Source organism: Corallococcus interemptor (assembly GCF_003668875.1).
GTDB lineage: Bacteria > Myxococcota > Myxococcia > Myxococcales > Myxococcaceae > Corallococcus > Corallococcus interemptor.
In genome coordinates, this window is sequence record NZ_RAWM01000026.1 from 1 (window position 1) to 57,671 (window position 57,671).

Annotated in this window: 48 protein-coding genes and 1 pseudogene (1 of these 49 running past the window's edge); 17 read left to right on the forward strand and 32 right to left on the reverse strand. The window is 69.2% G+C overall.

The genetic code is table 11. The annotated features are described in order from the left end of the window. Positions 1–26: 26 nt before the first annotated feature. The 4 genes from coaD to D7X96_RS12375 are packed head-to-tail and all read right to left on the reverse strand — an operon-like array spanning position 27 to position 3,224. Positions 27–509 (reverse strand): pantetheine-phosphate adenylyltransferase, encoded by a 483-nt coding sequence (gene coaD / locus D7X96_RS12360; protein WP_120547330.1) that lies wholly within the window; start codon positions 507–509, stop codon positions 27–29. A gap of 47 nt (positions 510–556) precedes the next feature. Continuing rightward, positions 557–1,114 (reverse strand): 16S rRNA (guanine(966)-N(2))-methyltransferase RsmD, encoded by a 558-nt coding sequence (gene rsmD, locus D7X96_RS12365; RefSeq protein ID WP_120547331.1) that lies wholly within the window; start codon positions 1,112–1,114, stop codon positions 557–559. A gap of 10 nt (positions 1,115–1,124) precedes the next feature. Continuing rightward, positions 1,125–2,168, reverse strand: a complete 1,044-nt coding sequence (locus D7X96_RS12370; RefSeq protein WP_121724924.1) for a hypothetical protein — start codon at positions 2,166–2,168, stop codon at positions 1,125–1,127. A gap of 48 nt (positions 2,169–2,216) precedes the next feature. Then, positions 2,217–3,224, reverse strand: a complete 1,008-nt coding sequence (locus D7X96_RS12375) for a cation diffusion facilitator family transporter (protein WP_121769788.1) — start codon at positions 3,222–3,224, stop codon at positions 2,217–2,219. 113 nt (positions 3,225–3,337) lie between these two features. Here D7X96_RS12375 and D7X96_RS12380 point away from each other — a divergent pair, with 113 nt between their 5' ends. From D7X96_RS12380 to typA, 3 genes are all read left to right on the forward strand, one after another. Further along, complete coding sequence (locus D7X96_RS12380) at positions 3,338–4,927, forward strand: sigma 54-interacting transcriptional regulator (RefSeq protein ID WP_120547334.1); 1,590 nt, start codon at positions 3,338–3,340, stop codon at positions 4,925–4,927. Beyond that, positions 4,924–5,847: an alpha/beta fold hydrolase gene (locus tag D7X96_RS12385; RefSeq protein ID WP_120547335.1), complete on the forward strand. Its 924-nt coding sequence runs from the start codon at positions 4,924–4,926 to the stop codon at positions 5,845–5,847. The genes D7X96_RS12380 and D7X96_RS12385 overlap by 4 nt, the downstream gene beginning before the upstream one ends. Positions 5,848–6,013: 166 nt before the next feature. Then, the gene (gene typA, locus D7X96_RS12390) at positions 6,014–7,864 is read left to right on the forward strand and encodes a translational GTPase TypA (RefSeq protein ID WP_121769789.1); all 1,851 of its coding nucleotides are present in this window, start codon (positions 6,014–6,016) and stop codon (positions 7,862–7,864) included. A 106-nt stretch (positions 7,865–7,970) separates the two neighbouring features. Here the strand turns inward: typA and D7X96_RS39950 are convergent. Then, a pseudogene (locus tag D7X96_RS39950) lies at positions 7,971–8,321 on the reverse strand (DUF3224 domain-containing protein); the annotation flags it as partial. Between the two features lie 88 nt (positions 8,322–8,409). Here D7X96_RS39950 and D7X96_RS12400 point away from each other — a divergent pair. Both D7X96_RS12400 and D7X96_RS12405 read left to right on the forward strand, forming a co-directional pair. Then, complete coding sequence (locus D7X96_RS12400; RefSeq protein WP_158626382.1) at positions 8,410–9,204, forward strand: AraC family transcriptional regulator; 795 nt, start codon at positions 8,410–8,412, stop codon at positions 9,202–9,204. Continuing rightward, the gene (locus D7X96_RS12405; RefSeq protein WP_121769791.1) at positions 9,201–9,893 is read left to right on the forward strand and encodes an aspartate/glutamate racemase family protein; all 693 of its coding nucleotides are present in this window, start codon (positions 9,201–9,203) and stop codon (positions 9,891–9,893) included. The genes D7X96_RS12400 and D7X96_RS12405 overlap by 4 nt, the downstream gene beginning before the upstream one ends. 6 nt (positions 9,894–9,899) lie before the next feature. Here D7X96_RS12405 and cglE read toward each other — a convergent pair whose 3' ends face one another. The 14 genes from cglE to D7X96_RS12475 all read right to left on the reverse strand — a co-directional run bounded on the left by cglE (position 9,900) and on the right by D7X96_RS12475 (position 26,002). After that, the gene (cglE, locus tag D7X96_RS12410; RefSeq protein ID WP_121769824.1) at positions 9,900–10,499 is read right to left on the reverse strand and encodes an adventurous gliding motility protein CglE; all 600 of its coding nucleotides are present in this window, start codon (positions 10,497–10,499) and stop codon (positions 9,900–9,902) included. A 164-nt stretch (positions 10,500–10,663) separates the two neighbouring features. Further along, positions 10,664–12,721 carry a TonB family protein gene (locus tag D7X96_RS12415; RefSeq protein ID WP_121769792.1) on the reverse strand — a complete coding sequence of 686 codons (2,058 nt, stop codon included), beginning with the start codon at positions 12,719–12,721 and terminating at the stop codon, positions 10,664–10,666. A gap of 56 nt (positions 12,722–12,777) precedes the next feature. Beyond that, positions 12,778–13,062, reverse strand: coding sequence for a hypothetical protein (locus tag D7X96_RS12420; protein WP_120547342.1), 285 nt, complete (start codon positions 13,060–13,062; stop codon positions 12,778–12,780). A gap of 159 nt (positions 13,063–13,221) precedes the next feature. Next, a complete protein-coding gene (locus D7X96_RS12425) occupies positions 13,222–14,649 on the reverse strand; it encodes a tetratricopeptide repeat protein (RefSeq protein ID WP_121769793.1) in 1,428 nt (475 codons plus the stop codon). Then, positions 14,646–18,320, reverse strand: coding sequence for a tetratricopeptide repeat protein (locus tag D7X96_RS12430; RefSeq protein WP_121769794.1), 3,675 nt, complete (start codon positions 18,318–18,320; stop codon positions 14,646–14,648). Before D7X96_RS12430 ends, D7X96_RS12425 begins: the two co-directional genes overlap by 4 nt. A 252-nt stretch (positions 18,321–18,572) precedes the next feature. Further along, positions 18,573–20,111 carry a tetratricopeptide repeat protein gene (locus D7X96_RS12435; RefSeq protein WP_120547345.1) on the reverse strand — a complete coding sequence of 513 codons (1,539 nt, stop codon included), beginning with the start codon at positions 20,109–20,111 and terminating at the stop codon, positions 18,573–18,575. Between the two features lie 2 nt (positions 20,112–20,113). Beyond that, positions 20,114–21,271, reverse strand: a complete 1,158-nt coding sequence (locus tag D7X96_RS12440; RefSeq protein ID WP_120547346.1) for an outer membrane beta-barrel domain-containing protein — start codon at positions 21,269–21,271, stop codon at positions 20,114–20,116. Between the two features lie 9 nt (positions 21,272–21,280). Continuing rightward, positions 21,281–22,099, reverse strand: a complete 819-nt coding sequence (locus tag D7X96_RS12445) for an outer membrane beta-barrel domain-containing protein (protein WP_120547347.1) — start codon at positions 22,097–22,099, stop codon at positions 21,281–21,283. Positions 22,100–22,395: 296 nt separating this feature from the next. Further along, the gene (rplC, locus tag D7X96_RS12450) at positions 22,396–23,064 is read right to left on the reverse strand and encodes a 50S ribosomal protein L3 (protein ID WP_120547348.1); all 669 of its coding nucleotides are present in this window, start codon (positions 23,062–23,064) and stop codon (positions 22,396–22,398) included. Positions 23,065–23,207: 143 nt separating this feature from the next. Continuing rightward, entirely contained in the window at positions 23,208–23,978 is a 771-nt protein-coding gene (locus tag D7X96_RS12455; RefSeq protein ID WP_120547349.1) for a hypothetical protein, read from the reverse strand. A 76-nt stretch (positions 23,979–24,054) separates the two neighbouring features. Next, positions 24,055–24,468 (reverse strand): hypothetical protein, encoded by a 414-nt coding sequence (locus tag D7X96_RS12460; protein ID WP_233609881.1) that lies wholly within the window; start codon positions 24,466–24,468, stop codon positions 24,055–24,057. Positions 24,469–24,583: 115 nt separating this feature from the next. Next, positions 24,584–25,249 (reverse strand): HupE/UreJ family protein, encoded by a 666-nt coding sequence (locus D7X96_RS12465; protein WP_121723570.1) that lies wholly within the window; start codon positions 25,247–25,249, stop codon positions 24,584–24,586. Positions 25,250–25,289: 40 nt separating this feature from the next. Next, complete coding sequence (locus tag D7X96_RS12470) at positions 25,290–25,859, reverse strand: hypothetical protein (RefSeq protein ID WP_233609882.1); 570 nt, start codon at positions 25,857–25,859, stop codon at positions 25,290–25,292. Continuing rightward, positions 25,856–26,002 (reverse strand): lmo0937 family membrane protein, encoded by a 147-nt coding sequence (locus D7X96_RS12475; protein WP_370450116.1) that lies wholly within the window; start codon positions 26,000–26,002, stop codon positions 25,856–25,858. The genes D7X96_RS12470 and D7X96_RS12475 overlap by 4 nt, the downstream gene beginning before the upstream one ends. A 304-nt stretch (positions 26,003–26,306) precedes the next feature. On the opposite strand from D7X96_RS12475, the gene D7X96_RS12480 reads away from it, so the two are divergent. The 7 genes from D7X96_RS12480 (at position 26,307) to D7X96_RS12510 (ending at position 35,589) form a co-directional block, all read left to right on the forward strand. Beyond that, positions 26,307–27,050 carry a lytic transglycosylase domain-containing protein gene (locus D7X96_RS12480; RefSeq protein ID WP_120547353.1) on the forward strand — a complete coding sequence of 248 codons (744 nt, stop codon included), beginning with the start codon at positions 26,307–26,309 and terminating at the stop codon, positions 27,048–27,050. Between the two features lie 221 nt (positions 27,051–27,271). Continuing rightward, positions 27,272–27,595: an STAS domain-containing protein gene (locus D7X96_RS12485; protein ID WP_120547354.1), complete on the forward strand. Its 324-nt coding sequence runs from the start codon at positions 27,272–27,274 to the stop codon at positions 27,593–27,595. Between the two features lie 144 nt (positions 27,596–27,739). Continuing rightward, a complete protein-coding gene (locus D7X96_RS12490; protein WP_120547355.1) occupies positions 27,740–28,720 on the forward strand; it encodes an AAA family ATPase in 981 nt (326 codons plus the stop codon). Continuing rightward, positions 28,717–29,697, forward strand: coding sequence for a DUF58 domain-containing protein (locus D7X96_RS12495; RefSeq protein ID WP_121769795.1), 981 nt, complete (start codon positions 28,717–28,719; stop codon positions 29,695–29,697). Before D7X96_RS12490 ends, D7X96_RS12495 begins: the two co-directional genes overlap by 4 nt. After that, a complete protein-coding gene (locus tag D7X96_RS12500; RefSeq protein ID WP_121769796.1) occupies positions 29,694–31,763 on the forward strand; it encodes a transglutaminase TgpA family protein in 2,070 nt (689 codons plus the stop codon). The genes D7X96_RS12495 and D7X96_RS12500 overlap by 4 nt, the downstream gene beginning before the upstream one ends. A gap of 397 nt (positions 31,764–32,160) precedes the next feature. Then, on the forward strand, positions 32,161–33,048 hold the full coding sequence (locus tag D7X96_RS12505; protein ID WP_014396039.1) for an RNA polymerase factor sigma-32: 888 nt from the start codon (positions 32,161–32,163) through the stop codon (positions 33,046–33,048). 72 nt (positions 33,049–33,120) lie between these two features. Next, entirely contained in the window at positions 33,121–35,589 is a 2,469-nt protein-coding gene (locus tag D7X96_RS12510; protein ID WP_120547358.1) for an OPT family oligopeptide transporter, read from the forward strand. A 7-nt stretch (positions 35,590–35,596) separates the two neighbouring features. On the opposite strand, the gene D7X96_RS12515 is transcribed toward D7X96_RS12510, so the two are convergent. Next, a complete protein-coding gene (locus D7X96_RS12515; RefSeq protein ID WP_121769797.1) occupies positions 35,597–35,929 on the reverse strand; it encodes a hypothetical protein in 333 nt (110 codons plus the stop codon). A 199-nt stretch (positions 35,930–36,128) separates the two neighbouring features. On the opposite strand from D7X96_RS12515, the gene D7X96_RS12520 reads away from it, so the two are divergent. Further along, on the forward strand, positions 36,129–37,901 hold the full coding sequence (locus D7X96_RS12520) for a HEAT repeat domain-containing protein (protein ID WP_121769798.1): 1,773 nt from the start codon (positions 36,129–36,131) through the stop codon (positions 37,899–37,901). Positions 37,902–37,905: 4 nt separating this feature from the next. Then, positions 37,906–39,225, forward strand: a complete 1,320-nt coding sequence (locus tag D7X96_RS12525; protein ID WP_121769799.1) for an HD-GYP domain-containing protein — start codon at positions 37,906–37,908, stop codon at positions 39,223–39,225. Here D7X96_RS12525 and D7X96_RS12530 read toward each other — a convergent pair. From D7X96_RS12530 to D7X96_RS12585, 12 genes are all read right to left on the reverse strand, one after another. Beyond that, positions 39,206–40,216, reverse strand: a complete 1,011-nt coding sequence (locus tag D7X96_RS12530) for an RluA family pseudouridine synthase (protein WP_121769800.1) — start codon at positions 40,214–40,216, stop codon at positions 39,206–39,208. The two genes, D7X96_RS12525 and D7X96_RS12530, sit on opposite strands and share 20 nt — an antisense overlap. 11 nt (positions 40,217–40,227) lie before the next feature. Next, positions 40,228–40,491: a hypothetical protein gene (locus D7X96_RS12535; RefSeq protein WP_120526362.1), complete on the reverse strand. Its 264-nt coding sequence runs from the start codon at positions 40,489–40,491 to the stop codon at positions 40,228–40,230. A gap of 77 nt (positions 40,492–40,568) precedes the next feature. Next, entirely contained in the window at positions 40,569–42,080 is a 1,512-nt protein-coding gene (locus D7X96_RS12540; protein WP_121769801.1) for a helix-turn-helix domain-containing protein, read from the reverse strand. Continuing rightward, positions 42,077–43,123: a MinD/ParA family ATP-binding protein gene (locus D7X96_RS12545; protein WP_244219559.1), complete on the reverse strand. Its 1,047-nt coding sequence runs from the start codon at positions 43,121–43,123 to the stop codon at positions 42,077–42,079. The genes D7X96_RS12540 and D7X96_RS12545 overlap by 4 nt, the downstream gene beginning before the upstream one ends. Positions 43,124–43,246: 123 nt before the next feature. After that, positions 43,247–43,840 carry an HNH endonuclease gene (locus D7X96_RS12550; RefSeq protein WP_120547365.1) on the reverse strand — a complete coding sequence of 198 codons (594 nt, stop codon included), beginning with the start codon at positions 43,838–43,840 and terminating at the stop codon, positions 43,247–43,249. A gap of 6 nt (positions 43,841–43,846) precedes the next feature. Further along, positions 43,847–45,232, reverse strand: coding sequence for an L-seryl-tRNA(Sec) selenium transferase (gene selA, locus D7X96_RS12555; protein ID WP_121769802.1), 1,386 nt, complete (start codon positions 45,230–45,232; stop codon positions 43,847–43,849). A gap of 61 nt (positions 45,233–45,293) precedes the next feature. After that, complete coding sequence (locus D7X96_RS12560; protein ID WP_120547367.1) at positions 45,294–45,674, reverse strand: VOC family protein; 381 nt, start codon at positions 45,672–45,674, stop codon at positions 45,294–45,296. Positions 45,675–46,449: 775 nt separating this feature from the next. Beyond that, the gene (locus D7X96_RS12565) at positions 46,450–47,487 is read right to left on the reverse strand and encodes a serine/threonine-protein kinase (RefSeq protein ID WP_121769803.1); all 1,038 of its coding nucleotides are present in this window, start codon (positions 47,485–47,487) and stop codon (positions 46,450–46,452) included. 13 nt (positions 47,488–47,500) lie between these two features. Next, on the reverse strand, positions 47,501–48,649 hold the full coding sequence (locus D7X96_RS12570; RefSeq protein ID WP_121769804.1) for an oxygen-binding di-iron domain-containing protein: 1,149 nt from the start codon (positions 48,647–48,649) through the stop codon (positions 47,501–47,503). Positions 48,650–48,806: 157 nt separating this feature from the next. Further along, positions 48,807–50,249, reverse strand: coding sequence for a hypothetical protein (locus tag D7X96_RS12575; protein ID WP_121769805.1), 1,443 nt, complete (start codon positions 50,247–50,249; stop codon positions 48,807–48,809). Positions 50,250–50,310: 61 nt separating this feature from the next. After that, positions 50,311–51,747 carry an amino acid permease gene (locus tag D7X96_RS12580; protein WP_121769806.1) on the reverse strand — a complete coding sequence of 479 codons (1,437 nt, stop codon included), beginning with the start codon at positions 51,745–51,747 and terminating at the stop codon, positions 50,311–50,313. A 167-nt stretch (positions 51,748–51,914) separates the two neighbouring features. Further along, positions 51,915–54,371: a transglycosylase SLT domain-containing protein gene (locus D7X96_RS12585; RefSeq protein WP_121769807.1), complete on the reverse strand. Its 2,457-nt coding sequence runs from the start codon at positions 54,369–54,371 to the stop codon at positions 51,915–51,917. A 110-nt stretch (positions 54,372–54,481) separates the two neighbouring features. Here D7X96_RS12585 and D7X96_RS12590 point away from each other — a divergent pair, with 110 nt between their 5' ends. The 3 genes from D7X96_RS12590 to D7X96_RS12600 form a co-directional block, all read left to right on the forward strand. Then, positions 54,482–56,725 carry an ATP-binding protein gene (locus tag D7X96_RS12590; protein ID WP_121769808.1) on the forward strand — a complete coding sequence of 748 codons (2,244 nt, stop codon included), beginning with the start codon at positions 54,482–54,484 and terminating at the stop codon, positions 56,723–56,725. Between the two features lie 74 nt (positions 56,726–56,799). Beyond that, positions 56,800–57,495 carry a TFIIB-type zinc ribbon-containing protein gene (locus D7X96_RS12595; protein ID WP_121725142.1) on the forward strand — a complete coding sequence of 232 codons (696 nt, stop codon included), beginning with the start codon at positions 56,800–56,802 and terminating at the stop codon, positions 57,493–57,495. A 122-nt stretch (positions 57,496–57,617) separates the two neighbouring features. Further along, positions 57,618–57,671 carry the beginning of a M35 family metallo-endopeptidase gene (locus D7X96_RS12600; RefSeq protein WP_121769809.1) on the forward strand. It continues 1,464 nt past the right edge of the window, so the window shows 54 of its 1,518 coding nt (coding positions 1–54); it begins with the start codon at positions 57,618–57,620; its stop codon lies beyond the right edge, outside the window.

A 57,671-nucleotide genomic window follows, 5' to 3' on the forward strand; every position in this document is an offset into this window, starting at 1 on the left:
GGGCGCGCGGCGTTGCCCGGAAGCCGCTACGGTTTCGGGCCGAACTTCTTCTTCAGCCCGGCGTTCACGTTCGGGGGGACGAGCCCCTCCACGTTCCCTCCGAAGGTGGCGACCTCCCGGACCAGCTGCGAGGAGATGTAGAAGTAGTCCTCGCCCGTCATCATGAAGACGGTGTCGATGTCCGGCGCCAGCTTGCGGTTCATGTTCGCCAGTTGGAACTCGTATTCGAAGTCGGACACCGCGCGCAGCCCGCGGATGACGACGCTCACGTTGCGCTGGTGCACGTAGTCCACCAGCAGACCGTGGAACGCGTCCACCTCCACGCGGGGGTCGTTCACCGCCTCGCGGATGAGCTCCACGCGCTCCTCCCGGCTGAAGAGGGGCGTCTTCTTCGGGTTCACCGCGATGGCGACGATGAGCCGGTCGAACATCTTCAGGCTGCGCTGGATGAGGCTCAGGTGCCCGTTGGTGAGCGGATCAAACGAACCAGGATAGATGGCAACCGGCATGGGTGCCGGGAAGTCTCGGCGGGCCCACGGGGCGGGTCAAGCGCGCGTCACGGCGCCCGGTAGAAGCTCACCAACGTATCGCCGAAGCGGCGCTGGTCCTCCAAGGTGAGCCCCGAGTGGGACTCAGGGGCCGCCTCCCGCTTGTCGTGCTCCACCATGACCGTGCCGCCCGGCGTCACCACGCCCGCGGCCACCACCGCCTCCAGCACCGTCTCCACCACGCGCGCCGCGTAGGGCGGATCCGCGAAGACGAGCTCGAACTTCTGCCCCTGCTTTCCCAGCGTCTCCAGCGCGCGGACCACGGGCTGCGCCAGGATGGACACCTGGGCGCCAAAGCCCAGCGCGTCCGTGTTCTTCCGGCACAGGGCCAGGGCCTCGCGGTCCTGGTCCACCAGCACCAGCCTGCCGGCGCCCCGCGACAGGGCCTCCAGCCCCAGGGCGCCGGTGCCCGCGTACAGGTCCAGCACGGCCTGGCCGTCCAGGAACTGGCCCAGCATGTTGAAGATGGTTTCGCGGACCCGGTCCGCCGTGGGGCGGATGTGTCCGGACGACGGCTTGGGGCCCGTCAGGGCCCGGCCCTTCGCGCTGCCTGCCACGATGCGCATGCGCGCCCTTCTAGCCCAGGTCCCCGCCCGGGTTGGCGAGGAACGCCATGGCCACCGACGCCGAGCGGTGCGCCCCCAGCGCCCCCAGCGCCTCCGTGGCCTCCGCGAAGGACAGCGCCTCCAGCGTCTCCCGGGCGGCCGGCGTCAGGGGCGGCAGCCCCTCCTCCATGACGGACACCAGCTCCCCGGCCGGCATGCCCGCCGCCTGGGCCCGCGCCACCACCGGCTCGCGGACCTCCGGAGCCCAGGCGCGAAGGGTCAGGGGGCCGAAGGGGCCCGTCCGGTCCACCTTGCGCACGCCCGCGGCCACGTAGCTGGACAGCCCCCGCGCGGGCCCGGTGGAGCCGTCCGCCACCGCCACCGCCACGCCCTTCGCCGCGGCCGTCTCCACCACGTGCCGCAACAGCTCCACGTCCAGTTCACCGTCACCCAGCTGCGCGTCCTGCACGCGCAGGAAGCGCGGGACGCACTGCCACTGCGACAGCCCCTCCAGCAGCGTCGCGCACGCGTCCACCAGCCCTCCGGCGGCCACCTGCGGCGGGGACACCTCCAGCGACAGCTCGCGCTCCTTGAGCGGCCCCGCCAGCGCGTTCACCGCCTCCACGGCCTCGTAGGAGGTGAGGCGCGACAGGTCCAACGACACCAGCGCGAAGCCCGCGTCCACCACGCGGAAGAGCCCTTCCTGCAGCGCGTCCAGCACGTCCGCGTCCGTGGACGTCACCCGCAGGGGGCCGGCCTGGAGGAACAGGGGCCGGGTGTGCTCGGCCTCCTGGGCCGCCGCGTGCACCGCCCTCACGAAGCGCTCCGGCGCGCCCCGGTCCGCCAGCGGGTGCGGGCAGGAAAGGCCCAGCACCGCGTCCTCCGCGCGGGCCGCGCCCAACAGGCCCGGCAGCGCGCCCTTGGACAGCACCGGCAGGCACGGCAGCGCCATGGGCGTGGACTCCAGCGCCCGGAGCAGCTCACGCGAGTCCAGGAAGGGCACCCGGGAGCCCGGGCCCACCCGCGCCACCACGTTGCCCGGCCGCAGCGACAACACCTTGTCCAGCACGCTCATAGAAGCCCGCGAGGATTCCCTCCCCGCGCGCCTTTCGCAAGCGCGAGGTCAGTGCACCTCGCCCAGGTGGGCGTACGACTGGCTCTCAATCTGGATGGTCGTGTGGTCGATGCCGAAGCGGTCGAAGAGGTCGTGCTTCACCGCGGACAGGATGTCGTCGTTGTTGCAGACCATGGGGTCCGCCACCACCAGGTGCGCGGACAGCGCGTACATCCCGCTGGAGATGGTCCACACGTGCAGGTCATGCACCGCCTGCACGCCCGGCACCTTCCCCATGAGCTCCCGCACCTGCTCCAGGTCCACGTGCGCGGGCACCGCCTCCAGCAGCACGTCCACCGCGTCCTTCACCAGCCGCAGCGCGCCCACGACGATGATCATGGAAATCAGCACGGAGATGATGGGGTCCACGACGTACCAGCCGGTCCACCACATCACGCCCGCGCCAATCAGCACGCCCACCGACGACAGCGTGTCCCCCAGCACGTGAAGGAACGCGCCGCGCACGTTCATGGAGTGCGTCTGGTGCAGGAAGCCCAGCGCCGCCAGGTTCGCGACCAGGCCAATGCCCGCCACCAGCGCCATGGGCCCCAGCTCCACCGGGGCCGGCGTGCGCATGCGCTCCCAGGCCTCCATCAGGATGAAGATGGTGATGACCAGCAGCAGCACCCCGTTGAGGAGCGCGCTCAGGATCTCCATCCGGTAGTAGCCATAGGTCTTCTTCAGGTCCGCGGGCCGCCCGGCGAACCACAGCGCCAGCAGGCTCAGGACCATGGCCGACACGTCCGTCAGCATGTGCCCGGCGTCGGAGAGCAGCGCCAGCGAGTTGGTGAGGAAGCCGCCCACCGCCTCCGCCACCATGATGGTCGCCGTCAGCGCCAGCGCGAACAGCAGCCGGCGGCGGTCCTTGCGCCGCTCCTCCGCCAGCCCGCCCTTCCGGGGGCCGTGCGAATGACCGTGCCCATGGCCATGCGAATGCCCATGGTGCGAGTGGTCATGGTCGTGCTCGTGCGAATGGCCGTGCCCTGCCCTGCCGTGTGTATGTGGGGGTGCGCTCACAGGGACCCAGGGTACGCGATCAGCGCCTTCTTTCGGACAGGTGCCGCTGGATTGATTTCGGACAACCCCGTAGATCCGTTGTCCTGATCCGCAACAGGCCGAGGGACGCGGGGATGGACTTCGAGAAGCATCAGAATCTGCACACCATTGTCATGTTGAGGGATGTCATCCGCAAGTGGTGGCAGGTGGAGCTTTCCTTCGCGGATCGCAACGGCGTGGTGCACGACTGGCAGCGCGGGGATTTCATCCCGCCGCCCAACGACTTCTGCCGCCATTCCCTGGGGGCGCGGGAGGGGATGCGGCGGTGTGCCCAGTCGGTGCGGGTGCTCCATGAGAAGTTCAAGGCCGCCAAGAACCTGCGCCGCGCCCTCTTCCACGACTGCCACCTGCGCCTGTCCATCGTCGGCGCGCCGCTCTACATCCGCAACGAATACGAGGGCTTCCTCTTCGTGGAGGGCTTCGCCCGGCAGCCGCTCATCCCCGGGGACGGCCAGGTCCTCATGACCAAGATGCGCGACATCGCGCCCGGGGCGCTGCTGGAGCTGGAGGGCGCCGCGGAGCGCGTGCCGGTGCTGGACGGCTCGGAGCTGAGCAAGCTGTCGGACCTGCTGGAGTTCGCGGTCACGGAGATCGCCAACCAGGAGGTGGAGCTCACGCGCAAGGAGGAGACCATCCAGTCCATGGCCTCCGAGCTGTCCAACCGCTACCGCTTCGAGAAGATCATCGGCCGCTCCGGCGCCATGAACGAAGTGTTCCGCCTGATGGAGAAGGTGGCCCACTCCGACTCCACCGTCCTGATCAACGGCGAGTCCGGCACGGGCAAGGAGCTGGTGGCGCGCGCCATCCACCACAACGGCCCGCGCAAGGACAAGCCGTTCGTCGTGCAGAACTGCTCCGCCTTCAACGACAACCTCCTGGAGAGCGCCCTCTTCGGCCACACCCGGGGCGCCTTCACCGGCGCGCTCAAGGACAAGAAGGGCCTCTTCGAGGTCGCGGACCAGGGCACCTTCTTCCTGGACGAGGTGGGCGACATGTCCCCCGCCCTCCAGGTGAAGCTGTTGCGCGTCCTCCAGGAGGGCACCTTCCTGCCCGTGGGCGGCACCCATTCCCGCGAGGTCGACGTGCGCGTCATCGCCGCCACCCACAAGGACCTGGGTGAGATGGTGAAGCGCGGCGAGTTCCGCGAGGACCTCTTCTACCGCATCAACGTCATCCGCCTGCAGCTGCCGCCCCTGCGCGAGCGCAAGGACGACCTGCCCGTCCTCATCGACCACTTCCTGCGCAAGCACCACCGCGAGGGCCAGCGCGCGCGGGGCCTGGCGCCGGAGGCCCTGGGCATCCTGGGGGCGTACGCGTGGCCGGGGAACATCCGGGAGCTGGAGAACGAAATCGAGCGGCTGCTCGTGCTGGGCGGCGAGCTGGAGACCATCCCGGCGGAGCTGCTCTCCAGCCGCATCCGCGACGCCGTCGTCCCCGGCGGCGGGCCCTTCATCGCCCCGCGCGCGCACGGAAAACTGCACGAGGCGGTGGAGTCCCTGGAGAAGGAGATGATCCACCAGGGGCTGGTGCGCACCCGCTACAACAAGAGCCGGCTGTCGCGTGAACTGGGCATCAGCCGCTCCAACCTCCTCCTGAAAATCTCCCGCTACGGGCTGGACAAGGGTATCCCGGAGGGGATGGAAAACGACGAGGCCGAGGCGTGAGCGCACCCCACGGACAGGCGGTCTCCTTCCGGCAGGACTCGCTGCGGGTGCCGGACGGCGCGGACCTCTACTACCAGGTCCGTGGCGACGGCAGCCCGGGCATGGTGCTGTGCGACGGCCTGGGCTGTGACGGCTTCGCGTGGAAGTACCTCCTGCCCTACCTGGGCCGGCGCCACCGCGTGCTGCGCTGGCACTACCGGGGCCACGGCAAGAGCACCGTCCCCACGGACCGCACGCGCATTGGCATGGCGTACACCTGCGATGACATGGCGCGGGTGATGGACGCGGCGGGCATGGACAAGGCCGTCCTCTTCGGCCACTCCATGGGCGTGCAGGTGGCGCTGGAGTTCCACCGCCGCTACGCCCGGCGCGTGGAGGGGCTGGTGCTGGTGTGCGGCAGCTACGGCATGCCGCTGGACACCTTCCACGACTCCACGCTGCTCAAGCGCCTCTTCCCGACCTTGAGGGCCGCGGTGGAGCGCTTCCCCCGCCACACCGCGCGCATCGTGCACGGGGCGCTCACCACGGAGTTGGTGGTGCAGCTGGCCATCCGCCTGGAGATGAACCCGGACCTCATCGCGCGAAACGACCTGGCCCCCTACTTCACCCACCTGGCGCGCATGGACCCCGTCGTGTTCGTGCGCACCCTGGACTCGCTGGCCAACCACACCGCCGAGGACCACCTGGAGCACGTGGACGTGCCCACCCTCGTCGTGGCCGGAGAGAAGGACCGCTTCACCCCCGGCTGGCTGTCCCGGAAGATGGCCGAGCGGATTCCCGCCTCCGAACTCCTGATGATTTCCGAGGGCACCCATACCGCCCCACTGGAAGTCCCGGGGCTGGTGGAGCTGCGGGTGGAGCGCTTCCTGAGAGAGCGGCTGGGCGTGGAGACCGCCGAAGTCCCCCCGAAGGTGGGATAAGCGCCCAGCTGGCGGGGGGCTTGATTGTTTACCTGCTGGACACCCGCCTTCATTGCAGGTGGAAAGCCCCCGGCATATAAGCCCCCGCCTTCCGGGTTCCGGTGGGATTGAGATTCCCCGTTCTGGGCGTGTCTCTTCGCACCTTCATTTCCGTTAGTTGGTCCTGATGATCTCTCGCGAAAACATCCGCAACGTCGCCATTGTCGCCCACGTCGACCACGGCAAGACCACCCTCGTCGACCACCTGCTCCGGCAGGCTGGGACCTTCCGCTCCAATGAGCACGTGGCCGAGCGGGTCATGGACTCGAACGACCTCGAGCGCGAGAAGGGCATCACCATCCTCGCGAAGAACACTGCCGTCTCCTACAAGGGGATGCAGATCAACATCATCGACACGCCGGGCCACGCCGACTTCGGTGGTGAGGTGGAGCGCGGTCTGCGCCTGGTCGATGGCGTCATCCTGCTGGTGGACGCCGCCGAAGGTCCCCTGCCCCAGACGCGCTTCGTGCTCACCAAGGCGCTGGCCATGGGCCTGAAGACCGTGCTGGTCATCAACAAGATCGACCGCCAGGACGCCCGGGCCAAGGAAGTGCTGGACCTGGTGTACTCGCTCTACATCGACCTGGGCGCGAACGAAGAGCAGCTGGAGATGCCCGTCCTCTACACCGTCGCCCGCCAGGGTCAGGCCTCCACGTCGCTGGACGTGCCGGGCAAGACGCTGGAGCCGCTGTACGACGCCATCATCAAGCACATCCCGCCCCCGCCCCCTCCCCCGGTGGAGCAGACGACGCTGCAGCTGCTGGTCGCCAACCTGGACTACGACGACTACGTCGGCCGTCTGGCGGTGGGCCGCGTGCAGGCGGGCCGCATCACCCCGAACATGCCCGTGTCCGTCGTCCGCGAGGGCGGCAAGGTGCAGCAGGGCAAGGTCGTCAAGCTGTTCGGCTTCTCCGGCCTGAAGCGCACGGAGATCGCGGACGCGGGCCCCGGCGAAATCGTCTCCATCGCGGGCATCGAGGAAATCAGCATCGGCGACACCATCGCGGACCCCGAGAAGCCCGTGGCGCTGCCGCGCATCACCGTGGACGAGCCCACGATGATGATGATCTTCAAGGTCAACGACGGGCCGCTGGCGGGCAAGGAGGGCAAGTACGTCACCTCCCGCAACCTGCGTGAGCGCCTGTACCGCGAGGCCTACCGCAACGTGGCCGTGCGCGTGGAGGACACCGCGACGCCGGACGCGTTCCGCGTGGTGGGCCGTGGCGAACTGGCGCTGGCGGTCATCATCGAGAACATGCGCCGCGAGGGCTACGAGCTCACCGCCTCCAACCCGGAGCCCATCACCAAGGAAATCAATGGGCAGCTGCACGAGCCCATGGAGCTGCTCTTCTGCGACGTGCCGGAGAACAGCGTGGGCGCGGTGACGGAGCGCCTGGGGCCCCGCAAGGGCCGCATGACGGACATGGCGCAGCTGGGCTCGGGCCGCACCCGCCTCCAGTTCCGCATCCCCGCGCGCGGCCTCATCGGCTTCCGCTCGGAGTTCCTCACCATCACGCGCGGTGAGGGCATCATGAGCAGCCAGTTCGACGGCTTCGAGCCGTGGTTCGGCTACATCCCGAAGCGCGCCAACGGCGCGATGGTCTCCGACCGCCTGGGCGACACGGTGCCGTACGCGCTGTTCAGCATCCAGGAGCGCGGTCAGCTCTTCGTGGGCGCGGGCACCACCGTGTACGAGGGCATGATCATCGGCGAGCACGCGCACCCGTCCGAGCTCAACGTCAACTGCTGCCGCGAGAAGAAGCTCACCAACATCCGCGCCGCCGGCCGCGACGAGAACGTCATCCTCGTCCCGCCGCGCGAGATGGGGCTGGAGAAGGCCCTGGAGTGGATCGCCGACGATGAGCTCATCGAGGTGACGCCCAAGTCCATCCGCATGCGCAAGAAGGCGCTGGCCGTGGGCGAGCGCTACCGCGCCGAGCGCGACCGCAAGCGCGAGGAGCGCGCCGAGGCGGAGTAGTCCTTCCGTCGAGACGCCTGAAGCTTCCAGGGGCCGTCACCTTCGCGGGTGGCGGCCCCTTCTTCGTTCCCTGGCTCAGACCCGGCGTCGTGGCGCGTGTCCGGCGTCAGTCGAAGCGGTAGTGCAGCAGCATGTCGTGCACGTCCTCACCGTGCTTCGCCACGAAGCTGCCGTGGCCGCGCAGCCCCTTCAGTGCGCCCGTGCCCGAGCCCGGAACGACCTCCCAGTCGGACGTCGCCGTGTCGTGCGCGTAGACGCCCCGGTGGCTCAGCACGAACGCGCCCTGCTTGCCCAGGAGCGTGCCCGTCACCCGCTCCAGGCCCACGAAGTGACACGTCCCATCCGCGCGGTAGTCCGACAGGTACGCCAGGACGCCCTCTCCCTCGAAGTCGCCCTGGAAGCCGCGCGTGCAGGTGGTCCGCGACAGCTTCACGCCGCCCTCCCCTTCACCGAAGAAGTCCTCCTTATGTGATTGTAGAAACGCGTCAGGACGCGGGCGTCCGGCGGGAGGATTCGTGGAGTCGAACGCGGGAAAGCCTCGGGGCGTGTTGTACCCCCGTCCGGACTCCCGGCACTTCGCGCACGTGCGCGTGCTGCCCTCGGAGGAGCTGCGCCCGTGGGTCGAACACTTCTGGGCCGTGAGATGGGATTTGCGCGGACAGCCGCCCGTGAGCCAGCAGACCCTGCCGCACCCGTCCGTGCACTGGACCTTCGAAGCCAACACGTCCCGGGTGGGCGGCGTGAACCCGGGCCGCTTCTCCACCACGCTGGAGGGCCTGGGCGGCGTGTTCGGCATCAAGTTCCGCCCCGGCGGCTTCTACCCCTTCGTGAAGAAGCCCCTGTCCACGCTCACGCGGCGCACCGTCCCGCCGGGGGAACTGCTGGGCCCGGAGGCGCTGGCGCTGGAGGCGGCCATCCTCGCCACCGACGTCACGCGCGACGCGGACCGCGAACGCATCGCCCTGGCGGAAGGCTTCCTGCGGGCGCACGCGCCCACGCCGGATCCGAACGTGGCGCTCGTGCAGGGGCTCGTCACGCGCATCCTGGAGGACCGCGCGGTGACGAAGGTGGAGGACCTGCTCACGCCCGGAGGCCCGGGGCTTCGCACGGTGCAACGGCTGTTCAGCCGCTACGTGGGCGTGAACCCCAAGTGGGTCATCCAGCGCTACCGGCTGCATGAGGCCGCGGAGCGCCTGCGCGAGACGCCGCCTCCGGACCTGGCGCGGCTGGCGCTGGAGCTGGGCTACTTCGACCAGGCCCACTTCATCCGCGACTTCCGCCGCATCGTGGGCCGCACGCCCGCTGGATACGCCCGTCACGGGAGGGAACGACACACATGAAGACGATTGGCTTGCTGGGCGGGATGAGCTGGGAGTCCTCGGCGGAGTACTACCGGCTGATCAACGAGCACGTGAAGCGGGAGCTGGGGGGCCACCACTCCGCGAAGGTCGTCCTCTACAGCGTGGACTTCCAGGAGATTGAACACGCCCAGAGCGCCGGCCGCTGGGACGACGCGGCCCGCATCCTGTGCGACGCCGCCCGGGCGCTGGAACGCGCGGGGGCCGAGGCCCTGGTGCTGTGCACCAACACCATGCACAAGCTGGCGCCGGACATCACCGCCGCCATCCGCATCCCCTTCCTGCACATCGCGGAGGTCACCGCGCGGGAGATCCTTCGCGCCAACGTGAAGACCGTGGGCCTGCTCGGGACGCGCTACACGATGGAGCAGGACTTCTACAAAGGCAGGCTCGCCCAGTCAGGCCTGGAGGTCCTGGTGCCCACCGACGAGGAGCGCCAGGTCGTCCATGACGTCATCTACCAGGAGCTGTGCCTGGGACAGGTGAAGGACGCCTCCCGGGAACGCTACCAGCGCATCATGGAGGGCCTGGTCCGCCGGGGCGCAGAGGGGATCATCCTGGGCTGCACGGAGATCACCCTGCTCATCAAACCCGGCGACGCGCCGGTGCCGGTGTTCGACACCACGGCCATCCACGCCAGGACGGCCGCCGGGTTCTGTCTGGGCGCGTAGCCCGTTTCAGAACGTGTACTTCACGCGCGGGAACACCGCGAACGACATGATGTTGGGCCCGATGATGTAGCGCCCGAGCAGGTCCGCGCCCACGGAGAAGTGGTCGAAGGACGTCGCGTACTCGATGCCGATGCCCAGGCCCGCGTTGAACGCGTTGATGGACTGCCCCGGGTCGCCGTCCTCCGGATTGACCGGCCGGGGCTCCAGGCGCGTGTAGCCCGCCGCCACCTTGGGCGTCAGGTAGAAGCGGTTGGCCAGCTGCACGTGGTACGCGGCCGTCAGGTCGCCGAAGGCCACGGTGAAGTTGTCCGCCAGCGCGCAGACGTTGGAGTCCGGCAGGTAGTCTGCGAAGCAGTTCTGCGCGGACGAGCCCAGCGCGAAGTGGGCCCCCAGCGAGATCTGCTCCGTCAGGTCGTACCCGATGCCCAGCTGCACGTACGACTGCGCGTTGGAGTAGCTGTTCTCGCCGCCCACCGTGAAGAACACACCCAGGTCGGTCTCGGTGAAGAACCCCCGGCGCGGCTCGAACGGTACGCCCTCCGGCGGCGTGGCCCCCAGGGCCGGCGTCGACAGCGCGAGCGCGGCCAACAGCAGCGACTTCCTCACGACTCCTCCCGTCACGTTGTCCTCCTGCTCCCTTGCACGCCTGGCAGCAGTGGGACGGACAGTAGTGACGCCCGGCACGAAACGGCAGCGGGGAAAAATGAAAATGGCGTGGACCGTTTCGTCCACGCCATTTCGGTCTTCCAGTCTACGAATCGCGCCCCGGACTACTCAGCGGCGTCCGAGCCCGAGGGCGAGAACAGCCAGGGGTAGGTGACGTTCACCACGCCGCCGCCCTTGGGCTCCGGGAACTTCCAGCGGCGGATGCGGGAGATCATGCACTGCTCCGCCGGGGTGCTGCCCAGCGTGGACTCCGACACGCTGGCGTCCGCCACCGCGCCCGCCGGGTCGATGGTGAAGGCCACCGCGACCTTGCCGGCCAGCGCCGGGTTCTTGTTCAGCTCCGACTCGTAGCAGTACTTGATCTCGTTCTGGTGCCGCCGGATGACCTTGGCGATGACGTCCTTGTCCAGGCCGCCAATCACCGTCGTCTTGCCGGGGATGACCTTGGTGACGGACTTGCCGCGGCCGCCCAGGTCGATGCCGCCCGAGCCACCCGTGCCCCGGCCGTTGCCCTGGGTGCCCAGGCCGCCGATGCCCAGCGCCGTGCCGCCACCGCCGTTGCCCGTGCCACGCGAACCCAGGCCGCCCACGCCGTGCGCATCACCCATGGCCGCGCCGCCCTTGAGGCCGCCCAGCGAGTTGTTGATGCCGGTGCCGATGCCGCCCGGACCGAACACGTCGGAAGCGCCACCCTTCATGCCCTTGAGCGCGCCGAGGAGGCCCACCTTGCCCACCACCTGGCGGTCCTTCTCCTTCTTGGACTTGTCCACCACCGGGGTGCCCGGCTTGGAGGGCGCGGCCTCCTCCTGCTTCGCCTCCTGCTTGCCGAACTTGCCCTCTTCGTCCTTGGCCTTGGCGCCCTCTTCCACGCCGGAGAGCTGGAGCTTCTTCGCCTCCTCCTTCTTCTCCGGGGCGATGAGGAACTTGGCCACGCGCTGCTGGGACTCGAAGACGTCATCCGCGGACTTCGTCTCCGTGCGCGGCGTCAGCACCATGGCGGTGACGAACGCGGCGGAAGCGAGGATGCAGATGGCGGCGATCTTGAAGAAGCTGAAGTCGCGGTCGGACAGCGACGTCGCCAGGATGGCCGGCGACGGCTTCACGTAGCGCACCACGAACGCCAGCGTGCCCAGCGACACCTCCGCGCGGTCATGCAGGCCCAGCGTGAAGAGCTGCTCCGTCTCCGCGGACGCGGCGTTGAGCTGGCCCGCGGCGCGCAGCGCGTCCTTCGTGCGCACGTCACCCTTGTTGGTGACGAAGACGCCGGAGCCCGCCGGAGCGCGCAGCTCCAGCTTGTCGCCCTTGCTCACCGCCAGCACGTGGCTCTTGCCCACCTGCGGCGAGTACACGGTGAAGGTGTTCTTGGCGCCCTCGCCAATGGTGACCGGCGCGCCGTCCTTGAAGTGCTGGACCTCCAGCATCTGGTCGCCCCAGAGCATGGACACCTGGAGCACCTTCGCTTCCGGCGTGGGCTGCGCGTCCGGAGGCAGGGGCTCCTGCAGGTGCGGCGGAGGCTGCGGCTTGCGGGCCGCGGCCACCTGGGGAGGCGTGGCCTTGCGCGCCGCCACCGGAGGCGGCGGGACGAACACGGCCGTGGACGTCACGTTCGTGGACACCTGCGTGCCCAGCGCGCCCGCCGGAGCGGAGCGCGGCGTGCTCACCGTGCCCACCACGTTGGCCGTGGGCGCGGCGTTCATCGCGGGCCGCGGAGGCGGAGGCGCCTGCCGCATGTTGGGAGGCACCACCGGCGCCGCGTGGGCCGCCGGAGCCGCGGGTGGTACCACCGGGCGCTGCTGGAACACGCCGGGCTGAGCCACCGCCGCGGCCGGAGCCACCGGCCGGGGTGCTTCACCGAACAGCACCTCCACGCGGGAGGTACCGACCGTGAGCACATCCCCGGGCTTGAGCGCCGTGGGGATGATGAGCTTCTGCCCGGACACCTGGGTGCCGCCTTCACTGCCCAGGTCGATGGCCGTCACGGAGCCATCGTTGTCCACCTTCAGCATCACGTGGAGGTTGGACACGCGCGGATCCTGAATCTTCACCGCCGCCTGGGCGCCCGACCCCACGATGACACTCTCCGCCTCCGAAACCGTCTCCTGGATGGAGCCGTCCGGGGTGGTGATCCGAAGCGTCAATCCGTTTTTTCTCGCCGCCGCCATGAAGTTCTTCCTTCTTCCCTTCCCGTCCCGAAAACGTTCAACGCCACCTGTGCCGTCTAGAGATTGTCCGCGGACTTCTGAAGCTCCGGGTCGAAGTTCTCCCGGACCTTGATGAGGCTTTGGAAATCCGTCTTCTTGCGGTTGAGGACGTAGGAGCCTTCCGGCTTGGTGAGCTCGCCCTCCACCGCCACATCCGTGAAATCAATCACCGTCTTCTTGCGGTACACGGTGCGATCCTCCTCCTGGATGATCTTCACCGAGTCCTTGCCGTCCTGCGCCAGGGCGGGAGCCGCCACCCCCAGCCCTCCCACCATCACCATCGCTGCCAGCAGTCGCTTCATGTGATGTCTCCGCCAAGGCCCGCTTCGCGTCTTCCAATGCAGGGCTCGCACCAACTCCAAGTCCCTGGATTCTAAGGGAGCCGCCCGGTCGCTTGCACCTGGGCGGCTGGAGGAGGGAAGAAAGTTCTCGTCCTTCCCGCCAGGACGACTGTTGTTTCTTCAGGGCGCCGGAGCCGGCTCCGGCTGCGTCTGTCCATTGTCAGACGCTTCCGCTTCGCCAGCCGGAGCCTCCTCCTGCTCGGGCGCGTTGGCGTCCTGGGGCAGCTGGTTCATCACGGACGAACCCGCGCCGCCGGTGGCCGCCGCGTCCTTCTTCTCCTCGCCCTGCGCCTCCGCCGTGGCGGCCGGAGCCGGCGGCGGGTTCTTGAGCATGTTCTGCAGGCCGTTCACCTTCGCGGCGATCAGCTGCTTGTCCTGATCCGACGTGGACGACAGCTCCTTGCAGCGGTCCAGGAACGCGATGGCCTTCTCGAAGCCCACGCGATCAGCCGCGTACGCCCAGCCCGCGCCGCACACCGCCTCCGGCTTGTCCGCTGCGCGCGCGAGCACCTTCTCGAACGCCTCGCCCGCGGCGACGCCCTTCTTCGGATCCAGCCCCTTCTGACCGTCCAGCGCGTACGCCAGGTATAGCTGGCCCTCCAGGCCGTCGGGCTCCAGGGACAGGGCCTTGGTGAAGGCCCGCTCCGCGCCCGCGTAGTCGCGGTAGCTCAGCGCCAGCGCGCCCAGGTTGAGGTGGCCCGGCGCGAAGTTGTCATCCAGCGACACGGCCTTCTGGAACTGGGCGAGCGCGCGCGGGCGGTCGTCCATCTTCAGGTAGATCATCCCCAGCGTGTTGGAGATGGCCGGATCCTCCTGCGCCACCTTGCGGGCGTTGATGACCAGCAACTCCGCCAGGCGGTACTGGCCCCGGTCGTACGCCACCAGCGCCAGCGTCTTGTACGCCTCCGGGTTGTCCTTGCTGCGCGCCAGCACGCGCCGGCCGGTGGCCTCCGCCTCCTCCAGCTTGCCCGCCAGCCGGTACGTCGCGGCCAGCGCGTTGAGCACGGGCTCGTCATGCTCGTGGCCCGGCGTCTGGAGCGCCTTGCCGTAGAGCGAGATGGCCTCCTCCAGCTGGCCCTCGTGCCGGTGCATCAGCCCCAGGTTCATCACGGACGGCGTGTGCGCCGGGTCCAGGGCCAGCACCTGCTCGTACGCCACGCGGGCGTCCGCCGGGCGGCCCTGCTTCTCCGCGATGACGCCCAGGTTGAAGCGGGCGTTGAGCGCCTTGGGCTCCTGGGAGACGACCGCCTCGAAGCCCTTGCGAGCGGCGTCCAGGTCCCCGGCCTCGTAGGCCCGCAGGGCCTGCGCGAACTGGCCGTTGGTGTCGCCCTTCTCCACCGGAGCGGGGACGGGCCTGGCTTCAGCGGCGGTGACCGTGGCGGCGGGCTTCTCCACCGCGTTCATCGCGACGGGCCTGGGGCCCGTGGCGCAGGCCGTGGTGAAGGCGAAGGCGAAGGCCCCCGCCAGGAACATCCGCTTGGTGCGAAAGCCGTCCATCCCCGTCCCCTTCAACTGGCTGCTCATGTCGATGCTGTGGTTCGTCTTCACGGCTGGACCCCCTCGAGCGAGGCGGTGGGCTCGGGCTTCGCGGCCTCCGGCGCCCCTTCCGGAGCGGCCGGCTTCGCACCTTCAGCGGGCACGGCCTCCGGCGCGGCGGCGGGCGTGGCCTGGGGCTTGGGCTCCGCGGAGGCGCTGACGGGGCCGTTGAGGTCCTTCAGCACGCCCGAGGCGATGCGCGAATCACTGCTGCCCCGGTACGTCACCGGCTTCACCTGGGCGTAGGCACCCGGGCGCAGCTTGTTGATCTGATCCTGCGCCGCCAGCGTCCACTCGCTGTAGATGCCCAGCTCGTAGGCCTTCTGGAGGCCCTTCTCCAGCGCCTCGCTGGACTTCTCCTCCAGCGGCATGGCCAGGTTCTCCAGCTCCGCGCGGTACATGCTGAGCTGCTCGTCATCCAGCCCGGATGGGTCCGGCGAGTCCATGATGTTGCGCGCGAAGTCCGCGTACGCGAGGCCGATGCGGGTCAGCGCCGCGATGCCCCACTCGCCGGAACCCGTGGCGAGCACCGCCGCGTACTCCTTCTCCACGCGCAGCATCTCCTTCTGCTTGGCCTGAAGGTCGCGGCGGATGGTGGAGACGCGCGTGAACTTGATGTCGCTGAAGCGCTTCCACGTGGGCTCCAGCGCCAGGAAGCGCGCGTGGCCGTACGCGTTGAGCACCGCGGTGTCCTTGCGGACGGTCTCCGGCAGCTTGTTCCAGCCGCGCACCAGCTCGTCCTGCGCCTTCTCCTGGCCGCGCACGTCCTTCATCTTCTGGTACGCCAGCAGCTCGTGGTAGCGCGCCAGGTACGCCTGCCCCGCGGCGGTGCGCGAGTCGCGGCCGTAGTCCTCCACGAACCGGCTGAAGGCGCGGGCCGCGTCGCCCCACTTCTTCTCCTTCTCCCAGACCAGGCCGATGGAGAAGGCCACCTGCGGCACGTCCTTGCGGTCCTTGAAGCGCGCCAGGTAGTTGTTCCATGCCGTAACGGCCTTCTGGGACTCGCCCAGGCCGTCGTACCAGACGCCCGCGTTGAAGAGGGCATCCGCCACCCACTCGCCCGCCGCGTCCACCTGCGCCTTGCGCTCGGCGGCCTTCTGCGCGCGCTTGGACTCCACGTCCTCCACGGCGCCCGGCGTGTCGTCCTTCTTCGCGACGGCGGCAGGCTTCGCCTTCGTGTCCCTGGCCTTCTTCGCCTGCGTCTCGCGGGCCTTCATCGCCGCGTCGTAGGCGGCCACGAAGGACTCGGACATGGCCGCGGCCTTCTTGAACTCGGCGACCTTCTCGTAGAGGCCGGACAGCGTGTAGCGGGTCTTCAATTCGAAGTTGCTGTTCGGGTACTCCTTGAGGACGCGCTCGCCGGCGGTGATGCCCTTGTCCACCTCACCGGCCTCCTGCGCGATGACCATCGCGTAGGTGAGCGCGCGGTCCGCGTTCTCCGACCTGGGGAACTCCGTCACGAAGGCCAGGAACTCCTCGGCGGCCTTCGCCGGGTTCTTCTCCTTCTTGTAGACGACCTCGTCCACGTACTTGTACTGGCTGCCCTCCACCACGCGAGAGACGCGCAGGGCGAAGTCGGAGCCGGGCTTGGACAGCTTCTTGTTGGAGAGGAACTTGCGCGAGAGCGTGTTGAGTTCCTGCCACTCCTCGCGGCTCTCCAGCACGTACATGGTCAGGTCCGCGGCGTCGCGCGAGCGGCGCTCCTCCGGGAACTTCTCGATGATCTCCCCGAAGCGGCGGGCCGCGTCCACGAAGTGCGCGCGGTCGTAGAGGATGACGGCGGCCTGGTAGCGCAGGTCGATCTCATCCTGGTTGCCCGGGAACAGGGTGTTGTACGTGTCGCACGCGGCGACCAGCCGGTCCTCGAACTTCGTGAGCGGCTGCTCGGCCTGCTCCTTGGCGTCGCGCTTCACCAGCTTCTGCTTGGCGACGTCGCCCTTGTCCTTCTTCTCGTCGACCTTCTGGCCGTCCTTCAGGTCGCTCTTGGCGATCTGGCCGCGCTCGATCTTGACCAGCTTGTCGTACGCGAGCACCGCGTTGTACGCGGCGGACTTGCGGTAGGACTCGTTGGAGACCTCCTTCGCGGAGTCGCGGTCCGGGATCTTGAACGCGACGACGGCGTCGTACTCACCGGCGGCGGCCTCCCACTCCTCCAGGGCCCAGAGGATTTCGGCGTAGAAGAAGCGGATGTTGAAGGCGGAGTCCGCCACGAACTCCGGGTTGTCGCTGGAGGCGAACGCGTCCACGTACTGCTTGTAGATGTCGCGCGCCAGCCGGTAGGTCTCCACCTGGCGCGTCTTCTGCGCCTCCTGGTGGTACTCCGTGACCATCACGCGCATGGCCTCTTCGGTGACGCTGAAGGCGTTGCGCAGCACGCCCGCGTTGCCGGCGTTGGCGGTCCACCACTCGCCACCGGGGCGGTAGAGGTCCACCATCCGCTTCATCTCCTTGCGGACCTGCTGGCGCTGACGCAGGCCTTCGTACGCGCGCACCACCGCCTGCTGGTACTCCGGCGCGTTCGCGCCCATGGGCGAGTCGTCGATGAGCGTGCGGTACACCAGGATGGCGCTGTCGAAGTGGCCCGCGTCCACCAGGCCCGCGGCCGTCTTCGCGAGCAGCCGGCCCTGGCGCCTGGCCGGGGCCTTCTGCTTGAAGTAGGCGAGCGCCTCCTTGGGCTGATCCAGCTGCACGTAGAAGACGGTGAGGTCGTTGAGGGCCTCCGTGCGCAGGTCGCCCAGCTCCTCGCCGCGCTGGCTCGCGTAGTCCACGACCTCGTGGAGCTTCTTCAGGCCCGCGTCCAGGTCGCCCGCGTTGAAGTCACACCAGGACAGCTTGTAGGTGGCGTAGGCGTAGATCTTGGGAACGCCGGAGTCGCGCGCCTTCTCGTAGTTCTCCTTGGCGGGCGCCAGCTTGTTGTTCTCGAAGTAGTGGTTGCCCAGCTGGATGTACGCGTCCGGGACGAACTGCGACTTCGGGAAGTCGCGGATCAGCTCCTCGTAGCGCTTCACCGCGTCCTCGCGGCGGTTGAGCTCGTAGAGGTTGTAGCCCAGGGAGAAGAGGACCTCGTCGCGGGCCGGGTAGTCCGGGTACTCGCTGAGGATGGCCTCGTAGATGCGCATCGTCTCCGCGCGGTAGCGCTCGGACTCGCGGTGGTCCTGCTCCGGCGCGGTGGCCTTCTCACCGCGCGCCACGGCGGCGTCGTAGGCCTTCTCCGCCGTGAGGAACTTCTCCATCTCCAGCTGGTAGAGGTACTTGGACTTCTCCCAGTAGAGCTCCGACAGGCGGTACTGCATCTCCGCCTTCTGCGTGGAGGTCTCCTGCAGCTTGGGGATGAGGCGCTTGAAGCCTTCAATGGCCTCGTCGCGCTTCTTGTCCGCGAGCGCGTCCTTCTTGGAGTCCGCGATGCGCGGCGTGTCCGCGAACTTGGCCGTGGCGGGCTTCACCCGCGCCGGGCCCTTGCGCATGTCCTGGGGCGCGACGCCGGGCGGAAGCTCCGCCTTCTTCGCCTCCTCCTTGTCCTTCTTGCCGGGGGCCTCGGCCTTCCTGGCCGCGCCCTTCGCAGAAGAGGACTTCTTCGTCGCCACCTTGCGCGGCGGTGCCGTCTCCTCCGCCGCCTCCCCCACCCCACCGGCCGCGAGCGCGACGCCCACCGCCAGTGCACCGAACCGAAGAACCACCTTCATGCGAGCTCCTGGAGAACCGCGCCTCGCCTGCCTGGGAAAACTTCTGCCCAGTTGGGAGGGACGACGGAAAGTAGACGCGGGTACCCAGAATGAGAAGTGGCCCGGAACGTGCCTTGTGCCCCGGCGTACGCGATCACTCCGGGCCAGTTTCCAGGACTCAACATCAAGCGAAGAGGCCCCGTCCCCCGTGACAAACGCACGGTGGAGGGGCCTCTTTGCGTGCTGCGCATGACGGCCGGGTGTGTCCGGGGCCTACTTCTCCTGGCGAGCGGGGCAGCCGCGCTTGAGCGTGTACTGGTAGTAGCCGATCTCGTCGATCCAGAACTCGCCCTGGAAGCGCCAGTAGTTGTAGTCCGCGCCGGGCATCTTGGGGCGGTAGAGCGTCTGGCGGGAGAGCAGCGCCTTCTGGTCCACGCCCTCGGAGAAGAGGTCCTTCTCATCCAGCGCCGTCTGCACGCGGATGATCTCCGCCTGGTCGGAGAAGGTGCGGAGGTTGTCCGCGGCCTCCTTGATGCGGTTCTTCGCGAGCGTCCCGCCCACCTGGAGCAGCGTGGTGCGGATGTCCTCCAGCGACGCCACCGTCTGCGCGGCGAACGGCGTCCCGCGCCACGGGCCTTCACTGATGGCGCGCTTCTCCTGGTCCACGCGGGACAGGGTCCGCATCACTTCACGGATGCGCTCGTTGTTGCGGATCCACAGGTAGACGGCGCGCGGCAGGCGGCGGTTCTCGGAGGACACCAGGTTGAAGGCGTTGATGGGCGCCACGTCCTCGCCGGTGAAGGGCTCCAGCTGCTTCGCCATGGGGCCGTAGCGCTCGTCGAACGCGGCGAGCGTCGTCTTCACCTCGTCGTAGAGGCACGAGTAGTAATAGACGGTGGCCTTGAGGATCCACGACTCGGGCTGGAAGGCGCCCTCGAACTGCGGCGCGTGCAGCGCCTGGAGGCTGCCCAGCGCGCCGCCGAAGTCCTCGTTCTGGAAGCGGGCGAAGCCGTTCTCGAACAGGGCCTGGTCCCAGAAGCGCGCGTAGCGGGGCACGCCCTCGTACGCCTTCACCGCGTCCGCGTACTCACCGCGGCGGTAGTGCACGCGGCCCAGCGCCAGCAGCGCCAGCTCGCGCGTCTCCGGCAGCTCCACCTGGGGCTCCTTCGTGTTCAGCACGGCCTGGAACGCGGCGATGGCCGCCTTGTCCAGCGTCTCCCCCTCCCCAGGACGGCCGGGGAAGCGAGGGTCCGCGAGCACGGTGCCCAGCAGGTAGCGGGCCTTCGCGTAGACGCGGCTGTCGGCGGGCACGGCCTCCAAGAGCGAGCGGGACTCCTCGAAGCGCATGCGGCGCTGGCTGGCGGTGCCGACCAGGTAGTTGATGCGCGCCAGCACCTCCTTGGGGAGCGTGACCCACTGGTCGCGCACCTCGTCGGTGTAGGCCTGGTTGAGGATGCTGGGGATGAGGTTCTGCTCATCCAGCCGCTGCTGCATGTCCACCAGCCCCTCGATGGCCTTCAGGTACGAGGGGTGCTTGGGGCCGGCGTTGACGATGGCCGCGTAGGAGATGAAGGCCGCGACGGGCAGGTCCTTCTTGGCGAAGGTCTGCGCCAGGTAGAACTCGGCCTTGCCCTTCACGTCCGCGTCCTCCCCTTCCGCCAGCTGCGCGAAGAGGGGGGCGGCGGTGTCGAGCTTGCCTTCGTTGAAGGCGGACAGCGCGCGGTTGTAGGTGCCCACGTCCTGCTGGGCGAGGGCCACCGACGGCACGGCGAGGGGCCCGAGGACGACGAGGAGTCGGAGCAGTCGGGACATGGTTAGAAGAGCACCGAGAAGCCAGCGTAGAAGCTGACGTTGTTGAGGACGTCCGACGAAGGCTCGGCGACGAGATCCCTCCCGAGGATGATGTCCTCGCGGTAGTTCTTCTTCGTCTTCGGGTCCACGCCGTCGAACTTGGCCACCTGGCAGCTGCCGCTCAGGTTGAGGCCGTCAAAGGGCTGGTTGGCGGCGCGCGCGGCCTCCAGCGCCTCGAAGTCCGCCAGGTTGCAGCCGTCCACCTTGTCCACGCGCGCGGTGTAGATGAGGTCGCGAACCTCCAGGCGCAGGGCGTAGTGCTCACCGAACTGCACGCGGAAGCCGCCGCCGATTTCACCCAGGAACTTGTTGCCCGTGTCGCCGAAGCGCGCGGGCACCTGGTACGTCTGGCCCTCCACCTCGTTGGCCACTTCCGGGCGGATGAGGTGGCGCGTCTTGCCAATGCCCGCGCCGCCGGAGAGCACCACGCTGAACTGCGCCAGCGAGTTGTTGAAGAAGGCGAACTTGCCGTAGAGCGGCGTCACCTCCACGCCCGCGTGCGCGCCCCACTGGAGCAGGAGCGACGACGCGGCCTGGGCCTGCTCGCGCACCTTGTCGATGAGCTCCAGGTTGAAGTCGCTCTCGTCGGAGTACCAGTTGTACTGGCCGCCCACCTGGAGGGCGAAGTTCTCCTGCAGGTGGTAGACGTAGGTCAGCGCGGTGCCCACGTGGTTGGTGAACTTGCCGTTCACCTGCACGGCGGCGGGATACAGCACCAGCTCGTGCTTGCCCTCGTCCGCGAAGCGCTTCTTCTGGACGATGTGGACGTTGACGTTCGGGTTGTAGAGCGGCGCGCCATTCACCAGCCGCTGCTGCTGCGCGTCCGTGGTGCGCGGCGCCTCACCCGTGTCCAGCACCGGCGCGTCCGCGGGCGCGGAGGCGGCGGGCGCGGACGGCTCGGAGGACGGCGCCGGGGCGGCATCATCCTCGTCGGTGACGGCGGGCGCGGACGGCGTGGCCGGCGCGGCTTCAGGCTGGGACTGCGGCACCACGGGCGCTTCGCGCTCGGTGCGCTGGCGCTCCGGCGGTTCGGCCGGCGGCTGCGCCGGAGAGGCGCCTTGCGCGAACGCGAGGGCAGGCACCGCGGCAACGAGGAGCGCGATGGAACGGAAGGGTCGCATAGGAAGGAATCAGAAAGAGAAGGTGTAGCCGAGGTCGAACTGCACCAGGTGCGTGAGGCCCGGACTGCCGGCGGGCTCACCGGTGGTCCGGCCAGCCTCCCAGTCGTCGCGCAGCAGGTTCACGCGGTAGCTGTCCTTGAAGATCCAGTCGCGCAGCTCCAGCCGGATGCCGTGCTGCTCCTTGATGAAGAAGCGGAAGCCCAGCGCGGCGGACACCACCGGCGCCACGCGCGACTCCTTCACCCAGTAGTTCTCCGTGGCGCTGCCCCGGTCATCCACGGCCGTGCGGTTGTCACAGACGCCCGCGGCCCGGTCCACCACCTGGGTGCACTGGATGACGGACTGGCGCTTCAGGTTGGTGAGGCCGCCGCCCGCCCAGAGGTACGTCTGGAAGTGCACCGGGATGTCCGCGACCAGGGAGATCTTCCCGTAGATGGGAGCCCACCGCGCGCCGACGACGCCGTGCAGGTTCATCCGCCACATGTCCTCGAGCTCGTCCGTGACGCGCTTGTCCTCGCGGTCCAGGAAGGACTCGGAGATGGAGCGCGCCAGGCCCGTGTGGCGGCTGACGGCGTAGCCCGCGCGCGCCTCCAGCGCGAACGTGTCGAAGAGGTTGTAGGCGAGCCCGACGTCGAAGAAGTAGTGCGCCGTCAGGTGCGTCTGCACCGGCAGGCCCACGGACAGGGACAGCTCCGGATGGCCCGCGGGCTTGTAGAGCCGGTTGCGGACGACCGCCGACTCCAGGACGCCGTCTTCCTGTGCCGAGGCGCCGAGCGCCGTCAGCGAAAGGCTCAGCGCGGCGAAGACGCGAAGCGTGCGTGCGTTCATATCTCCTGCCCGGCCCGGGGGTGGGCCGTTGGGTGATCCGGAGGGCAACCTGTCTGCTTGGACAGCGAGGCTCCGGCGTGGGACAGCGATGTGAGCACGCCGCCCATCCACCGCAAGCGGATCCCAGCGGCAGCCGGTAAAGTTTTCGCCCTTTGTCCAAAGGGCAACCAGCCCGCACGCACCCGCAAGGCCCCGGCACCCGGAAACGACGAACGCCCCGCCCGGCCACCCGAAGGTGCCCGAAGCGAGGCGTTGGACGGGGCGCCGATGAGGCGCCCCGCGTCAACTGCGTGTGACTAGCGCGCGGCCTTGTGCTGCGCGCGCATGGCCACCTTGATGGAGGGGCGCACGATGACGATGCCGTCGTTGTGGCCGGCGACCGCGCCCTTCACGAGCACGAGCCCCTTCTCCACGTCCACGTCCACCACGGTCAGGTTCTGCGTGGTGACGCGCTCGACGCCGTAGTGACCCGGCATCTTCTTGTTCGGGTACGTACGGCCCGGCGTCTTACGCTGACCGATGGCGCCCGGGTGACGCTGATACTCGTGCGTACCGTGCGTCTTGGTCTGCGAACCCTTGAAGCTCCAGCGGCGCATGACGCCGGAGAAGCCGCGACCCTTGGTGATGCCGGTGACGTCCACCAGCTCGCCCTTGGAGAACATGTCCGCCTTGATGGCGTCGCCCACGTTGAAGCCCGCGGCCTCCTCGGCCGTGACGCGGAACTCACGCAGGTGGCGGCGCGGCGTGGCGCTGGCCTTCTTGAAGAAGCCGAGCTGCGGCTTGTTCAGGATCTTCTCGCGCACCGCGCCGAAGCCCACGGTCACCGCGGAGTACTGATCCTTCTCCGGGGTGCGCTTGCCGACCACCAGACAGGTGTTGACGTCGATGACCGTCACCGGAACGAGGTTGCCCTCGTCGTTGAACACCTGGGTCATGCCGATCTTCTTGCCAATCAGACCCTTCACGTCGTCCTCACAGCGAGCGCCCGTGGCGCTGAAAGCCCAATGAATTCAATGAACTGGCCTACACGCGTACCCGCGGCCGCCAGGAAGCGGCGCAAGATAGCAAACACGTTCCCTACGTCAAGCACCAAGGGTGGGCGTACCCCTCACTGCGCGACATCCAACCGCGGGTAGAAGGGGTTCAGCTGCCCGTCCGCGATGCGCTGGGCATACACCTCTTCGCCGAGGAGGAACAGGGCTTGATCCAGATAATCTTCCGCCCCCTTGATCTCCTCCTCCTTGGCGGCGATGGCCTGATCGAGTTCCTGCATCCGGGCTTCGTGCTGCCGCTTCTGCTCCGCGGCGGCGTCCTCCAGCTCGATCAGGCGCTTGTGCGCCAGGATGCCCGCCCCACCGGGCTGGCCGGGGGTGGGCGTCAGGGCGGTGGCCAGCTGGGACTCCCAGTCCTCGACCTCGCGGGCCAGGCGCATCTGGGCGATGCGGTTCTTCTTCAGGTTCTGCTTGGCGGCGTCCAGCTTCACGGGGTCCTGGGTGGTCATCTCCAGGTCCGCCAGCTTCTGCTCCAGCTTCTTCAGGCCCGCGATGGCGTAGCGAAGGTCCGCGCGGCGCGTGTCCAGCGTCTTGCGCAGCCCCTTGACCTTGCCCTCCACCGCCGTCACGGCCTTCTGGAACTTGCTGGTGATGACCTTCTGCGCGGCGCACTCGTCCTCGTGCTGCGCCAGGAAGTCCTGATAGGCCACGTCCTCGTCGTTCATCTCCGCTTCCAGCGCCGCCAGCTCGTCCCGGCGCGCCTCCAGCACCTCTTCGGCGCGGTAGACGCGTTCCATGGAGCGGGGGCAGTTCGGCTTGCCCGGGAGGACGTCCCGGGCCAGGTCGCCGAGCTGGAAGATGAGATCGTTGTAGCTCTCCTTCGCCATGGGCGGATTCATACGCCCAAGTCGCCCGGACTGTCACCGGCCGAGCGCATCCCTCGCGCTCGGGCCGGCCGCCCCGTCAGGAGTCCGCGGGAGCCGCGACGGCCTGGGCTTCGCCGCGCCGCACCGCCGCCAGGGCCCCTTCCGCCAGGGCGAGCAGCTCCCGGGCGCGGTCCTGTTCCTCGGTCCGGTTCAGCTCGCACACCCACGCGGAGGACAGGTCCGCGTGCTGCCGGGCCATCTCCGCGGTGGTTTCGTAGCGAGCCGCCGACGCCCGGGCGAAGGCTCCCTCGCGCCGCAGTTCGAGCACGGTGTCGGGATCCAGATCGATCTCCTCTGGAGGCACCGGCAGCGGCCCGCGTCCCAGCGCCGCCAGCCGGGCCAGCAGCCGTGACGCGTGGGCGCGGCAGAAGGCGGCCAGCACCATCAGGCGCGCCCGGACCCGCGCGTCGTTCATGCGCTCCGCCAGTCCCGTCATACGACGGGCCGACACCACTTCTGCCTCCCACGCGGCGGCCAATGCGGCTGCCAGCCGGGTATGCCTCGCTCCCATCAGCGTCCCTCCCCCACCCTCGTGAGACGCAAGCTAGGAACGCTATTGGTGCAATTCAACCGACCGCGCGAGCAACCATCCAATAAAGCCCCACTCCCGCGAGGCAGATGGATGACAGGCGCACAACCTTCGAGTGCAGAAGGGGCCTGCGCTGAACGATTCGCAGCACGGGGACCAGGAAGGCCACCACCACCGCCTGCCCCAACTCCACGCCCAGGTTGAAGCCCGCGAGCGCGGCCGCCGCGGAGGCCCCCGACCCGTAGCCGCCCAGCACGCTGGCGAAGCCCAGCCCGTGCACCAGCCCGAACAGGAAGGTGAGCCCCGCGCGGTGCCCGTGCCGGCGGAGGAACAGGTTCTCCAGCGCCATGTAGAGGATGGACGCGGCGATCGCGGCCTCGGCCCACCGCGTGCCCCGCTCGCTCAGCGTCCACCACCCCAGGGCGGTGAGCGCCAGCGTCAGCGAGTGCGCCAGCGTGAAGGACGTCACCAACAGGAGGATCCGCCGGAACGTGCCGCCCACCAGCAGCACCGCCAGCAGGAAGAGCAGATGATCCGCGCCCGCCAGGATGTGGCGGATGCCCTCGCCCACCCAGCCGGTAAAGCCGTCCACTGCTTCAGGCGCGACCTGCACCTCATGGGCGTGGGCGGCGGCCGGTCCCAGCCCCAGCGCCAGGAGGATCAGCGCCAGCACCACCACCCGGGCCGGGGAAGACGGCTTCATCGCGCGAGGGAGCCTGCCCTCCGCGCGCCCTCCCCGTCCACTACTCGCGCACGAACTCCAGCTGCACCTGCTGGCGGCCGGAGAGCCCGCCGTGGTGCGCGCCGCAGCGCGGGCAGACCATGGGCTGATCCCACTCCCACGCGGCCTGCACCTCCTCGCCGCAGCAGACCATGGGCAGCGTGCGCAACAGCTCCTCGTCCGGAGGCAGCGGCCGGGGCAGCGGCTCCGGCGCCACCGACACGAAGGTGGGCCTCGGGTTCTGCGACAGCGTGCGGTGCACGTACGCCAGCTGCTCGTACCGCACGTGGTTCGCCCACGCGCGCGCCATGTGCTCCACGTGCGCGGACTGCTCCGGCGTGAGCCACGCGTCCGGCAGCGCGCGGTGGCCACAGTACAGGCAGTGCCACGCGGGCAGCTCCTCCGCCGTGTACGCCTCGTGGAGGTTCTCGAAGGGGAAGTAGCCCGCCAGGAGCCGCTGCAGCATCCCCGCGTCGTGGCGGCTGGGCCGCGTCTTGAAGGCGCGCTGGCAGCGGGGACACTCGCGCCGCACGAAGCCCGCCTTGTCCCGCGGCAGCTCCAGCCACGCCATGTCCAGCTCCGGCAGGTTCACGCCAGCCCCCGCCGGCGGCCCATCGACATGACGGCCAGCACGAACGCGATGAGCGAGAACACCAGGAGCAGGTGCACCCACTGCCCCTCCGTCGAACCGGTGATCAGCCCCATCACCCACAACACCAGCAAGATGATGCCCATGGTCCAGTACACGCCACGCCTCCCGCCACACAGGGCCCCGAACTTCAGACCGGGCCCAAGCTAGGAACGGGGGCGCACCGCGGCAACAGGTGGAGCTTTCTGCAGGGTCAGGTTGGGAAACAAACTTCCCAGGCCGGGCATTTTTTCAGCACGCCGTGGACCCCGCGGGCCCCGTTTCAACCACTCTCTTAAGGATCCGTGAGGCACCCGCCGCACGCCACGTACGCTGGCACGTTGCCTGCTTAGCCGCTGGGTGTGGGCGAGTCAGCGGGCGCGGGCTGTTGGGGCGCCAGGGGAGGGCGAGATGCGGGGTTGGACGGTGGCGGTGGCGATGGCGGCGGCGGTGGTGCTGATGGGGACGAACGCGATGGCTTTCCCGGTGCAGGTGCCGGTGGGTGCCCAGGGTGAGGCACCGGACGTCGCGGCCCTCCGGGCGCAGCTCGCGGAGAAGGAAGCACAGCTCAAGGCGGCCCTGGCCCGGCTGCAGCAGTACGAGGATGAAGCGGACTACCTCCGCGCGGAGCAGCTGGGCGTGGCCGAGGCCGTGCGCGCCTCCGGGCTCCCGGAGCGGCAGCAGCGCCGGCTGGCGGTGTCCATCGTCCGCGAGGCGGAGCGCAACAACCTGGATCCGCTGCTGGTGGTGGCGCTGATCCGCTGCGAGTCCTCCTTCAACAACTACGCGGTGTCCGGGGTGGGCGCCATGGGCCTCATGCAGGTGATGCCGGACACGGGCAAGTACCTGGCGGAGAAGAACGGCTGGCGGCTGGGCCGTCACACGAACCTCTTCGACTTCGAGACGAACGTGAACCTGGGCACGGCCTACCTGGCGGACCTCATCAACCGGTTCGGCTCCGTGGAGGGCGCGCTCGTCGCCTACAACGCGGGTCCCGGGCTGGCCAAGCGCATCCTCGCCAAGAAGGAGAACCGGGTGAAGTTCATGGCCGGCTACCCCGCCAAGGTGGTGAAGGAGTTCCGCAAGCTGAAGGCCCAGCAGGAGCGCGCCATCAGCCTGCGTGCCGAGCAGACGACAACCGACCGCAAGGGTTGACCGCTGCGTGACATGCGCTTCGCTTGGTCGCCAACACTCCGGCCGAAGTTGCATGCCCGGCACTGACCTGATCGCGGGTGAAGGTGCAATGTCCGGCTCCGGCTGTGCACCCCACCACCCCGTGGGAACCGGACCACCCCTGTGGTCCGGCAACCGTGCGGCAGCCGCCATTGACCATCGTAGGCGGCACACACGTGCACACCTCAGCGGGAGTACGCAACATGACGGGGCTTCGGATTCATCGTGAGGAGGCTGCGGGTCGTATCACCCTGCGCCTGGAAGGAACGCTGGACGGCCGTACGGCCCAGGAACTGAGCTCCTCGCTCCAGGCGCTGGCGCAGAGCGAGGTGGTCCTGGACTTCGCGCACCTGCGTGAGTTCAAGGACAGCGCGGTGGGCGTCCTGACCCACGGTCTGAAGGACGGCGCCGTGCAGCTGCGCGGGCTGGCCACGCACCACGAGCGGATGTTCCGCTACTTCGGCGTGCTGTCCGCGCCGGCGACGCACCGGGCCTACTACACGCCCGAGGACATCTTCTCCGCCTGAGTCACACACCCGGAGTCCCTCCGGGCCGCGTGCATCCCCGGCAATAGCGCTCGCGCCTCCAGGGCAGGCGGGCATCCGGCGTGGAACACGGGCGGCCTGGAGGGGTGCCGGCGGGCGTTCGCCTGGGCTAGAGTCCGCGCCCAGATGACCCAGCCCGCTCGCGTCCTCGGTCCTGTCCCCTCCCCTGCTTCCGCGCGCGCGGTGATGGAGCGGCTCGCCGCCCAGCTGGGCCGCGCAGTGCAGGGCAAGCCGGAGGAGGTCCGGCGCGTCGTCACCTGCGTGGTGGCCGGCGGGCACCTCTTGCTGGAGGACATGCCCGGCGTGGGCAAGACGACGCTGGCGGAGGCCCTGGCCCGCGCGTGCGCCCTGTCCTTCTCCCGCATCCAGTTCACCGCGGACCTGCTGCCGGCGGACATCCTGGGCGCGCAGGTGTTCCACGCCCAGACGGCCACCTTCTCCTTCCGGCCCGGGCCGCTGTTCCGGCAGCTGGTGCTGGCGGACGAGCTCAACCGCGCGCCCCCGCGCACCCAGTCCGCGCTCCTGGAGGGCATGGCCCAGGGCCAGGTGTCGCTGGACGGGCAGACGCACGCGCTGCCCTCGCCCTTCACCGTGGTGGCCACCCAGAACCCGGTGGACTTCTCCGGCACCTATCCCCTGCCGGACTCGCAGCTGGATCGCTTCCTCGTGCGCCTGTCCCTGGGCCACCCGGCGCCGGACGTGGAGGCGCGCCTGCTCACCACGCGCGGCGCGGCGTCTCCGCTGCCCTCGGTGGAGGCGGTGACGGGGCCGGAGGAGCTGGCGTCGCTGCGCGACTTCGCCCAGGACGTGAAGCTGGACGCCGCGGTGGCGGACTACGTGGTGCGGCTGGCGAGGGCCACGCGCGAGCACGGCGACCTGGACCGCGGCGCTTCCACCCGCGCGGTGCTGGCGCTGGGGTCCGCGGCCCGGGCCCAGGCCCTGTGGGAGGGCCGTGACTTCGTCACCCCCGGCGATGTGCGCGCCATGCTGGTGCCCTGCTGGGCGCACCGCGTGCTCCTGCGCAGCGCCGTGCAGGGCGTGTCCGCGCGGGACGAGGCGGCGCACCTGGTGGAGGAGATTGCCCGCAAGGTGGCGGCGCCCCGGTGAAGGCCCCTGCCCGTCCGCCCCTCAAGGCGCGGCTGCGCGCCTTCCTCCGTCCGCCGCGCACGCTGTCGGTGACGAAGACGGGCCGCACGTACCTGGTGGTGACGTTCGGCGTGGGCCTGGGCGCGCTCAACACGGGCAACAACCTGCTCTATCTCCTGCTGGGCCTCCTGCTCAGCATGGTGGTGGTGTCCGGCGTGCTGTCGGAGCGCTGCCTGCGCGACCTGACGGTGCGCCGGGTGGGCGCGGACGCGGCGTTCGCGCGCGAGCCCTTCGCCTACCGCTGGGCGGTGTCGCGCAAGGCGGGCCACGGCTTCGCGCTGACGCTCTCCGAGGACCTCTCCCCGCTCACCGGCACCGGGAAGCTGGGCCACCTGCCCGCGGGCAAGGAGCACATCGTCCGGGCGGACCTGGCCGCGCCACACCGGGGCCCCGTGAAGCTGACCGGCGTGCGCGTCACCACCACGTGGCCCCTGGGCCTGTTCGCCAAGACGCGCGTGTTCTCTCTTGAAGGGACGCTGCTCGTGTATCCGCGCCGGGGCTACGCCTGCAAGGAGCCCGGTCCCGCCCAGAGCGGCCCCCGGGGCGAGTCAGGCAGCCCGCGCCACCTGGACGGCACCGGCGACGTGGCGGGCCTGCGCGAGCTGGCCGCGAACGAGGACGCGCGCCGCATCCACTGGCTGAAGAGCGCCGCGGCGGGGCGCCTGCTCAAGGTGGAGCGCGAGCGCGAGGAGCGCCGCGTCTGGAAGCTCTCGCTGGAGACGGGCCTCACGGGCGACGCGCTGGAGCGCCGCTGTGAAGAGGTCGCCGCCCAGGCGCACCAGCTGCTGGACGCGGGCCACGAGGTCGGCCTCCAGCTGCCGGAGCGCACGCTGCGGCCCGCGGCGGGGGCCTCGCAGGAGCGGCGCATCCTCCAGGCGCTCGCGTGGGTGGGCTTCGAGGACGCGGACGGCGGGACGGATTCGCGGGAGGCGGCGTGAACCGCCCGCTGCGGCTGAAGCTCACGCTGCGCGACCTGGCCGCGGGCTCCGCGTTCGGCGCGATGGCGGTGTCCGGGCAGCTGCCCCTCTGGGCGCTGGCCGTCTTCCTCCTGGCGCTGGTGCTGGCGCTGTTCAACGTGCGGCTCGTCGCCCGCCACGCGCGCCTGTCCGCGCTGGGGCTCCTGGTCGCGGCGGTGCTCCTGGGCCTCCAGCTGACGTCCGGCGCGATGAACGCGGTGGTGGCCGCGTGCTCGTTCGCGGGCCTCATCGCCGCGCAGCGGATGCTGTCCACGCCGGACGCCGCGGCCGAGGGCCAGACGCACCTGACGGGCCTGTTGATGGTGGCCGGCGGCGCGGCGCTGTCCGGCGACATGACGTACGCGCTGTGCCTCATCGCCTTCGGCGTGCTGGCCAGCCTGTCCCTGGCGCTGGGCGTGGTGGAGTCAGCGGTGCCGGACGGCGAGCCCGTGCCGGTGCGCGCGGTGATGCGGCCCTTGTCGGTGGGCCTCGCGTTCGCGGTGGCCGGCGCGGTGGCCTTCTTCGTCCTCTTCCCGCGCCTCAACTGGGCCATGGTGGGGCCGCGCTCGGCGCCGGGCCTGGGCGCGGTGAGCAGCGCGGGCTACTCCAACACCGTGCGGCTGGGCGGCGCGGGCACCATCAAGAGCAACCCGCGCGTGGTGCTGCGCGCCACCCTCACCCCCGACCCGGGCAAGGACGCGCTGGATGCCTACTGGGTGGGCCGCACCTACGACACCTTCGACGGCATGGAGTGGACCAACGTCGTCGGCGCGAAGCAGACCGAGCGGCAGATCACCCTGCGCCCCGCCAGCGACACGCTCCTGCACCAGCGCATCGAGCTGTTGCCCGCGTACGGCGCCCGCACGCTGATTGCCCTGGAGATGCCCTCGCGGCTGGGCAACGCCATGGCCCATACGCCCACCGGCACCCGGAACAGCCCCGTGCAGCTCCAGGGCGGGGGCGAGGTGCGCTTCACCGTCACCGCGCCCTCGTACACCTACGAGGCCTACAGCCTGCCTCCGGACGCCAAGGCGGGCCTGGCCGCCGGCATCGTCCAGGCGGAGCGCGACCAGTTGCTGGCGCTGCCGGAGCACCTGGATCCGCGCGTGGCGCAGCTGGCGTCGCGGGTGCTCCAGGGGGAGAAGGAACCCCTGGCCGCGGCGCGCAAGCTCGCGACCTTCCTGCAGCGGGACTACGCGTACACGCTGGAGCAGGCCGGCACGCCGGAGGATCCGCTGTCCGAGTTCCTCTTCGTGCGCAAGGCGGGCCACTGCGAGCACTTCGCCACCGCGCTCACGCTGATGCTGCGCACCCAGGGCATTGGCGCGCGGCTCGCCACGGGCTTCTACGGCGGCACGCGCGTGGACGGCGGCTACCTGGTGCGCGCCGGTGACGCGCACGCCTGGACGCACGTGCTCGTCCCGGAGCGGGGCTTCGTCACGGTGGACGCGACGCCGCCGTCGAACCGCACGAGCCAGGGCTCCGTCCTGCTGGAGAAGCTGCTCGCCTTCTATGAAGCGGTGGAGGCGCGCTGGCGCAACTCCGTCGTCGACTACTCGTTCCGCGACCAGTTCGAGCTGGCGAGCGCCCTGGTGCGTCCCCCGCGCCGTCCTCCCGGCGCCCGCGAGAACGCCGCGCCTGGCCGCCTGCCTCCGCCGCGCGCGTGGGTGACGGCCGCCGTCGTGGGCTTCGTCATCTGGCGCGCGGGCCGCTTCGTCTCCCGCTGGACGAACCGCGCCCCGGTGCCGCAGGCCACGCGCTTCCTGGACCAGGTGGACGCGGCGCTCCGGAAGGCCCACGTGCCGCGCTTCGAACACGAGACGCTGGAGGACCTGACCACGCGCCTGGCGCGCGAAGGCCATCCGCTGGCGCTGGCGCTGACGCCCCTCACCCGCCGCTACCTGGAGGCCCGCTTCGGGGGCCGGGTCCTGCGCGAGGGAGAGGCCGAGCACCTGCTCGCCACCCTGCGCCGCGCGCTGGAGGCGGAAGCCGCGCGCCGCGCCGCGAAGCCGGCCAGTCAGCCGGGCCCTACCGCCCGCGCCTCCTGAGCGGAAGAGAAGTGCCCTCCTGACGGAAGCCCGCTTCCGTCGCCGGTCGCCCGCTCTCCCCAGGGACGCCCGGCCAGGGTGGAGAAATGTCGCCACCACCGGCGCGGCTCGCCATTAAGCGTTTCAGCGAACCCTCATTCGCGAGCGTCATGGCGACGTGCTTTTTCGCCCCTCGTAGACCCGCGGTTTTCCTCTCGGCCACGGGTAATGGTTACAGACCGTTCGCGGGTGACAGGCACCTGCGTCTTCCAACCCCTCGGAGACACACGCGAATACATCCAACCCTGGTTGGCATCCCGGTTGCTCAGGGCAGACACGTCAAGTTGTAGGACTTGAACCCAGGGCACCTTTCAAGCGCCTCCGCCGCGGCAGGAGGCCCGATTTGGAGAATCCATCCATGCAGGCTTCGACCGAGCAGTCGTCCAACTCCGGCTCCCTCGCGATGTACCTCTCGGAGATCAACCAGTACTCGCTCCTGAAGGTGGAGGAGGAGCAGGAGCTGGCGCGCCGGTTCATCAAGGGGGACCTGGCCGCCGGCCACCGTCTGGTGACGAGCAACCTGCGCTTCGTGGTGAAGGTCTCCTACGAGTACCGCTCCTACGGCATCAAGATGTCTGACCTCATCCAGGAGGGGAATATCGGCCTGATGAAGGCGGTGCAGAAGTTCGATCCGGACAAGGGCATCCGCCTCATCTCGTACGCGGTGTGGTGGATCCGCGCTTACATCCAGAACTACATCCTGAAGAGCTGGTCCCTGGTGAAGCTTGGGACCACGCAGGCGCAGCGCAAGCTGTTCTTCAGTCTGGCCCGCACGCGCCGGGAGCTGGAGAAGCTGGGCAGCGGCGAGGCCGTGGTGAACGTGGATGAGATTGCGCGCAAGCTCCACGTGAAGCCCGGTGAGGTGCGTGAGATGGAGCAGCGCATGGGCGGCCGGGACCTGTCCCTGGACGCGCCCATGGGCGAGGACGGCGGCAACAGCCACGTGGACTTCGTGGTGAGCGCCGCGGCGCCCCAGGACGACGAGTTCGCGGACAAGGAGGAGGCGGGCCTCATCAACAACCGCGTCCGCACCGCCCTCATGCGCCTGGACCCGCGCGAGCGCTTCATCATCGAGCAGCGCGTGATGAACGAGCGCCCCATGACGCTCAAGGAGCTGGGTGAGCACTTCGGCTTCTCCCGCGAGCGCGCGCGCCAGCTGGAGATCCGCGCCAAGGACAAGCTCAAGTCGGAGCTGGCCGCGCTGATGGCGGAGGTGGATCCGGAGACGCTGGCCGCCCAGGGCTGAAGGGGCTGTTTTCGCGCCCCGGCGGAGACCCTGCTACAACGGGCCCCCTGATTTCCTGTCAGGAGTGCCTGCTTGTCCCACGGTTCCCCGCCGGTCGTCGATGATCGCGTTCCTATCGCGGAGGCGCATGCGCCCGCCTCGCACAAACCCTATGTGCCCCCCGAGCAGTCGCCCGCGGAGCTGACGATCCGCGGGCTGGTGCTCGGGTCGGTGCTGGGCATCGTGTTCGCGGCGTCGTCCGTGTACCTGGCCATCAAGGTCGGCCTCACGGTGTCCGCGTCCATCCCGGTGGCGGTGCTCTCCATCGCCATCTTCCGGGCGCTGGGGCGCTCCAGCATCCTGGAGAACACCATCGTCCAGACGACGGGCTCCGCGGGTGAGTCGCTCGCCTTCGGCGTGGCGGCCGCCCTGCCCGCGCTGCTGATTCTTGGCTACGACATCAGCCTCACGCACGCGTTCCTCACCGCCGCGCTGGGCGGCGTGCTGGGCGTGCTGATGATGATTCCCCTGCGCCAGGGCCTCATCGTCCAGGAGCACGGCAAGCTCACCTACCCGGAGGGCACCGCCAGCGCGGACGTGCTCATCGTCGGCGAGCAGGGCGGCACCAACGCGCGCACGGTCATCCTGGGTTTCATCATCGGCGGCGTCTACAAGTTCGCCTACTCCGGGATGAAGCTCTTCAAGGAGGCCATCGGCACGCCCATCAAGGGGCTCAAGGCCGCGACGCTCTCCACGGAGGTGTCCCCGGAGCTCCTGGGCGTGGGCTACATCATCGGCCCTCGCGTGGCGGGCATCACCTTCGCCGGCGGCGTGCTCAGCTACCTCATCCTCATCCCGATGATCTCCTTCTTCGGCAGCGGCATGGAGACCCCGCTGCTGGTGCACAACGGGATGCTCATCAAGGACATGTCGCCGGATCAGATCCGCAACGCGTACGTGCTCTACATCGGCGCGGGCGCGGTGGCGACGGGCGGCCTCATCAGCCTCATCCGCTCCCTGCCCACCATCGTGGGCGCCTTCAAGCGCAGCGTGGAGACGCTGCGCCAGTCGCGCACGCAGGGCGCCCTGCCCACGGTGCTGCGCACGGACCAGGACCTGCCCATCACCGTGGTGCTGGTGGGCAGCGCGCTGCTCATCCTGGCCATCTGGCTGGCGCCGCCGCTGCACGTGAACTTCATCTCCGCCATCCTCATCGTCATCTTCGGCTTCTTCTTCGTGACGGTGAGCGCGCGCATCACGGGTGAGATCGGCTCCTCGTCCAACCCCATCTCCGGCATGGTGGTGGCCACGCTGCTCGTCACCTGCCTCGTGTACCTGCTGTTCGGCTGGACGTCGTCGCCGGACCGCTTCATGGCGCTCACCACGGCGGCCATCGTGGGCATCGCCGCGTCCAACGGCGGCACCACCGCGCAGGACCTGAAGACGGCGTTCCTCGTGGGCGGCACGCCCAAGAAGCAGCAGATCGCCCTCTTCGTCGGTGTGCTCACCAGCGCCATGTTCATCGGCCTGGTGCTGGTGCTGCTCAACCAGGGCGCCACCGCGGTCATCCCGGAGGCGCACCCGGGCGTGCAGGTGACGGAGCTGACGCAGGAGACGCGCACCCAGCACACCTACCGCTGGGCGGTGTCCCAGGACGCGCTCACCCAGCGCGGCATGACGCCCGAAAAGCTCAAGCGCGCGCTGTGGACGGAGCGCCTGGACGCGGCGCCGGTGGACGGCGGGCTGGAGCTGCGCAGCTGGCGCCCCATGGAGGCGCAGGCGCTGTCCAACCTCACGCTGTCGCCGGCCAACGGCCCGTCGCTGAAGCTGTCGGAGGCGGGCGCCATCACCGCGGGCCCGGACCGCGTCTACAAGGAAGGCTTCGTGCGCGGCGCGGACACGCCCGTGCCCGCCGGCCGCTACCTGGTGGATGACCAGGGTGCCATCCAGTACGTGGTGGACCCGGGCATTGGCGGCCGCATCAGCGAGTACGAAGGCCAGACGCTCACCCGCTACTCCGCGCCCAAGGCGCAGCTGTTCGCGCTCATCATCGACGGCATCCTCACGCAGCGGCTGCCGTGGGACCTGGTGCTCCTGGGCGTCTTCATCGCGTTGATGCTGGAGCTGTGCGGCGTGTCCTCGCTGCCCTTCGCGGTGGGCGTGTACCTGCCCATCAGCAGCTCCGCCCCCATCTTCGTGGGCGGCATGGTGCGCCACTTCGTGGACAAGCTGCGCGGCGGCACCGCGGCGGAGTCCGAGTTCTCCCCCGGCACGCTGATGTCCTCCGGCTACATCGCGGGCGGCTCCATCGCGGGCGTGCTCATCGCCTTCCTGGAGATCGCCAGCGACGGCGCCTGGACGCGCGCCATCAACCTGCCCGCCGTCTTCGGGCACGAGGGCGGCATTGGCGCGTTCCTCAACGCCGTGGGCGAGAGCGAGCTGGCGCACCCGACGTGGTCCAACGTCTGGGGCCTGGCGTTCTTCGCCGTCCTCACCGCGGTGCTGTTCCGCTCGGCCCTCAAGGGCAAGAGCGGCGCGGAGGCCCCGCCGCCGTCGCACTGACGGCCGGCTACAGCCCGGGCACCGACGGCGGCACCTCCGGGTCGCCGCCGCCGGAGTCCCCGGGCCCCTTCGCGCAGACGTACTCCGCGCGCAGCGGCGTCACGATGCCGAAGGTGAAGGCGTAGACGAACGGGCTCCACCACGGCCAGTACACGTCCACCCGCGACAGGCCATGCCGGCACTCCGCCGCGGCCACGTTGGACGTCGTCAGCCCCGCCACCAGGCTCACCCCCGTCCGGGACTCCGGCGCGCCGTCCCGGGCCGCCGGGCTGCGCACGCTCATGCGGAAGCACCCCGTGAGGGACGCCAGGACCAGGGCGGACGCGGCCAGTCGCTTCATGCACGGGACTCCAGACGGCGAAGGGGCCCCCTGCCTAACACACCCGGGGTTCACCCCGAGTCCGCCCCCTGTCACCCAGGTGTCACTCCAACCCCCTGGATTCAGGGCGCTTGTCGAATTGGGAGCCGGCCCTGGACGGGAGTAGACTCAGGGCTCCCCTCACCGGGGCCTTCCGCCCCCTCCGGATTCTTCAGGTTTCATGGCACAGCCCCAGAAAGTCACGGACGCGAACGCGAGCGCGGATGCTGAGCAGTCGCCGGAGGTCCGCGAGAAGGTGGAGCTGGCGAAGACGTTCGCGTTCCACCTGCTCAAGGGCATCAAGCAGATTGGCATGTACCGCCACAACGAGGCGCGCTTCCCGGAGTTCCTCTCCAAGGCGCAGGAGGCCATCACCTCGTACACGGAGAAGTTCGGGCCGCTCTCGCTGAAGGTGGAGCAGCAGAACTTCATGCTGCACGGCGAGGCGCTCTTCTCCGAAGAGTCGCCGCTGCCCTACAAGTTCTTCCGCGACGGCATCCGCCAGCTCATCTTCCGGCCGGGGCTGCCGCTGGAGGAGCTGGTCACCCTCACGCTCATCGCGCTGTCGGAGCCGGAGCGCGGCGCGGACGACGTGCTGGCGCAGCTGTGGCGCGCGGGCATGCAGCAGGTGGAGTACGTGGTGGTGGAAGGCTTCTCCATGGAGGGAGCCAGCGAGGACGAGGTCCAGGTGGAGGTGGACAAGGTGGTGGGCTACCTCTACTCCCGCCTCCAGACGAACTCGGATGACTTCCTGCGCTTCGCGCGCGTGTCCGCGGAGGACCTGGACGCGAAGCTGGACGGCGTGGAGCAGATCCGCGGCCTCGTCGTGGGCGGCCGGCACGCCTCGGACGAGCTGAAGGCCCGCATCCAGCGCGAAATCACCGAGGAGGAGAACGCGCGCCTCTTCCCCAAGCTGGTGGGCGCGGTGTTCCAGGTGGTGGAAGGCGGCGTGGATGACGCGGTGCTGCTGGAGGAGATCTTCCTGCAGCTGTTGGACATGCTGCTGCTCCAGGACGACTTCGCCACGGTGAACCAGATCGTCCTCAAGCTGCGCGCGCTCTCCCAGCGCGAGGGCGGCGAGGACCTGGGGCGCCTGCTCAACAACTTCCTGCTCAAGATGGGCGAGGAGCAGCGCCTCACGCGGCTGGGCGAGTCGCTGAAGACGACGCGCACCAGGCAGCCGCAGGACGTGACGCGCTACCTGCAGTCGGTGGGCGTGGACTCGGTGCTGCCGCTCTTGAGCGTGCTGGAGACCATCGAGCTGCCGGAGAACCGCGTGCTGTTGGGCGACGTGCTGGCCACCTTCGCGCGCGACCTGCCGGAGCCCTTCGTCGCGCGCCTGTTGTCGGACCGGCCGCAGACCGTGCGCGACATGGTCTACATCCTGGAGAAGAGCAATCACCCGGAGCGGATCAAGATGTTCGGCCAGGTGATGAAGAGCCCCAACCTGGTGGTGAAGCTGGAGGTCATGCAGATCATCGGGAAGGGCCGCACGGCGGAGGCCCGGCGCATCATCCACGACGCGCTCACCGACAACGTCTCCCAGGTGCGCATGCTGGCCGCGAAGCTGCTGCCGGAGTTCGACCGCGAGCGGGCCTTCACGGACCTGGTGCGCCTGGTGCGCGAACCGGCCTGGGAGAAGAAGACCTCCGACGAGAAGGCCGCCATCTACGGGGCCATTGGCGCCACCAACCTGCCCGCCGCGCTGTCCATGATGCAGCAGTTGCTGGCGGTGAAGCCGTCCCTGCTCAACAAGCGGCGTGTGATGGAGGACAAGCTGTTGGCCATCACCGGCCTGGGCGGCGCGGCCAGCATCCAGTCCTACAAGATGTTGCAGGCCGTGGTGGAGGACAAGACGCAGCCCCTGGAAGTCCTCACCGCGGCACGCAAGGCGATGTACCAGACGCGCAAGGCCCTGTTCGGGGACTCCGCGCTCCCGGAAGAGGCGGGCTGACACCATGGCCGACAACTTGAAGATTACCCAGACCCAGCAGACCCAGGGCGAGAGCCTGGGCGAGTACGGCCGGGAGCACAACGAGAAGCTCCAGAACCTGTCGCGCTCCATGCTCGCGGGTCTCTACATGCTCGTGCGCTCGGTGAAGATGTACGACCCGGAGAACGCGGTCTTCGAAAAGCCGCTGCACCAGCTCCAGGACATCATCAACCAGATCATCGGCAAGGAAGGCCGGCTGGAGCTGACGGGCGTCAAGGACTCGTTCTACCTCAACGGCATGCTGGTGAAGGTGGACCTCAACTCCATCGAGAACCAGCGCTACCTGCTGTCGGAGCTGCGCGCCAAGGACGTGGGCGGCATCACGCTGACCAAGCCCGTCACGGTGCAGGAGCTGAAGAACTTCATCTGGATCTTCAGCAAGGAGCAGTCCGCCACTTCAGAGGAGGACGGCCTGCAGGGGCGCAAGCTCCTCAACATGCGCGTGGCGAAGTTCTCCAAGCTGAAGGAGAAGCTGAACAAGGACATGGACACGCCGGGCGACCAGAAGGTCGACCGCAAGAAGTACGCGATGACCGTGTACGCCCGCGCGGTGTTCTTCCTGCAGAAGTACCTGGAGTCCGTGCGCGCGGGGAAGCCCATTGGCTCCTCGCGGGCGCTGCGCCTGGTGCAGGACTTCGTGGACATCTCCTTCGATCAGCGCACCCACTTCCTGGGCATGACGACGCAGAAGCGCGAGGAGGACTACCTCGTCTACCACCAGGTGAACGTGGCGCTGATGTGCATCGTCTTCGGCGCGGAGCTGGGGCTCACCAAGCCGCAGCTGCGCGACCTGGGCTACATCGCGCTCTTCCACGACGCGGGCATGACGACGCTGCCGGAGGAGCTGGCCACCAAGCGCGGCGCCCTCACCGCGGACGAGAAGACGACCGTGGCGCGCGCGCCGCTCATCAGCGTGCGCAACATCCTGATGGAGAAGGGCTTCAGCCGCTCCACGCTCCTGCGCGTGGTGACGACGTTCGAGCACAAGACGGACTACGGCACCGCGGTGCGCGATGCGCGCGGCAACATCCAGATGATCATCCCCAAGACGAACCTGGGGGTGTACGCGAAGATCATCGCCATCTGCGACGCGTACGACGCGCTCACGTCCCGCCGGCCCTACCGCGACGCGTACGGCCCGGAGGTCGCGCTGATGCTGATGTGGACGGAGATGCGCCAGAAGTTCGACCCGGAGCTGCTGTCCGTCTTCATGCGGGTGATGGCCATCCAGCCCATCAAGGTCCTCTCCCGCCGCCAGCAGCAGCTCAGCGTTTCCGGCCTGTAGTCTTCTTCGCCGGGGCCTTCGCCTTCACGGGAGGCCCCGCGGGGATGCTGGCCTCGCGCAGCAGCGTGAGCGCCTTCTGGAAGTCCTCCGGCAGGGGGGCCTCCAGGTCCAGCGCCTTGTGGGTGCGCGGGTGTTCGAAGGCCAGACGCCACGCGTGCAGCGCCTGCCGTCCCAGCGCCTCCTGCGCCTGGGCCACCGCGCCCTTCGCCTTGCGGCCCGCGCCATAGAGCGCGTCGCACAGGAGGGGGTGGCCGGCCTCCGCCAGGTGGACGCGGATCTGATGCGTGCGGCCGGTGAGCAGGTCCACCTCCACCAGCGCGGCGCCGTCGAAGGCCTCGCGCACGCGGAACAAGGTGATGGCGGGCTTGCCCTCCTTCACCTTGCCGGTGAACTTCTGGCGGTGGATGGGGTGGCGGCCGTAGAGCGTCTCGATGCGGCCCTCTCCGGGCGGCACGCCGTGCACCAGGGCCAGGTACGTCTTCTGGACCTCGCGCGTCTTGAAGGCCTTCTGGAGCGCCACCAGCGCCTGCTCGTGCTTGGCGACGACGAGGCAGCCGGTGGTGTCCTTGTCCAGCCGGTGGACGATGCCGGGGCGCAGCTCGCCGCCCACGCCGGCCAGATCCTTCACGCGGTGCAGGAGCGCGTTGACCAGCGTTCCGGACGCGTGGCCCGCGCCCGGGTGCACCACCATGCCGGCGGCCTTGTCCACCACGACGAGGTCGCGGTCCTCGTGCAGCACGGACACGGGCAGCGCTTCGGCCTGGGGAATCGCGGCGACGGGCGCGGGGACGTGGAGCTGTAGCACCTCGCCCCCGCGCAGGCGCTGCGCGGCCTTGGCGGGCTTGCCGTCGGACAGGACGTGCCCGTCGGCGATGAGGCCCTGGAGGCGGGAGCGGGTGAGGTCCGGGAACGCGCGGGCCAGGTACGCATCCAGCCGCTCGCCCCGGGCTTCGGGGAGGGCGCGGTGCTCGCGCGTGTCGGGTGGGGCCACGGCGGCGGGCGCTACCAGATCTTCGACTTCACGTGCGCCTTGGAGCGCAGCACGATGTCGTTGATGGCGCGCTCGAAGAAGTTCGCCTGGGTGCTGATCTCCGCGCTCACGCGGCTCTTGTAGAGCGCGCGCCCCTCTTCCAGTTCCTCCTTGAGGACCTCGAAAAGGTTGTCCTGCTCGATGCCCTTGATGATCTTCTGCTCGTTGTAGAGCGAGATATCGGAGGCGATCGCGCGAGCGAGTCGCATCGCCTTGACCTTTTCCTCTTCCGTCATCGTGCCACTACTTAGGCACCCACCCCGTGCGAGTCAACTTTTCCCGTCGCACGGGAGGGGGGCTGGCCGACTGCCGGTCAACGGCCCGACTTGGCGGGTTTCTCGGAGAACAGCGCGAGGTAGCTCTTGGACACACGCAGGGGGTCCAGGCCCAGCTCGCGGGCCAGGTTCATGAGGATGCCCCGCAGGTACACCGTGGTGGGGAGCGCGGAGTAGCGGTCCGCCTCCACGTTCTCCAGGTGACGCACGGAGATGCGGGTGCGGTCCGCCAGCTGGTGGATGGACAGGCCGCGGGCCTCGCGGACGCGGCGCAGCAGCTCGCCGTTGAACTCGGCGTCGGACGGGATGTCCACGCCCCGGGGGCGGGCGTCGCGGACCTTGGCGGCCACCTGGGCCAGCGCGGACTCGGCGGTCGCGATGGCGGAGTCCTGGGCCAGGACCTGGGCGTCCCCGAGCTTGCGGACCGTGGGGCTCTTCACGCTGCCCGGCCCCGTGGGGCCGTTCTGCGCCGGACGCGAGTCGATGGGCCGCGACGTCAGGGGCCGCACGGCGGCGCGGGTGGCCCCGGTGGCCGGGATCCGGGCCAGCGCGCTGGTGCTGGCGTCCAGGGCCGGCGTCGCCGGGGCGGGGTTCGGCTCCGACTCGCCCTGGGTGGTCGTGACAGCGGGCGCGTCCGGCTCCGGCGCGGGGCTGGCGGCCACGGTCTCCGGGGCCTGGGGTTCGGCGGCAGGCGAGGCGCTGGCTTCCGGCGCGGGCTGGGGCTCCGGGACCTCGGTGGCCTCGGCGGCGACAGCCACCTCGGCGGCCACCGGAGTCTCCACGGGGGCGCTCCCGGAAGCGGGTGCGGCCTCCTGCGGGGCGTCCACCGGCGGGGCGGCGACCGCCGGGGGCTCGGCGGGAGCGGAGGACTCGGCCTCCACGGCCGGGGCTTCGGCTCCCCTGCCCTGGCCGCGCAGCGGAGTGGCGGGGACGTAGACGAACGACAGGCTCCGGGTGAACGAGGCACGGAAGGCATCCACCACCGCCACGCCCCCCACCGTCACCGGCTCGGAGGGCACGACTGGCGCGTCCATCCCCGAGGCCTCCTGCCGCTTCGACTCTTCAGCCCGCATCCGCTCCTCGCTCTTTCCAGGCGTCCCGCTCGTGCGCGGGGCCTCCCCTTCGTTGTCGTTCACGGTCGCCGCGGCCTTCAGTCGCGACTCCGCCTCCAACCGTTCGGCGTCCACCGCGCCCGCGGCCTTCGCCAGCGCCGCCGCCGCGGTGGCCAGGGCCTCCGCGACGCGCGCCGCCGAATCCACCTTGTCCGCGGCCTCCGCCGTCGCGGCCGCCTTCGACAGCCGCTCCGTGGACAGGCCGATGGAGCGGTCATACTCGACGCGCAGGTCCGCGTCGGTGAGCATCTCCATCGCTTCGTTCATCCGTTCACGCAGCGCCGCCACCTGATCCGGATCCCCCAGCGCGTACACCGCGATGGAATCCGGCGAATACAGCTCCATCAGGCGCTCGTGGGCCGCGCGGATCTCCGCGTCGCTGGCCGTGGGCGGCACCTCCAGGAGCTCGTAGTAGGTCTGCTGCGCGAAGGGCTTCATGGGATGGCGGACTCGGGGGAAAGGCCGTCGAGCGTCAGGATGCGCGCGGCGATGCGCTTCAGGCCCTGGGACACGGGGGAATCGGGCCGCTCGAGCAGCACCGGCTTGCGCTTGCGCACCGCTCTCCACGCCTCGTCGTCGTGGCGCAGGGCGCCCAGGTCATCCATGTCGATGCCGAAGAACTTCTTCCAGGCGGACACCATCGCTGCGCCGACCTTCTCGTCCGCGTCCGTGCGCGCCTGGTTCACGACGAGCCGTACGTGGAACGCGGCCAGCTCCCGCTCCAGCCGCTCCGCGTCGGAAGGGGCCTTGCGCCGCACCTGCTCGACGATGTCGTGCAGCGTCCGCAAGGCGCCCTCGCGGGTGGACAGCGCGCCTTCGACCATGTCCTGGATGCCGTAGCGCGCCTCCGTCTGCTGGAGCTTGCGGAAGAAGGCCGCCTTGACGAAGCGGTACGCGTTCTCCACGGACGTGGGCTCCGGCAGCACGACGAGCAGTCCGTGATCCGCGATGAGGAAGAAGTCGAGCGTGTTGAAGCTGGTGCCCGCGCCCAGGTCCAGGATGAGGTAGTCCGCCGTCGTCTGCGTCAAGAGCGTGCGAAGCAGCTTCTGCTTCTGCGCGTACTTGAGGTTCGCCGCGTCCAGCGAGTCCTGCGCGCCGGCGATGAGCGACAGCCCGGGCACGCCGGTGGAGACCATCACCTCTTCGAGGTTCGCCTTCCCGCGCCGCAGGAAGTCCGACAGCGTGGCCTCCGGAGGGCCCACGCCCAGGCAGGTGTGCAGGTTGGCGCCGCCCAGGTCGGCGTCCACGAGCAGCACCTTCTGGCCTGCCTGCGCGAGCGCGACGCCCAGGTTCGCGGACACCATCGACTTGCCGATGCCGCCCTTGCCGCCGCCCACCGCGATGATCCGCCGCGCTCGTGCGCGGCGAGCAAGCCCCGCGGGCCCCGAAGGCGACACGTCATTTCCCGCGCGTGGCGAAGGGCCAGCAAGCGCGGCGGGATTGGCTGGAGGCAAGGGGGCGGGCTTCACGGAGGCTCGCATCAAAGCCCGTCCTACCGCCCGAGTCGACACCCCGCCATTTCACGGCCGCCCCCTGTAGCACCGGCGGCCCGCGCCCCGGCGCCAGGAGGCTCGGGGAGCAGGCGGCCGGGAGACCGTTCGCTGTCACTCGTCGAGCAGCTCGACGTTCCAGTACGACACGTCCGCGAGGTGTAGGAACGGCAGCCACTCACGGTAGGTGACCTTGCGGATGGCGCCGCGGAACAGCGGCGTCCAGCGCGGGCGCACGGGCTTCTTGAGCAGCCGCATCCCGGCCTGTTCCGGCGTCCGTCCGCCCTTCTTCAGGTTGCAGGGCACGCACGAGCACACGACGTTCTCCCACGTCGTCTTGCCGCCCTGGGTGCGCGGGTTGACGTGGTCCAGATTGAGCTCGGGGCGGGGCAGCTGCTTCGCGCAGTACTGGCAGGTGTCGTTGTCGCGCGCATAGATGTTGAGGCGCGAGAAGCGCACCTTGGCGCGCGGCAGGTGGTCATACGCGCCGAGCACGAGGACGCGCGGGACGCGGATGGTGCGGTCGATGGTGGTGATGCTGTCCTGGGTGGCGCTGAGGGCGGCCCAGTCCTCGAACTCATACAGGCGGTACTGCTCGTCGATGGCTTTGGCGACGCCCTGATACAGCAGGGAAAAAGCCCGTTTGACCGACGTCACGTGAACCGGTTGGTAGTACCGGTTTAAAACGAGCACGGCGCTGTTGATCATGGCTGGCTATCCCGAACGGGCGGCCGCCACAGCCTGCGCGACCTGCCCCAGGTCCTCCTCTGAGAGACACCGGACGTCGAGAACGACCTCGTCATCCGCAATCCTGCCAATAACCGGCACCTCGGCTTCGCGCAGACGTTCCAGGAATACTTTCGGCGCTACTACGGTGAGGCTGCAAGCGTAGGAAGGCAACCGGGACAGAGGCATGGCACCTCCTCCCACCTGTCCATCCACGGACACCACGCGGCCCACAATGCCGCGCGCCGCGAGCAGGGCCGCCAGGCGTTCGGCACGGGCTTGCAACACAGCCGGTTGCTGGGTGAGCAGGCTTTGGGTGGGGACCGCCTCCGGGCGGCCATCCCGGTACAGCTCCAGCGTCGCCTCCAGCGCCGCGACCGTCATCTTGTCGACACGCAGCGCACGTGTGAGCGGGTGGGATTTGATGCGCTTGAGCAGGTCCGCCCGGCCCACGACGACGCCGGCCTGGGGTCCGCCGAGCAGCTTGTCGCCGGAGAACGCGACGACGTCCGCCCCATCACGGATGGCCTGCCCCACGGTGGGTTCCGAAGTGAGGCCCGGGCCGGACAGGGGCACGAGCGCGCCGGAGCCCAGGTCCTGGAACACAGGCACGTCACGGGAACGTCCCAGTTCGGTGAGCTCCGCGAGGGACGCCTCTTCCGTGAAGCCGACGAGCGCGAAGTTGGAGCGGTGGACCTTCACGATGAGGCCGGTGTCCGGGCTCAAGGCATTGGCATAGTCCGCGCGGCGGGTGCGGTTGGTGGTGCCGACCTCCACGAGCTTCGCGCCAGACTGGCGCATGACGTCCGGGATGCGGAAGCCGCCGCCGATTTCGACGAGCTCACCGCGGGACACGATGCATTCACGGCCGGAGGCGAGTGCGGCGAGGATGAGCAGCACGGCGCCCGCGCAGTTGTTGACGACGATGGCGTCCTCCGCGCCGGTGAGCGTGCGCAGGAGGCCGATGAGCGGCGCGTAGCGGCTGCCGCGTTCGCCTTCGTCCAGGTCGTATTCGAGGTTGGAGTAGCCGCGAGCGACAGCGACGACGCGCTCCACGGCTTCGGGGGCCAGGGGTGCGCGGCCCAGGTTCGTGTGGAGCACGACGCCCGTGGCGTTGATCACCGGCCGCAGGTTCGGCGTTGCCAGGGAAGCGAGCGCGGCCTCCACGTCCGCGTCCTCGAAGGGGCGCAGGTCACCGGCAAGGAGCCGGGAGCGCACGCGTTCGACAGCGAGCCGCAGTGCGGCAACCGCGCGCGCATGGGGAAGGTTCGCGAGCCGGGACTCCAGCGACGGCCGCCGGAGGAGTTGTTCGATGGAGGGAAGGCCGCGCAGCAACGCGTTCTTGCCATCCGGGGGGTTCGACGCAGCGCCCATGCCCCGGACTCTACTCCGCCCTTCCCAGCCGTGTCAGAGAACAATCCCAGACATCAAAACGTCACCATCCGCCGTAGGGAACCGTGATGGCTTCCATGTAGTGACCGCTGGGGTCCTGGAAGTAGACCCCACGGCCTCCGTCATGGGTGTTGATCTGGTTCTCCTGGTGGCCGAACGGGTCCGCCCAGTGCTGGATCTTCCGCTCGCGGATCTTCGCGATCAGCGAATCGAAGACCTCCTCCGTCACCAGGAACGCGTAGTGCTGACCGGAGATGGCGTCCTTCGTGGTCATGTAGTCGAGCGACGCCCCATCCGACAGCTTCACCACGGTGAAGTGCCCGAAGCGCGTGGGCTCCGGAAGCGCGAGCAACTCCGCGAGGAAGCGCGCGGACGCGACCTGATCCTTCGAGTGGATGATGGTGTGATTGAAGCGGACAGACATGGTGGGCCCCCTGCATGGACGACGAGGTTCATCCATACCCCACTCCGCAGGAGCTTGTGCATGGCTTCTTGTTGCCCTGGGGCCCTCTTGTAAGGCCATGCCTTTCCATCGAAGCATCGGCAGTTGAAAGTCATTGGCCGAAGGGGTGAGTCATGGCGCGTTCAAAAGCCAAGGCGGCGAAGCAGAACAGCCCTGCTCCATCCCCCGTCCCGTCCGCCACAAGTCTTTGAACCGACATTACCGACAAGCGTCCTGGGCAGGCCCTGAGCGAGTCTGTAGAAATGGGGGCAATCATTGGGCGACTGACACGAGCTCCAGCTGTCGGGGGCACGTTCAGCGCCAACACAGGAGCAACCATGTCAAGCATTCTGCGGAGTGTACTGGCAGCAATCTTTCTGGTGGGCTGTGGTGTGGCGACCGATGTGGCCCCAGAGGCAGAACTCGCTTCCAGAAAGGATGGAATCTCTGCCTGTCTTCCGGGGGCCGCTCCGTACTCCACCTGTAGTGGAGGGAACGGCGTCTGCATCTATGTCGAGAATGGGAGTTCCGACGCCGACTGCCGCCCTTTGTGCAAGTTTGGCTGCGGCAAAGATGATTGCTGCACGGGTTATGGGCCCGCAGACTACTGCAATTCGCATAACAGAGGCTGCCCCAGCTACCCGCCGCCGCAGTAGTCGTTCCCGACCTCCTGCGCGGAGTTTCCTCACTTCGGCTGTATGTTCAGATGACTCGCCTGCTGGGCATCGGAGAGGCCACAGTCAGGCGAGTGCTGCGGCTAGCGGCGAGGCACCGCGTGGTGGAGCACCAGCGGCCACAGCTTCGCCAATTCAGCGCGCAGCACCGTGGCACTCGCGTAACGCTCCTCCGGGCGCTTCCGCATCAGCCTGACCACGACCTGCTCAAAGGCCTCCGGCAGCTCCGGCCGCAGCTTCCTCGGAGGCACGGCCGTCTCCTGCACGTGCATCAGCATCAGCGGCACCGGCTGCGCATGCCGGAACGGCAACTGCCCCGTGAGCAGCTCATACGCGACCACACCCAAGGCATACAGGTCCGTGGCCGGTGCCACCTCCGCCCCTGTCACCTGCTCCGGCGCCATGTACTCCGGCGTCCCCAGCGTCGCGCCCTGGGCCGTGTTGCCCATCACATGCGCGCTCTTGGCCAGACCGAAATCCATCAACTTCAGCACGCCCGTGCGCGTGATGAACAGGTTCCCCGGCTTCACGTCCCGGTGCAGCACGCCGTGCGCGTGCGCGTGCTCCAGCGCCACCGTGGCGTGCGTCAGCCACCGCAACGCATTGGCCAGCGTGGGGCGCCCCTCCATCATCACCTGCCGCAGGTCCCTCCCCTCCAGCAGCTCCACCGTCAGGTAATGCCGCTCTCCATCCGAGCCCACGTCGAACACATGCAGGATGTTCACGTGCTCCAGCGCCCGGGCGTGCTCCACCTCCTGGCGGAAGCGCGTCACCAACGCCTCATCCGCGTACGGCACCGCCAGCACCTTCAGCGCCACGCGCTGCTGCTTCTTCACATCCAGCGCCTGGTACACCGCCGACGTGCCGCCCACGCCCAGCCACCGCTCCACCTGATAGCGCCCCGCCACCACCTGCCCCGGGACCAATCCCTGGTGCAGGGGCGTGGGGGGCCGGGGCGTCACCGCCCCCTGGAGCAACGTCCCGCCCGGTGACACGGGCGTGCGCACCTGCGGCAGCGTCGGTTCGGACCCGTCCTCGGCCACGGCGTTGCCCGGCCGCGCGTTCAGCGCCTCCGGGCCCAGGTAGGTCAGGCCTCCGCTGTCTCGGTCCTTGGAATGCACCCGCCCTCCCCTCTCACGGCTCCAGCAACGAGACCGGCGCCGGCGCTCCAGCGCCTTCGAGGTCCAGGTGCGGAGTGGGCAGGTTGTACTCCGCGGCGGCGAGCGTGGCCTCCACCATGATGGGGCCCGAAATCTCAGACGGCTCACCCTGGCAGAGCACCTCCACCACGTGCTCCAGCGTCCACTTGCCCATGCGGCTCACCTCCAGCCGCTGGCCGTTGAACTTCGCCGTGTCCGCCAGCTGCTCGCTCGCGGTGAGCTTCGCCTCCACCGAGTCGCCCAGGTAGCCACGCGCCAGGTTCAGCACGCGGTCGATGACCGCGTTCCAGGCCTGCAGGTGCGTGCGGTCCTGCGCCTCGTCGATGATGTCCAGGCCCACCTGCAGCCGCTCCATGCGCTCCAGGAACTGCTGCACCAGCTTGCCCCGGATGACGCGGCCGTGCTGCGGAGCGATCATCTCCACCGCGGGCGTGAGCTTCCGGATGGCCGCCACCGCGCGCACCAGCGCCGAGTTCACCGGCATGTAGATCTGGTGGAACGCCCGGATGCCATTCCAGTCGGACTCGTCCGCCCAGAGCCCCTGCGCCTTGCTGTCCGTCAGGCCACCGAAGAGGTCGCCCGTGAAGAGCACCCGCGTCTGCGGGTCGTACAGCATCACCGCGCCACGGAAGTGGCAGAACGGCGAAGGCACCGGCAACAGCTTGTGCCCCGTGGGCACGCTCAACCCCGCCGAGAACTTCTCCGTCGGGATGAAGCGGTTGCGCGGCAGGTTGAAGTGGACGATCAACCGCCAGGTGTCCTCGGAGCACAGGATGCTCGCGCGCGGCGAATAGCGCGCCGAGATGATGTTCGCGGACGACCCCACGTCCGGATCCTGGTGGTTGATGAAGAGCGCCGACAGGCGGTCCATCCCGCCAATCAGCGACACCACCTTCGTGTGGATGGTGGAGAAGTCGCTGCTCGACCCGGGATCGATGAGGAGGTTGAACTCGGCGGGTTTCTTCGTCCGCGTGTCCGTGCCCTGAAAACGGCGCAGATACGGGTTCGCGAAGAAGATGCCGCCGGACTCGCGCTTCCCGACCCAGAAGGTCTCGGGGGCGATTTCGACGGCAGTGCGGTTGAGGTCTATTTGTTGGGGGCTGGGGGCGCTGGGCTGGCTCATGGCGTGTTTCCTTCACGCAAACGAGGGGGGTGGAAAGAGAAGACGTTCTTCCCACCCTATCAGCCCCACTCCGATCCCGAGCCGCTTCCTGCCCCCACCACCGGGAGCGTATGAGCGCCGCTTCTCGCTCTGCCGCCCCACGGCAATCAGGACCAAATCAGTCCTCGCCAGACTCCTTGCCTGGCCGGTCGCCGAAGAGCTGCACCCAGCGTCCGTCGAAGCCGCCGTTCTGGGACAGGTACCATGCGCCCGGCAGCCAGAAGCCCTGCTCCTGCCCGTCGATGTCGTCCGTCACGCCCGAGTGCACGAAGTAGTCGTGCTGCCACCAGTAGGAATTCGCCGACGCCGGGTAGCCACTGGCGCTCGCGCGCGTCTGGCCTCGCGAGTCCACCACCGTGCTCGCCCAGGACTTGTCGCCGAACGAGCCACCGCCGCCGCCCGTGTCGGACGCCTTGTCGTTCAGCTCGAACGTGCCGAAGAACCATGCCTTGGACGGGTAGCCCTCGCGGTCGTCCTGGTTCTCCACGTCCCGCGTCTTGGAGAAGAAGCGCTGCATGCCCGCGCTCACCTCCGCCTGCCCCGCCTCGTTCACCACGGGGCTCTCCAGGAAGAAGAACCGGGGTGAATCCGCCAGCCAGTGCGTCGCATAGCCCCCGAACTCCCAGTGCGTGGGGAGGATGTCCGCCACGTCCTGCAGTTCGTAGGTGACGCGCTTCACCGCGGGCCAGTTGGCGGAGTCCCCGTTGTCGTAGCGGCTGGCCAGCGCGTCCGCCGTCGAGTACCGCAGCGGCTGCGCGTTGAACGCCGACACCGCCGCCCCGTCGTCCTCCGGCACGAAGACGTAGTGCAGCTTCTTGCGGCCGTCGTCGTTGTTCACGTCGGCCTCCGCCTTGCCGCCGGACGCCATCCGGCCCGCGAAGAACGAATACGGATCCGTCACGAAGCGCAGCTCCTGCCCGTGCGGCGCCAGCAGCTTGTCGGACCACTCCGCCTGCCAGATGAGCAGGTGGCTGCCCGTGCCCGTCTGCATGAACTGGAGGTCACCGCTGCCCTGCCGGCGCACCACGTTGCGCTTGTGCTGCGTCACCACCGCGAACGCCACGGACTCGCCGCTGCCCGGGTTGCCCACCACGTTGCGGACCTGGAGCTCCACGCGCTCCCAGTCGTGCAGCTGCCAGTTGCCCGCCGCGTTCTTGTCCAGCGCGTGATACAGGTGATACACGAGGACGAGGTTCTTCCCCCCGTCCATGTATTCAATCAGCGACGTGTACAGCGTGGGCCGGATGCGCCACCTGTCGAAGGCGCTGGGGCCCGTGCGCGACGCGTCCACGTACTGGTTGATCTGCTTCCAGTGCAGCTTGTTGTTGGAGAAGTCCCCGTCCTGGTCGAAGTCGAAGTTCGTCAGCCAGTCGTAGCCGTGCTCGTTGCCGTTGCCATTGGCCCGCTTGAAGATGACCGGCGCGTAGTAGCGCAGGAACGCCTGGCGCTGCGCGTTCGTCAGCGACCAGGCCTGCGCCTCGGCTTCCGCCGGAAGACACAGGCCCACCAGGGTGATGGCCGCCAATGCGAGGGGAGCGATTCTCGTTCGGAGGGTGGGCATGGCCGCCTACGAAACCACGGCCCGCCCCCTCCCCTCCACAACGAATCCACGAATTAAAGGCTCAGCATGGATTGCGGACTATTGCTCCATCCGGAGCCGGCCGCCGCCATCCTGGCTTCCGGCGCGCGTAGAGCACGAAGGGCACGGCGCCCAGGGCGAAGACGAGTCCCGCCAGGTTCGCCACGTAGGCGAAGGGTTGTTTCACCTGGAGCTGCTTGGGCGGCACGAAGCCCACGACGAAGGCCAGGACGCAGGCCACGATTCCCACACATGCGAGCAGCGGCAGCGCCGGTGCCCGGTAGCCTCGCGGAACTCCGGGGCGCGTGCGGCGCAGCTTCAACGCCGACACGAACAACAACCCATACATGGGGATGTAGAGCTGGGTCGTCATGGCGGCGAGCGCCCAATAGACCTGATTGACGTCCTTCGCGACGAAGAACGCCAGGGAGAGCAGCGCCACCAGCACGGCTTGCGTCGCCAGGAGCGCCGTGGGGGTGCCGTGGCGGTTGGTGCGCTGGAAGAGCGGCGGCAGCAGGCCCTTGCGCCCCACCAGCAACAGGCTGTGGTTGGGCCCCAGCATCCAGGTGAGCACCGTGCCCAGCGAGGCGAGCAGGAACAGCAGCCCGAAGGCCGGGGCGATCCGCTTCAAGCCATACACGTCCAGGTAGGTCTCGAAGGCCTGGATGAGTCCCGCGCTCAAGTCCAGCCGCTGGTGCGGGACGGCCACGGCGACGCCCAGCGTGGAGAACACGAAGATGAGCGTGGCGAGCAGCGCCATCAGCACCATGGCCTTGGGATAGCCCTGGCGCGCGTCCTTCATCTCCCGGACGTGCACCGCGCTCACCTCCACGCCGCCGTAGGCGAGGAAGTTGCCCACCACGAGCACCAGCCCGCCGATGCCGGACCACGGCGGCAGCAGGTGACTCGCTCCCAGCGGCGTGGCGGAGGCGTGGCCCCCCAGGAGGTACGCCACCGTCAGCACCGTCAGCAGGACCGTGGGAGTCACGATGCCAAGCACCACGCCCCACACGGAGAAGCGCGAGGCGTGCCCCACGCCGTGCACGGCCATCGCCGCGCAGAGGCCGAAGGCCAGGAGCACGAAGGCGCCGTTGAAGGGGCCGCTGAGCGCGAGCCCGGGTGACACGAGGTACGCGACGTTGCCCGCGGCGAAGGACAGCAGCAGGGGGTAGAAGATGATGTTCTGCACCCACTGCTGCCACGCGGCGCAGAACGCCCACTTCTCACCCAGCGCTTCGTGCACCCACGTGAAGACGCCTCCGGGCCAGGTGCTCCCCAGCTCGGCGGCGGTGAAGGCCGCGGGCAGCAGGAAGACCAGCGCGGGGAGGAGGTACAGCACCATCGACCCCAGCCCGTACTCGGACATCGCCGCGACGTTGGTCAGGTTGATGACGGCCGACGCCGACAACAGCCCCATCGCGGGCCAGCCCATTCCCCGGCCCGTGCGGCTCGCGGAGGTCCCAGCGGAAGGTTCGTGCATGGCGGGCCCCCTTTCACCAGGGAGTTCTCTACGGCTCCGCCCCGCGGCAAGGCCGGGCCCCCACCCGACGTACGCGGGTGAAAGCTCGTCTCATCACAAGGCGGTATGCAGAGCAGTGCCTGGCACTCCGGGCCGAGCCGAGCGTTGCCTGTCACGCTCCTCCCGTCTCAACGGGAGGCACTGGGCATCACCGGCACCTTGGGCGCGCGGCCGTAGAGCAGCTGGTAGGTGTTGTAGGAGCGCAGCACGCGCTTGATGTAGCCGCGCGTCTCCGCGATGGGGATCTCCTCCACCCACGCGTCCAGCGGCAGGTCCGGGCTGCTCGCGCGCCAGCGGTTCACCGCGCCGGAGCCCGCGTTGTAGCTGCCCACCGCGTAGGGCGTGTGGCCCTTGAACTTCTTGATGAGGCCACCCAGGTAGTGCGCGCCGAAGCGGATGTTCAGCTCCGGCTGGAGCAGCGCGTCCACGGTGAACTTCTTGATCTTGAGCTCGCGCGCCACGCCCTTCGCCGTGGACGGCATCAGCTGCGTGAGGCCCATGGCGCCGGCCCAGGACAGGGCCTTGGGGTCCAGCGCGCTCTCCTCGCGCATCAGCGCCTGGAGCAGGTCCGGCTCCACGCCCGCGGGCGCCGTGTGCTTCTCAATCAGGTCGCGGAACGCGTTGGGATAGGCCACCTCCCACACCGGCCGCGTCTGCGCGGTGATGCGCCCGCTCAGGTCCTTGCGCAGCGCGAGCCGCGCGATGGCGTGCGCCGAGCGCGCGTCGCCGGACTGCGACAGCACCATCACCAAGAGCCGCATGGACTCCGGCGGCTGGTTGGCGCGGTTCACCAGCATCAGCTCCGACGACACGGAGTCCGGGAAGCCCAGCCGCAGCAGCTCCACGCCCGCGCGGAAGTGCGGATCCTCCCCCATGGGGCCCGCGAACATCGGCCAGGGGCTGGCGGCCTCCGGCACGTCGAAGATGGACGCGGACACGGCCTCCAGCCGCTTCGGGTCCAGCTCGCCCAGCTTCGAGCGCGCCATCAGGCCGTAGTACGTGGCCGGGTGCTCCACCGCGAGCTTCTCCATCAGCTCCGCGGCGCCCTGGATGTTGCCGCGCTCCTCCAGCGTGCGCGCCCGCCAGTAGCGCGCGCGCTCCACGTCGTAGGACTCGTCCGCGTTGGCGAACTGCGCCTCGATGCGGTCCAGGAAGGAGAAGCCTCCGTCCTCCACCTTCGACGTGCGCGCCACCCAGAAGGCCTTGAAGAGCGCCTCGCCCAGGAAGTCGCCCTTGGGGTACAGCCGCGCCACCTCATCCAGGCGCGCCATGGCCTCCTTGGGGCGGTTCGTCTTCACGTACAGGTCGGCCGCGTAGAAGAGCGCGTCGTCCGCGAACGAGTGGTCCGGGAACTCCTTCGCCAGCCGCTCGTAGGTGTCCGGGCCGTGCTGCTGATCCACGATGGAGCGCGACGAGCCCAGCACGTACAGCGCGCGGGCCAGCAGGTCGCGGTCCTTGCACTGCGCCACCACCGGCGTGAGCACCTGGATGGCGGCCGTGTGCTGGCGCTCCTTGCGCTGCCCCTTGCCGAACGCGAAGTGCGCGCGGCACGCGAGCGCGTCCGGCAGCTTCAGCGTCGCGAGCATGGGCTCCAGGATGGCCATGCCCTGCTTGTTGCGGTGCGCTTCAATCAGCGCCTCCGCGCGGCCCACCTTGGCCTCCGCGGGCGGCGTCTGCCCCTTGAGGCGCTTCTCCACCTGCTTGACGATGGGCGACAGCGGCTGGCTGGCCCACAGCTTCCACAGCGCGGCCTTCTCCGCCGCCTTGTCCTTCTTCTCCACCGCGAGGTCCGCCGTGGCGATGAGCGCCTCCGCGCCCACGTTGCGGCCCCAGCCCGTCATCGCGCGCTGGGTGAGCGGCGTCAGCGCCTCCATGGCGCCGTCGTAGTCCTTCTTCTTGCGCAGCACGCGCGCCAGCCCCAGGCGCGCGTCCACGTACATGCGCGAGCCTTCCGGCACCTGCTTGAAGCTGGCCGCCGCGTCGTCCAGCCGGCCCTGGGACTCCAGCGCCACGCCCGCGTGCGTGAGGCAGCGGTCCTTCAGCGCCGGGTAGTCGTTGGCCAGCGCCGCCATCTCCGTGGCCGCCGCCTTGTCGTCCCCGGCCCGCACCGCCGACAGCGCGCGCAGGTAGCGCACCGGCGGGCTGTCCCCTTCGCCCTCCAGCAGCGCGCGCGCCTGGGTGTACTGGCCCTTGTCGAACGCGTCCTTCGCGTCCCGCTTCTTGCCGTCCGCGAAGTACGGCGTCAGGTCCTCCAGCCCGTAGCGGCGCCCTCGGTGCACCACCGGCGTGGGCGGCACGATGCCCGGGAAGGCCGGGTTGAACACCTGCACGTAGCCCACCGGCAACGGCGCCTTGTCCGCGTCCGGCGGCGGCGTCAGCTGCGCCTCCGACGGCGCGTTGTCCGTGCGCGTCGTGGGGGCCTGATCCGTGTCGCCATCAGGGGCCGGAGCGGCGGCCGGAGCCATGGCGGCCGGTGCCGCCGGAGCGGGAGCGGGAGCCGTGCTGGAGTCAGCGGGGGCGGGAGCCTGCGCGGTCAGCAGCGCCGCGGAGGCGAGGAGGGCTAGATGCTGGAGGGACACTTTCATTCGCGGGGGCCTCGGGGACCCTGGGTGATGCGCTCGGGCACGCCCGAGGACAACTGGGAATGGTTGGAAAATTTCCAGCCCCTGACAGAGGTTAGACTGTCCGCCTGCACATGGATATCCGCACCCAGAGCGCTCTACTCGCTTCCATCATCGGTCTGGCGCTGGGCGTGTCCATGTTGTTGCGCCCCCAACGCCCCCGGGTCCTGACGCTCTACTCCGTCTTCACGCTGACGGTCGCCGGGTACTACCTCAGCCTCTTCTTCCACAGCATCTTCCCCGCCCAGGACTACCGCTGGGTGTCGCGCATCGCGCTCGGGGCGACGGTGCTCGTCGTCTCCCTGGTACCCGGCGCGGCGGTCGCCTTCTTCCTCGAATTCCTGGGGGTCAGCAAAAGCGCCCATCAGGTCGGCCGGCGGCTCGCCCTCCTGTCCGGCGTGCTGGGGCTGACGGTCGCCGTTACACCGTTGGCGGACAAACCATGGGCCCGGCTGGCGCTGGGTGCCTGGGTGCTGGGCACGCTGTTCACTTCCGTGTCCTTGCTGGTGCACCGGGTGCGCACGACGGAGTCGCGCATCGAGCAGTTCCGGCTGGCGTACCTGGCCATTGGCGCGGGCGCGGCGGTGCTGTTCAACGGGTTGGACTTCCTGTCGCGCAACGACATCCCGTTCCCCACGCTGGGCCCCGTCTTCGCGACGCTCTACCTGTTCTTCCTCGCCCAGACGCTGTTGCGGCTGCGGCTGATGGACCTGCACGAGCTGCTGGGGAAGATCGCCTCGCAGACGGTGCTGGCCATCATCCTGGCGTCGGTGTTCACGGTGCTGACGGCGTGGGTGGACGAGAACACGTCGCTCTTCGTCTTCAACACGGTGGTGGCCGCGTTCGTCATCCTCATCCTGTTGGATCCGCTGCGCACCAAGGTGGAGGAGATGGTGGTGCGCATCTTCTTCCGCGAGCGCTTCGCGCTGCTGGGCACGCTGAGCACCCTGCGCGTGCGCATGGCGTCCGTCATCGAGATTTCAGAGCTGGCGCGCGTGGTGCTGGACGCGCTCCACGAGACGGGGCGCGTGACGCACGCGTCGGTGTACCTGATGGCGGAGGACCGGCCCGGGTACCGGCTGCTGGATTCGCGAGGGCCGCTGCCGGTGGCGCTGCTGGACACGGCGGCGGCGCGCGGCGTGCTCTTCGCGGTGGCCAGCGGGCAGAAGGCGGTGCTGCTGGAGAACATCGAGCGGCGCATCTCCGTGATGCGGGTGCAGGCGGTGGAGGGCAAGCGCTTCCGGGACGAACTGAAGCGGCTCAACGACACGCGCGCGGCGCTGCTCCAGATGAAGGCCGGCATCAGCGTGCCGCTGATGGGCAACGACCGCGTCATCGGCTTCCTGAACCTGTGGGACGAACGGGTGCCGGAGGCGTACGCGTCGGATGAAATCGCGCTCATCCTGGAGGTCTCCGAGCGGATGGCGACGGTGCTGGAGAACTCCAAGCTGTACGAGAAGATCCGCGAGCGGGACCGCCTGGCCGCGCTGGGTGAGATGGCGGCGGGCCTGGCGCACGAAATCCGCAACCCGCTGGGCGCCATCAAGGGCGCGGCGCAGTGCCTGGACCCCAAGAAGCTGCCGGGCGAGGACGGCGAGTTCCTGGACGTCATCGTGGAGGAGGTCAACCGGCTCAACGGCGTGGTGACGGCGTTCCTGGATTACTCGCGGCCGCTGAAGCAGAACTTCGGGCCCACCGACCTCAACGAGGTGGTGACGCGCACGATGCGGCTCATCCAGAACGACATGCCGGCCACGGTGGAGCTGGCGGTGGAGCTGGATCTGCGCCTGCCGCGCTCGGAGGGTGACGCGGAGCAGCTCAAGCAGGTGTTGATCAACCTGGTGCAGAACGCGGTGCAGGCGCTGGGGCCGCAGCCGGGCCGCATCACGGTGCGCACGGAGAAGCCGGAGCGCTTCGGCGACCTGCGCAGCGCGGGCGGCGAGTTCGTGGAGGTGCGCGTCTCCGACACGGGCCCGGGCATCCCGGCGGATCAGCAGCCGCACATCTTCGTGCCCTTCTTCACGACGAAGCAGAAGGGCACGGGGCTGGGGCTCGCCATCTGCCAGCGCATCGTGAAGAACCACGGCGGCAGCATCAGCGTGCAGAGCAAGGCGGGCGAAGGCACCACGTTCATCATCCGCCTGCCCGCGCTGCCTTCCGAACCGGTGGAGGCCGCGCTGCCGGATGGCACGCCCGCGCCGCCCACGCGCCCCTCGCAGCCCGCCCTCCCCGTCCCGGAGGAGCTGCGCGAGCCCGCGCCCGCTTCGAAGACGCCCGAGCCCAAGCCGAAGAAGGACAAGCGCCGCCGCGCGGGCTGAGCTTCGCCTGAGCTTCGGGGGAAACGGCCCCCGGCATCCCGTTTCCGGGGAAGACCCGGTAGGCTTGGGGCGCCATGCAGGCGTGCCCCTTCTGCCAGACGACGATGCGCAACACCTACTCCCGGGGGTTGGTGCGCGACGAGTGCGGTGCCTGCGGTGCCGCCTGGTTCGAGGAGGAGATGCTGGCGCGCGTCGTCGGCGGTCCCACGCTGACGGCCGTGTTCGAAGCGGCGAAGGGCAAGCCCGGGCGGTGCAAGGGCTGTGAGGCGTCGCTCCAGTACGTCCCGGGCTGTCCGTCCTGCGGGCGTCAGGCGCCCACCTGTCCCACGTGCGGAAACGCGCCGCTCCCCGAGGTGGAGTTGCGGGACGTGGCGGTGGACGTCTGCACGAAGTGCCGGGGCGTGGCGCTGGACGCGGAGGAGCTGGCGAAGCTCCAGAAGGCCGCGGAGCCGAAGCCGGAGCCCAGGCCCGCCGCCGCGGACTTCGAGCACGAGTACGACCCCAAGAAGAGCCTGAGCCTCTTGCCCAAGGTGCGCATCGGCGACGAGCCGGCCTGCGTGACGTGTGGCCGGAGGATGGACGTGCGCTACGGCTTCGTCTGGGAGGAGCTGCTGTACTGCGGCAGCTGCGCGCCGGAGGGCTCCGCGCCGTACACGGACGAGCTGACCAAGGCCCGGCCCAGCGAAGCCTACGGCCGCCGCGCCAGGCACCTGAACAACAGCGCCGCGGAGTCCGCCGTGGTGTGGTTCCTGTCGAAGATCTTCAAGTAGCCGCGGTTGTAACAATTCTGGTTACAAATCCGCGCGCCGAGTAGCGCATTTGTCACATTGAAACATCCCTCCGGATTGTCGCACCCTGCCCGGGCAATCAACACCCAAGCAGGGGGAAGCGGATGAAATGGTTCTGTCTCATCGTGGCCGCGCTCGTGTCGATTCCAGTCCACGCC

Coding starts and splice junctions, on each gene's coding strand:
- D7X96_RS12505 (WP_014396039.1), top strand. CDS start 32,161: ATGCAGGCTTCGACCGAGCAGTCGTCCAACTCCGGCTCCCTCGCGATG.
- D7X96_RS12420 (WP_120547342.1), bottom strand. CDS start 13,062: ATGAAGCGACTGCTGGCAGCGATGGTGATGGTGGGAGGGCTGGGGGTG.
- D7X96_RS12445 (WP_120547347.1), bottom strand. CDS start 22,099: ATGAACGCACGCACGCTTCGCGTCTTCGCCGCGCTGAGCCTTTCGCTG.
- rsmD (WP_120547331.1), bottom strand. CDS start 1,114: ATGCGCATCGTGGCAGGCAGCGCGAAGGGCCGGGCCCTGACGGGCCCC.
- D7X96_RS12455 (WP_120547349.1), bottom strand. CDS start 23,978: ATGGCGAAGGAGAGCTACAACGATCTCATCTTCCAGCTCGGCGACCTG.
- D7X96_RS12525 (WP_121769799.1), top strand. CDS start 37,906: ATGGCCGACAACTTGAAGATTACCCAGACCCAGCAGACCCAGGGCGAG.
- D7X96_RS12440 (WP_120547346.1), bottom strand. CDS start 21,271: ATGCGACCCTTCCGTTCCATCGCGCTCCTCGTTGCCGCGGTGCCTGCC.
- D7X96_RS12415 (WP_121769792.1), bottom strand. CDS start 12,721: ATGGCGGCGGCGAGAAAAAACGGATTGACGCTTCGGATCACCACCCCG.
- D7X96_RS12560 (WP_120547367.1), bottom strand. CDS start 45,674: ATGTCTGTCCGCTTCAATCACACCATCATCCACTCGAAGGATCAGGTC.
- D7X96_RS12535 (WP_120526362.1), bottom strand. CDS start 40,491: ATGACGGAAGAGGAAAAGGTCAAGGCGATGCGACTCGCTCGCGCGATC.
- D7X96_RS12370 (WP_121724924.1), bottom strand. CDS start 2,168: ATGAGCGTGCTGGACAAGGTGTTGTCGCTGCGGCCGGGCAACGTGGTG.
- D7X96_RS12465 (WP_121723570.1), bottom strand. CDS start 25,249: ATGAAGCCGTCTTCCCCGGCCCGGGTGGTGGTGCTGGCGCTGATCCTC.
- coaD (WP_120547330.1), bottom strand. CDS start 509: ATGCCGGTTGCCATCTATCCTGGTTCGTTTGATCCGCTCACCAACGGG.
- D7X96_RS12545 (WP_244219559.1), bottom strand. CDS start 43,123: ATGCGAGCCTCCGTGAAGCCCGCCCCCTTGCCTCCAGCCAATCCCGCC.
- typA (WP_121769789.1), top strand. CDS start 6,014: ATGATCTCTCGCGAAAACATCCGCAACGTCGCCATTGTCGCCCACGTC.
- D7X96_RS12570 (WP_121769804.1), bottom strand. CDS start 48,649: ATGAGCCAGCCCAGCGCCCCCAGCCCCCAACAAATAGACCTCAACCGC.
- D7X96_RS12480 (WP_120547353.1), top strand. CDS start 26,307: ATGCGGGGTTGGACGGTGGCGGTGGCGATGGCGGCGGCGGTGGTGCTG.
- D7X96_RS12380 (WP_120547334.1), top strand. CDS start 3,338: ATGGACTTCGAGAAGCATCAGAATCTGCACACCATTGTCATGTTGAGG.
- D7X96_RS12485 (WP_120547354.1), top strand. CDS start 27,272: ATGACGGGGCTTCGGATTCATCGTGAGGAGGCTGCGGGTCGTATCACC.
- D7X96_RS12550 (WP_120547365.1), bottom strand. CDS start 43,840: ATGATCAACAGCGCCGTGCTCGTTTTAAACCGGTACTACCAACCGGTT.
- D7X96_RS12520 (WP_121769798.1), top strand. CDS start 36,129: ATGGCACAGCCCCAGAAAGTCACGGACGCGAACGCGAGCGCGGATGCT.
- D7X96_RS12590 (WP_121769808.1), top strand. CDS start 54,482: ATGGATATCCGCACCCAGAGCGCTCTACTCGCTTCCATCATCGGTCTG.
- D7X96_RS12585 (WP_121769807.1), bottom strand. CDS start 54,371: ATGAAAGTGTCCCTCCAGCATCTAGCCCTCCTCGCCTCCGCGGCGCTG.
- D7X96_RS12490 (WP_120547355.1), top strand. CDS start 27,740: ATGACCCAGCCCGCTCGCGTCCTCGGTCCTGTCCCCTCCCCTGCTTCC.
- D7X96_RS12540 (WP_121769801.1), bottom strand. CDS start 42,080: ATGAAGCCCTTCGCGCAGCAGACCTACTACGAGCTCCTGGAGGTGCCG.
- selA (WP_121769802.1), bottom strand. CDS start 45,232: ATGGGCGCTGCGTCGAACCCCCCGGATGGCAAGAACGCGTTGCTGCGC.
- D7X96_RS12475 (WP_370450116.1), bottom strand. CDS start 26,002: ATGGGCATCATCTTGCTGGTGTTGTGGGTGATGGGGCTGATCACCGGT.
- D7X96_RS12595 (WP_121725142.1), top strand. CDS start 56,800: ATGCAGGCGTGCCCCTTCTGCCAGACGACGATGCGCAACACCTACTCC.
- D7X96_RS12515 (WP_121769797.1), bottom strand. CDS start 35,929: ATGAAGCGACTGGCCGCGTCCGCCCTGGTCCTGGCGTCCCTCACGGGG.
- D7X96_RS12575 (WP_121769805.1), bottom strand. CDS start 50,249: ATGCCCACCCTCCGAACGAGAATCGCTCCCCTCGCATTGGCGGCCATC.
- D7X96_RS12580 (WP_121769806.1), bottom strand. CDS start 51,747: ATGCACGAACCTTCCGCTGGGACCTCCGCGAGCCGCACGGGCCGGGGA.
- D7X96_RS12405 (WP_121769791.1), top strand. CDS start 9,201: ATGAAGACGATTGGCTTGCTGGGCGGGATGAGCTGGGAGTCCTCGGCG.
- D7X96_RS12430 (WP_121769794.1), bottom strand. CDS start 18,320: ATGAAGGTGGTTCTTCGGTTCGGTGCACTGGCGGTGGGCGTCGCGCTC.
- D7X96_RS12435 (WP_120547345.1), bottom strand. CDS start 20,111: ATGTCCCGACTGCTCCGACTCCTCGTCGTCCTCGGGCCCCTCGCCGTG.